Consider the following 57,671-nt stretch of genomic DNA (forward strand, 5'->3'; position numbering starts at 1 on the left):
GAAGGGCGAAGGGCGAAAGGCGAAGGGCGAAGGGCGCTGGCGTGCCGGGGCGTCGCGTCACCCCGCCGGTCTGCTCGTGTCGCTCATGGGGCGGGCGTGCGGGCCGTCGACACCCCTCACCCGAGCCCCGGTCCGATGGGCGCGCACCGGCGCCCGTGCGGCCGCTTACCGTGAGCCGAACTTCAGCCGCGTGAGCTGTTCCGCCTCGTTCGCGAGCAGGCGCGCCGCGTCGCGGATCGCGACGTCGAGCGTGATCGGCCCCGGCGCCGGCGAAAAACATCCGCTGAAGAATTCCGAGAGGCGCGGCAGCGCGGCCGGATCGATCGCGCCGGACAGGAGCGACGCCTCGACGCTCAACGCCCGCGCATGCTTGCACGCGACGAAGGGCGCCTTGCCGTGCAGCGTCTGGACGTCCGAGCGGCCTTCGCCCGTGATGAGCCAGTGCGCGCCCTCGAGCGCCGTATCGAGTCCGATCTCGCGCGCCACCACTTCCGCGCCCGGCTCGAAGCGCGCGCCGAGCATGTGCAGCGCGAAGCCGAGGCCGCCAGCGGCGCCGGCGCCCGGATTGTCGCGGGTGGTGCGCTGCAATACAGGCTCGAGCACGTCGGCGAAATGGGCGAGGGCCGCATCGATTTCGGCGACCTGCTCCGGCTTCACGCCCTTTTGCGGCCCGAATACGGCGGTGGCGCCGTGCTCGCCGGTGAGCGGATTGTCGACGTCCGACATGCCAATGAATTCGGTGTCCGCGAGCCGCGCGTCGAGTTGCGAGGCGTCGATGCGCGCGACCTTCGCGAGCACGGCCGGCTTGGGTTCGAGTTCCTTGCCGTCCTTGTCGAAGAGCTTGAGGCCGAGCCCGACGAGCAGACCCGCGCCGGCGTCGTTCGTGCTGCTGCCGCCAAGCGCCACGTAGAACCGGCGCGCGCCGAGATCGAGCAGCGCGCGAATCGCCTCGCCCATGCCGCGCGTGCTGCGCTCGGTGACCGGCACGGCCATGCCGTCCGGGTCGGTGATGCCGACCACCTCCGCCGTCTCGACGATCGCGCTGCCGTCCGCGAGAAGGCCCGTCGCGGCTTGCCGGCGCGCGTTCGCCGCGCCCTGCACGTCGAGCATGCGGCGCTCGCCGCCTGCCGCGAGCATCGCGTCGAGCGTGCCTTCGCCGCCGTCGGCCATCGGGCAGATGCGGATGACCGCGTCCGCGCGGGCGCGCCGGATGCCGGACGCGATGGCTTCGGCCACCTGTTCGGCGCTGAGCGAGCCTTTGAACGAATCGGGAGCGATGACGACGACAGGTGCGGACGTGTTAGGCATGGTGTCTCGTTTATTGGATGGATTGAATTCGCGCGGCGAGGACTTATCTATTCCATTCAGGCATGCCGCGAATGCCGCGTGGCTATTCGCGCAAGCAGGCGCAGACCGGGACGCTGCCGTGCCGCGTCGGCAAGCTTAGCAGCGCGGCGCCGTGCGCAAAATAGCCGCGCTGCGATAGCCGGCATTGTGCGCGCGGTTTTTCGCGCCAGAAACACGGAATAACGTGAAATCGGATCAAAAAAGCGGGTAAATCGCACGGCGCGCGCCTGCCGGCAGTGGGGCCGCCAAATTGTTTGCTAAAATGTCGGGCTCTGTTGACTGATACCGCGCTGGCGGCGGCCCGAACACCCGGAAACGGCGCGCACAAGCGCCGCCGCGGTGCAGGCGCTGATTGCGGCCCGCAACGATGCAGCCGCAGACCAGACACCAACCCGAATACTCGAATCTACTCGATTTACTTAGGACGATAGAAGCCATGGCTAACGTTGTTGAAAATCTCGGCAAGCTCGAACGCCGCGTAACCATTTCCCTGCCGAAGGAGAGCGTGCAGAAGGAAGTGGATTCGCGTATCCGTCAGTTGGCCAAGAACGTGCGCATGCCGGGTTTCCGCCCGGGCAAGGTGCCGCTCAAGATGGTGACGCAGCAGTACGCGGGACAGGTCGAAGCCGAAGTGCTGAGCGACAAGGTCGGCAAGGAGTTCTTCGACGTCACGCGCGCCGAGAACCTGCGTGTCGCGGGTCAGCCGAGCTTTGCGCCGAAGGGCGACGAAGCGCCCGCTGACGCCTACGCGTTCGATGCCACCTTCGAGGTGTATCCGGAAGTGAAGCTCGGCGACGTCGCGACGGCGGAGATCGAGCGCACCGTCACGACCATTTCGGAAGGCGAAATTGACCGCACGCTGGACATCCTGCGCAAGCAGCGCGTGCACTACCACGCGCGCGGCGAAGGCGGCGAGCACGGTGACGGCGGTGCGGACACGGCCGCGAAGGACGGCGACCGCGTGACGATGGACTTCGTCGGCAAGATCGGCGGCGAAGCGTTCCAGGGCGGCAGCGCCGACGACTTCTCGTTCGTGCTCGGCGAAGGCCGCATGCTGCCGGAATTCGAAAAGGCGGCGCTTGGCCTTTCGGTCGGCGAGTCGCGCGAATTCGACCTGACGTTCCCCGAGGACTATCACGGCAAGGACGTCGCGGGCAAGACGGCGCAGTTCACCATCACGATGAAGAAGATCGAGTGGCCGCATCTGCCGGAAATCGACGGCGAATTCGCGAAGTCGCTCGGCATTCAGGACGGCGACCTCTCGAAAATGCGCGGCGAGATCAAGGACAACCTCGAGCGCGAAGCGAAGCGCCGCACGCAGCAGATCGTGAAGAATCAGGTGATGGACGCGCTCCTCAAGATTTCCGAGCTCGACGTGCCGAAGGCGCTGATCGAGCAGGACCAGGAGCGCCTCGTCGAAATGGCGCGCCAGGACCTGCAGCAGCGCGGCGTGCCCAATGCCGCCGACGCGCCGATTCCGGCTGAAATGTTTGCCGAGCAGGCGGAGCGCCGCGTCAAGCTGGGCCTGGTTCTTGCCGAACTGGTGAAGGCGAACGACCTGCAGGCAAAACCCGAACAGATCCGTGCGGAAGTGGACGAGTTCGCGAAGAGCTACGAAGACCCGAAGGAAGTCGTCCGCTGGTATTATTCGAATCAGCAGCGCCTCGCTGAAATGGAAGCCTACGTCGTGGAAAGCAACGTCGTGGACTTCGTTCTCGGCAAGGCCAAGGTGACCGACAAGGAAGTAAGCTTCGAGGAGCTGGCGAGCGCAACCGCGCAAGCCTGAAGCGGCGTCCAAGGGGCGTGCGGGTCGTCGGAGACGGCCCGCACGCCTTTTTTGCATTAAAGTTTGTGCAGGCGGATGCCGTTCTATCCGATGTTCCTTCGTCGTTCAGTATCCCTATTCCGAACAAGGAAATTGCATGACCTTTCGCGCTGAATTGCTCGACACGCTCGCCTCGCACGCACCCCGGGACTTCGAAGCCCAGGCGCTCGGCCTCGTTCCGATGGTCGTGGAAACGAGTGGCCGCGGCGAACGTGCCTACGACATCTATTCGCGCCTGCTGAAGGAGCGCGTGGTGTTTCTCGTTGGCGAAGTCAACGACCAGACGGCGAATCTCGTCGTCGCGCAGTTGCTGTTCCTTGAAAGCGAGAACCCCGACAAGGACATCAGCCTGTACATCAACAGTCCGGGCGGCTCGGTGTCGGCCGGCATGGCGATCTACGACACGATGCAGTTCGTGAAGCCCGACGTCGCCACGCTGTGCATGGGCCTTGCAGCGAGCATGGGCGCGTTCCTGCTTGCCGCGGGCGCGAAAGGCAAGCGCATCGCGCTGCCGAACGCACGCGTGATGATTCACCAGCCGCTTGGCGGCGCGCGCGGGCAGGCGTCCGACATCGAAATCCAGGCGCGGGAAATCCTGTACCTGAAGGAACGCCTGAACCAGTTGCTGTCGCACCATACCGGCCAGCCGGTCGAGCGCATTGCGCGCGACACCGACCGCGACAATTTCATGTCCGGAGACGACGCGCAGGCGTATGGTCTCGTCGACCAGGTGCTGCACAAGCGTCCCTGATGGTCCCTGATGGCGTCTTTCATGTGACGTCGCGCCGGCCCCGGAAAATCGGGGCCAGCCAGTCGGCCAAAGGCCTGCGGCAGAGCGCCACACACCTTTCGGCGGTCCACGCCGGCCGTATCTGCGTGGAAAGATCGAAGGGCGTATTATGTAATCGAGTGTCCGGAGGCTTACACATCTATGGCGGACAAAAAAAGTTCTAACAGCGAGAAGCTGTTGTATTGCTCGTTCTGCGGCAAGAGTCAGCATGAGGTAAAAAAACTCATTGCTGGCCCGTCGGTGTTCATCTGCGATGAATGTATCGACCTGTGCAACGAGATCATTCGCGACGAAGCAGCCGGCGCGGCGGAAGAAGCGGGGCTGACGAGGTCCGACCTGCCGAGCCCGCAGGAAATCAGCGATATTCTCAATCAGTACGTGATCGGCCAGGAACGCGCGAAGAAGATTCTCGCGGTGGCCGTGTACAACCACTACAAGCGCCTCAAGCATCTCGACAAGAAGGACGAGATCGAGCTGTCGAAGAGCAACATCCTGCTGATCGGGCCCACCGGTTCGGGCAAGACCTTGCTCGCGCAGACGCTTGCGCGCATGTTGAACGTCCCCTTCGTCATCGCAGACGCAACGACGCTGACGGAAGCCGGCTATGTCGGCGAGGACGTCGAGAACATCATCCAGAAGCTGCTGCAGAACTGCAACTACGAGGTCGACAAGGCGCAGCGCGGCATTGTCTACATCGACGAAATCGACAAGATCAGCCGGAAGTCGGACAACCCGTCCATCACGCGCGACGTGTCGGGCGAGGGCGTCCAGCAGGCGCTGCTGAAGCTGATCGAGGGCACGATGGCGTCGGTGCCTCCCCAGGGCGGCCGCAAGCACCCGAACCAGGACTTCATCCAGGTCGATACGACCAACATCCTGTTCATCTGCGGCGGCGCGTTCGACGGCCTCGAGAAAGTCATTACCGATCGCACGGAAAAGACCGGCATCGGGTTCGGCGCGAGCGTGAAGAGCAAGCTGGAGCGCGACGCGGGCGAAGTGCTGCGTGAAGTCGAACCGGAAGATCTGATCAAGTTCGGCCTGATTCCGGAACTGATCGGCCGTCTGCCGGTGGTGGCGACGCTCGGCAAGCTCGACGAAACCGCGCTCGTGAAGATCCTGATCGAGCCGAAGAATGCGCTCGTGAAGCAGTATCACAAGCTGTTCAACATGGAGCGCGTCGAGCTGGAAATCCGCCCGGCCGCGCTCCAGGCCATCGCGCAGAAGGCCATTCGCCGCAAGACCGGCGCGCGGGGCCTGCGCTCGATTCTGGAACAGGCATTGCTCGACGTGATGTACGAATTGCCGACGATGAAAGGCGTGAGCAAGGTGATCGTCGACGACAACACGATCGACGGCGACGGCAAGCCACTCTTGATCTACGAAGACGCACCGAAGGTAGCGGGCTCGAACTGATGTAGGGCTGTGTGTCGGCGAAAGGCCGTTCATGGCGACGTGAACGGCTTTTTGTTTATTTTTCGGATATCTTGTGGACGTTACTGACGCGATCTTTTCGATTCAACGAACTTTTCCCTCATGCGTAGGCTTGCATTTGTGTCCGCAGGCCTTACTTACGAACGAACTGATTCCACTACTGGGGAAATGAAATGTCAGGAACCCAACTCCTCCCGCAGGAACGCATCACGCTCCCGCTGCTTCCGCTGCGCGACGTAGTCGTTTTCCCGCATATGGTGATTCCGCTCTTCGTCGGGCGGCCCAAGTCGATCAAGGCCCTCGAAGCCGCGATGGAAGGCGGCAAGCACATCATGCTCGTCGCCCAGAAAACGGCGGCGAAGGACGAGCCGACCGAAAAGGACATGTACGAAGTAGGATGTATCGCCAACATCCTGCAAATGCTGAAGCTGCCCGACGGCACGGTGAAGGTGCTCGTCGAAGGCCTGCAGCGCGCGAAGACGCTTTCCATCGAAGAGCAGGAAACGCAGTTCTCGTGCGACGTGATGCCGCTCGAACCCGACCACGCCGACAGCGCTGAAACCGAAGCGCTGCGCCGCGCGATCGTGTCGCAGTTCGACCAGTACGTGAAGCTCAACAAGAAGATTCCGCCGGAAATCCTCACGTCGCTGTCGGGCATCGATGAAGCGGGTCGTCTCGCGGACACCATCGCGGCTCACCTGCCGCTCAAGCTCGACCAGAAGCAGCACATCCTCGAGATGTTCCCGGTCATCGAACGTCTGGAACATCTGCTTGCGCAACTCGAAGCCGAAATCGACATCCTGCAGGTCGAAAAGCGCATCCGCGGGCGCGTGAAGCGCCAGATGGAAAAGAGCCAGCGCGAGTACTACCTGAACGAGCAGGTCAAGGCGATCCAGAAGGAACTGGGCGAAGGCGAAGAGGGCGCGGATCTCGAAGAGCTCGAGAAGCGCATCACCGCCGCGCGCATGCCGAAGGAAGCCAAGAAGAAGGCCGACGCCGAGCTGAAGAAGCTCAAGCTGATGTCGCCGATGTCGGCGGAAGCCACTGTCGTGCGCAACTACATCGACACGCTGATCGGCCTGCCGTGGCGCAAGAAGAGCAAGGTCAACAACGACCTCACGAATGCGGAGCGCGTGCTCGACGAAGATCACTTCGGCCTCGAAAAGGTCAAGGAACGGATCCTCGAATATCTCGCGGTCCAGCAGCGCGTCGAGAAGGTGAAGGCGCCGATCCTGTGCCTCGTCGGGCCTCCGGGCGTCGGCAAGACGTCGCTCGGGCAGTCGATCGCCCGCGCGACGAACCGCAAGTTCGTGCGCATGGCGTTGGGCGGCGTGCACGACGAGTCCGAGATTCGCGGCCACCGCCGCACGTATATCGGCTCGATGCCGGGCAAGATCCTGCAAAGCCTCGCGAAGGTCGGCGTGCGCAATCCGCTCTTCCTGCTCGACGAAGTCGACAAGATGGGCATGGATTTCCGCGGCGATCCGGCGTCGGCGCTGTTGGAAGTGCTCGATCCCGAACAGAACCACACGTTCGCCGATCACTACATCGAAGTCGATTTCGACCTGTCGGACGTGATGTTCGTCGCGACGTCGAACTCGCTGAACATTCCGCCGCCGCTGCTCGACCGGATGGAAGTGATTCGCCTCTCGGGCTATACCGAAGACGAGAAGGTCAGCATCGCGCAGCGCTATCTGCTGCCGAAGCAAAAGCGCAACAACGGCCTGAAGGAAGGCGAGATCGAAGTCGCCGAGCAGGCGATCCGCGACATCATCCGCTACTACACGCGTGAAGCGGGCGTGCGTTCGCTCGAGCGTGAAATTTCGAAGATCTGCCGCAAGGTCGTGAAGATGCTGCTGCTGAAGAAGGCGGAGGGCGCAGTGACGGTCGACGGCAGGAATCTCGACACGTTCCTCGGCGTGCGCAAGTACGACTTCGGTCTGGCCGCGAAGGAAAACCAGATCGGCCAGGTGACGGGTCTCGCGTGGACGGAAGTGGGCGGCGACTTGCTGACGATCGAAGCGGCGCAGATGCCCGGCAAGGGCAACGTGATCCGCACCGGTTCGCTCGGCGACGTGATGAAGGAGTCGGTCGAGGCGGCGCGCTCGGTGGTTCGCTCGCGTTCGCGCCGGCTTGGCGTGGCGGATGAAGCCTTCGAAAAGAAGGACATCCACATCCACGTGCCCGAGGGCGCGACGCCGAAGGACGGTCCGTCCGCCGGTATCGCGATGACGACGGCGCTGGTGTCGGTGCTCACCGGAATTCCAGTGCGCGCGGACGTGGCCATGACCGGCGAAATCACGCTGCGCGGCGAAGTGCTGCCGATCGGCGGGCTGAAGGAGAAGCTGCTGGCGGCGCATCGCGGCGGCATCAAGCTCGCGCTGATCCCGGAAGAGAACACGAAGGATCTCGCCGACATTCCGGACAACGTGAAGAACTCGATCGAGATCGTTCCGGTGCGCTGGATCGACCGGGTGCTCGAACTCGCGCTCGAGCGCGTGCCCGAGGCGCTGCCGGAAGACGAGGCCAAGCCTGCTACTCCGGTTGGCGCGGAAGCGCAGAAGGATGCGCCTGCGTCGGGCGATGTCGTGAAGCACTGACGTTGCGTCGTACCGCTCTTCGATGCGAAACGCGTGTTGCGCATCCGAAGCTAAAAAAAACCCGCGAGTTTGCGCTCGCGGGTTTTTTGTTTTCGGCGAAAAGAATCGCGATCGGCGCGAAACGCGTCGAATCAGGCTCCGCCCCCGTTGACACGGCGCTTTCGGCTAAGTCTAATGAGCGCCGCACCTGCCATGCCGAGGTGCGATTGCTTCGATGACAGACCACATCCACAGCACATGCGCAGTACAGACTCGGGGATAACAATGAACAAGACAGAACTGATCGACCATATCGCGCAAAACGCGGACCTCTCCAAAGCGGCCGCCGGCCGCGCACTCGACGCCCTGATCGGCGGCGTGCGCACGACCCTCAAGAAGGGCGGCACCGTGACGCTCGTCGGCTTCGGCACGTTCGCGGTCGGCAAGCGCACTGCGCGCACCGGACGCAATCCGCGCACGGGCGCCGCCATCAAGATCAAGGCCGCCAAGGTGCCGAAATTTCGCCCTGGCAAAGCACTAAAAGATGCGCTAAACTAGCGGACTCGCTGGATACGGGGTGCTTCAAGATACATCCTCAATGGGGATGAAAAAGGGGCGCGCTGGTCACAGTCCGGGCAGCGAAGAATCGCGGAGCGGGTGCTTAGCTCAGTTGGTAGAGCGGCGCCCTTACAAGGCGTAGGTCGGGAGTTCGAGCCTCTCAGCACCCACCAGTTCCAGGTTCATCAAGCAGCCCAGGCGAGCAGGTACAAAGCAGGAACAAGCTAGTAGCAGGCAGCAAACAAGGAGTGGTAGTTCAGTCGGTTAGAATACCGGCCTGTCACGCCGGGGGTCGCGGGTTCGAGTCCCGTCCACTCCGCCAGCATCCACGAGAAAGGCGAACTCCGGTTCGCCTTTTTTATTGCCCGCTGTTGTAAGATCGGGCGTTTTGTTTTAAGGCATCGTTACGCATGCTCGATTTTTTCCGCAATCACCAACGCCTGATGATGGCGCTCCTGATCCTGATCGTCGTGCCGGGGTTGGGCATCGTCGGCGTGCAGGGTTTCAGCAGTTTCTTCGATGAGAACGCGTACGTCGCGAGCGTGAACGGCAACAAGATCTCGCGCGCCGACTATGACAACGCGCTGCGCCAGCAGGTCGATCGCGCGCGCCAGGTGCTCGGCGCGCAGTTCGATCCGAAGATGTTCGAGACGCCCGAGATGCGTACGGCGCTCGTCGACAGTCTCGTGCAGCAGCGCATGCTTGCGGACGAAACCCGTCGCCTGCATCTCACCGCTTCCGACGAGGCCGTGCGCCGCGCGCTCCTCGCCGATCCGGTCATTTCGTCGCTGCGCAAGCCCGACGGCACGATCGATGTCGAGCGCTACAAGCAACTGCTCGCGATGCAGGGCATGACGCCCGAGCAGTACGACGAGCGCATCCGCTACGGGCTCGCTTCCGAGCAGATTCCGGGCAGCATCCAGGCGAGCGCGTTCACGTCGAAGGCGCTGGCGCAAAGCCTCACCGAACTCGCCGAGCAGCGCCGCGACGTGCAGGGGCTCGCGTTCCGTACGCAGGACTACACGTCGAAGGTTCAGCCGACCGACGCGCAGATCAGCGCCTATTTCGACGCGCATCGCAACGAGTTCGCCACGCCCGAGACGGCCACGATCCAGTACCTGGTGCTTTCGCCGGCGACGCTCGCGGCAGGCATCAAGCCCACCGATGCCGAACTCAGGAAGTACTACGACGACAACATCGCGCGCTATCGCACGCCGGCCGAAGTGCGGGCAAGCCACATTCTTATCAACGCGCCGAAGGACTCGAGCGCTGCCGACAAGGCGAAGGCCAAGCAGAAGGCCGACGAACTGCTCGCGCAAGTGAGGGCGCATCCGGACCAGTTCGCGCAGATCGCGCAGAAGAGTTCGGAAGACCCGGGTTCGGCTGCGAAGGGCGGGGACCTTGGCTACTTCAGCCGCGGCATGATCGCGGGCGGCAAGGCGTTCGACGACGCCGCGTTCAAGCTCAAGAAGGGCGAGATCAGCGATGTCGTGGAGTCGGACTTCGGCTATCACATCATCCAGGCAACCGACGTGAAGCCGGAGGCCACGAAGCCGTTCGACGAAGTGAAGGACGCGCTCACGAAGGACTACATTGCGCAGCAGTCGTCCAGGAGCTTCACCGACGACGCGCAGGCCTTCACCGACGCCGTCTACGAAAAGTCGAAGACGCTTCAGTCCGCCGCCGACAAGTACAAGCTGCAGATCCAGACGGCGACGGTCGGGCCGAAGGCGAACCCGCAACTGCCGCCGGACAGCCCGCTGAACAACGCGAAGGTGCTGGCCGCGATCTTCGCCGCCGATTCGGTGAAGGATCGCAACAACACGCAGGCCATCGACATCGGCAACAACACGCTCGTCGCCGCACGCGTGACCGACTACAAGCCGTCCACGGTGCCGCCGCTCGATACCGTGAAGGACGCGGTCCGCGCGAAGGTCGTCACGCAGGAAGCGGGTGCGCTGGCGCGCAAGGAAGGCGCGGCCAGGCTCGCGGAACTCGATAAGTCGAAATCGACGGCGGGCTTCTCGTCGCCGTCCACGGTCTCGCGCAACGATGCGCAGGGCGTGCCGGTCGCCGCGCTGAGCGCGATCTTCAAGGCGGACGCGTCGAAGCTGCCGGCTTATGTCGGCGTCGATCTCGGCGACGACGGCTATGCGATCTATCGCGTGAACGGCATCCAGAAGGCAGCGCCCGTCGCGGCCGACCGCCTCGCGGGCGCGCAGCAGCAAGTCGCGCAGGTGTACGCGCAGGCCGAGATGGAGGCGTATCTCGATTCGCTGAAAGCGCGCTCGAAGGTGAAGCTGACGCACACGCCGTCCGTGAACGAGCCGCAGTAAGAGCGGAGCAAGCAGCGGCGCAAGCCGCAGCAAAAAGCCCCGCTGGCGCGAGCCAGCGGGGCTTTTTTATCGTTTATCGGTTGGGCGCCATCGGGCGATTCAGGCCTCGACGCGTGCGTGTCGTGAGGGCGGCCATCCCCGAATATGGGTTGCTCAGCGGCAGCCCTGGATATCACCGGTGCTTTCGCTGCCGGCCGCGCCGGAGGCACGGAAGCCGACCCACGAACCCTGACCGCCGGTCCAGCTGGGCCGCACCACGGCGGCCGCGCCGTTAGGCGGCTGCTGGCCCGGCACGTAGACGTCCATCGCCTGATCGTTTGCGAGCGTGTCCTGCGACACGACCTGCTGCTGCGACTTGTCAGCCCATTTCTGAGCGATGCATTGTCCAACGACCTTCGGAGCCTTCTGGCTCGTGCCCACTTGCTGCACGTTGGCGGGCGGCTGCGCAGCGCATGCCGAGATCGCGACGGTCAAAGCGAGAATGGGTAAGTATTTCACGTTACCTCCATGTTGAGGCGCTCACAGCGGAGCGGGGTTTCAAGAGTGACGCGAAAGTCTCAGATAACTGAATCGTGGCCTTGTTCCGCGCTTGGTCTGAATGCTGCCGGCCGTGCGGCTTGCGAATTCATTTCGAAGCCGCGGCGCCGAGCAGTGGTTTCAAATTTGGCCAGACGTTGTCCAATAGCAAGGGCTGGGCCTGCACCGTCGGATGAATCTGGTCGGCCTGGAACATCGCGGGCTTGTTCTCGATGCCCGCCAGCAGGAACGGGACGAGCGGCACCTTCTTTTCTTTCGACAACTCCTCGTAGACACCGTGGAACTTTTGCGAGTAGTCGGGGCCGTAATTGGGCGGAACGTACATGCCGATGAGTAAAACTTTCGCATGCGCCGCCTGCGACTGTTCGACGATCGTGCGCAGGTTCGCTTCCGTGGTCGCGAGCGGCACGCCGCGCAGGGCGTCGTTGGCGCCCAGTTCGACCACCACGACCGCCGGTTTCAGCCGGTTCAGCACCGCGGGCAGGCGGGCCCGCCCGCCGCTCGTCGTGTCGCCGCTGATGCTCGAATTGGCGACGCTATAATCGAAGCGCTCTTTTGCGAGCCGCTCTCGCAGGAGATTGACCCAGCCCGTATCGCGCGGCAGACCGTACTCGGCGGAGAGACTGTCGCCGAGCACCACGATCGTCGGCTTGCCCTGCGCGGCGGGCGTTTCCGCGGCATCGGCGTTCGCCGCGTTCGCCGCGAGCGAGAGCGCGGCGAACGCAATGGCGGCGAGCCGCATGCTCCCGTCCACCTTGAAGATTTCCATGCAAAACAATATCGAACCAGTCATCGAAGTACGGGGATTGAGCAAGCGGGTTAAGGACGCGACAGGGGAGCTGACCATCCTCGATCAGATCAACCTGTCGATTGCGAAGGGTAGCAGTGTGGCGATCGTCGGCGCGTCGGGGTCGGGCAAGTCGACGCTGCTCGGCTTGCTTGCCGGATTGGACAGTGCGAGCGCGGGCTCGGTTCGTCTGCTCGGCAAGGAGCTCGGCGGACTCTCCGAGGACGAGCGCGCGGCGCTCCGAAGCGGCTCGGTGGGCTTCGTGTTCCAGTCGTTCCAGTTGATGCCGCATCTGACGGCACTCGAAAACGTGATGCTGCCGCTCGAACTGCGCGCGGAGATGCCGCACCGGGAGATCGCCGCGCGCGCCCGCTCTCTGCTCGACCAGGTCGGGCTCGCTCAGCGCACGGGGCACTATCCGAAGCTGCTCTCGGGGGGAGAACAGCAGCGCGTGGCGCTCGCGCGCGCCTTCGTCACACATCCGGCCGTGCTCTTCGCCGACGAGCCGACCGGCAGTCTCGACGCCGCGACCGGCTACGCGATCATCGACCTGATGTTCGAGATGAACCGGCGCAACGGCGCGACGCTCGTGCTCGTCACGCACGACGCCGAACTCGCGGGACGCTGCGACGCGACCGTGACGATCGAAGCAGGCCGGCTCGTGAACGGCCTTGGCGTCTGAGCGCGAGCGCCGCCCCGTTGCAGCCATGCGGCGGGAGGGCGCCCGCAGCCGTGCCTAGCGCTTCAGCGCCTTGCGCGCACGCGCGATCAGCGCCGAGGTCGACGAGTCGTGCTTCGCCGGATCGGCGGTTGCCGCGGTGATATCCGCTTCGACCACCTTGCCGAGGATCTTGCCCAGCTCGACGCCCCACTGATCGAACGGATTGATGTTCCACACCGACGCCTGCACGAGCACCTTGTGCTCATAGAGCGCGATCAGCGCGCCGAGCGTCTGCGGCGTGAGCGCATCGAGCAGGATCGTCGTGGTCGGGCGGTTGCCGGGGAAGCTCAGATGCGTCGCGAGTTCCTCCTTGCCCGGTCCCGCCACCTTCTTCGCTTCCTCGAGCGTGCGGCCGAGCATCAGCGCTTCGCTTTGCGCGAAGCAGTTCGCGAGCAGCTTCGCGTGGTGATCGACGAGCGGATGCTCGGGCGTGAGCACCGCGATGAAGTCGATCGGGATGATGGTCGGGCCCTGGTGCAGCATCTGGAAAAAGGCGTGCTGGCCGTTCGTGCCCGGTTCTCCCCAGATCACGGCGGCGGTCGGGTAGTCGACCATCTTGCCGTCGAGCCGCGCCGACTTGCCGTTGCTCTCCATCTCCAGCTGCTGCAGGTACGACGGCAGGAAATGCAGCGCTTCCGAATACGGCGCGATCAGATCGCTTTGCGAGCCGAAGAAATTGCGATACCAGATGCCGAGCATGCCGAGCAGCACGGGCAGGTTCTTTTCCAGCGGCGCGTCGCGGAAGTGCTGGTCCATCCGGTTCGCGCCTTCGAGCAGGCCCTCGAAGTTCTTCGGTCCCACCGAGAGCATGATCGAGAGGCCGACCGCCGACCACAGCGAATAGCGGCCGCCGACCCAGTCCCACATCTCGAACACGTTTTCCTTCGCGATGCCGAACTTGACCACTTCCTCCGGGTTCGCCGAGACGCCCACGAAGTGCTTCGAGAGCGCATCTTGCGGACAGCCCTGCTTCGTGAACCAGTCGCGCATGGAGCGCGCGTTGGTCATGGTTTCGAGCGTCGTGAAGGTCTTCGACACGATGATCGCGAGCGTTTCTTCCGCGTCGATCGTCTGAAGCACGTTATACAGATCGGCGCCGTCGACGTTCGACACGAAGTGCGTATCGAGTTCAGGCGACGCCAGGTGATGCAGCGCGTGCACGACCATCTTCGGCCCGAGGTCCGAGCCGCCGATGCCGATGTTCACCACATGGCGGATGCGCTTGCCGGTGTAGCCGGTCCACGAGCCGTCGCGGACCTTGTCGGCGAACGCGGCCATCTTCGCCTTCTCGGCGCGCACCTGCTGCTGGAACGGCGCGTCGTCTGCGGTGGAGCGCAACGCCGTGTGGAGGGCGGCGCGATGCTCGGTCATGTTGACGATGTCGCCCTTGAACATCGCGTCGCGGCGCTCGGCGACCTTCGCCTGCTGCGCGAGTTCAACGAGCAGCTTGAGCGTCGCATCGCTGATGCGGTTCTTGGAGAAGTCGATCGCGATACCGCCGCCGTCGAACGTCAGGCGCTCGGCGCGAGTCGGCGAGGTGTCGTTTTGCGGCGCGAACCAGTCGCGCAGGCGCTCTTGCGAAATGTCATCGTAGTGAGACTGGAGCGCAGACCAGGCAGGAAGCGAAATGAGCGTCATAACTGTCCGAATGGCTTGAGTTGGCAGAGGTTTGCCCGGGATTTTCCGGGCGGAACGTTCGTGCGAATGCGCCGCCGGCGGGCGAGGCAGTTGCGGGAATCAAGATGGAGTATAGCCACGATGCATGAACGCATGCTGGCAAACGTCGCCTGCGCGGCGCGGCCGGGGTTTCAGTCGGAGCATTTCAATCCGCGCGTTTCAGCCCGCGAGTTTCAGCCCGCATAGAAGCGCCTGTTAAGCAAGCTGCGTACCTTCGGCGCGAGTTCGCCCGCCGTGAGGCCGGCGGGGCCTTCGCCTTCGTCGGTGAGGATCTGCGCGGCGAGGCCGTGCAGATAGACTCCGGCGAGCGCCGCTTCGAACGGGGGAAGCCGCTGCGCGAGCAATGCTCCGATCAATCCGCCGAGCACGTCGCCGGTGCCGCCCGTGGCGAGCGCCGCATTGCCGGTCGGGTTGATTGCGACGCGGCCGTCGGGCGATGCGATCACCGTGCCCGAGCCCTTCAGCACGGCGACGCTCGCGAAACGCGCGGCGAGCTGGCGCGCGGCGGCGACGCGATCGGCCTGCACCGCCTTGACGTCGGCGGAAAGGAGGCGCGCGGCTTCGAGCGGGTGTGGCGTGAGGATGCACGGATCGCCCTTCGCGCCGCGAGCGGCAACCGCGGCGGCGAGCCGCGCGTCGCCCGAAACGAGGTTGAGCGCGTCGGCGTCGAGCAGCTTGGGCGCATCGAGCGCGAGCACGTTGGACAGCACCGCCTTCGCCCGCTCGCTCGCTCCCATCCCGCAGCCGATCGCGAGCGCGTCCATCTGGTCGAGCGCGAGATCGTCGACGTGATGCAGCATCAGCTCGGGATGCGGCGGATCGTAGGGCGGGGCGCCCGCGCCCAGGAACGCCACATTGACCTTGCCCGCGCCGCCGTAAAGCGCCATGCGCGCTGCAAGCACGGGCGCGCCGCACATGCCGGTGTCGCCGCCGATCACGGCGAGCGTGCCGAACGTGCCTTTGTTGGTCGCGTAGTCGCGCGGCGGCAGATGCGGGCCGAAAAGCAGCGGCGCGTTGAGCACGATCGACGGCTGCGCGGGCGGCGCGACATCGAGCGTGGCGATCATCAGCTTGCCCGTGAGGTCGCGGCCCTGTGCCGTGAAGTGGCCCGGCTTCGCGCCGATGAACGTGATCGTGTGCGTTGCGCGCACCGCCGGGCCGCCGCCGACCGCGCAGCCGGTGTCGCTGTCCAGGCCGCTCGCGACGTCGAGCGCGAGCACGCCGCCGTCTTCGCGCGAGCGCCGCGACAGGCGCGCCGCGAGATCGGCGAAGAGGCCTTCGAGCGGTCGCGTCGCGCCGATGCCGAAGAGGCCGTCGACGACCCAGCTGTAGCCTTGCAGTGACGCGGGCGGCTCCGCGACGATCCGCACCCCGGCCGCGCGCGCGGTGTCGAGTGCCCAGCGGGCGTCGTCGGGTTTGACTTCGAGCGGCATGCATACCTGCACCTCGACACCCGCCTTGTGCAGTTCGGCCGCCATCACGAGCGCGTCGCCGCCGTTGTTGCCGGGGCCCGCGGCGATCCAGACGGGCAGCGCCTGGCGCGCGGGCGAATGCTGGTCGGATTCGAGCAGGAACTGGGCGGCGGCCGCGCCCGCGCGCGCCATCAGCGTGTGGGGCGGCAGCGCGCCCGCGGCGCGTGCTTCGAGCGTGCGCAGTTCGCGGAGCGTGAGGAGCGCGAGCGCGTCGTCCTTGAGCGTGAAATAGTGCGATTTTGTCGAGGCTTTCGACGGGGACTGCAAAAAGGACTGCGACGGGGACTGCGACGAGGATTTGGACGAAGTCATGGCGGCGGGCAAGTGTGCGGCGTTCCCCCGCCATCCTGCCGCCGGCGCCGCGGGCTCGCCAGCGGCGTCAGAAGCGGTCGATGGAGAGCGCCGCGAGCGTGTCGGCGGGAATGTCGGGGGTGACGCCCGAAACGAGATCCGCGATCACTTTAGCAGACCCGCACGCGAGCCCCCAGCCCGCCGGGCCGTGCGCCGCGTTGACGAAAAGGCGCGCGTGGCTGGTCGCGCCGACCACCGGCAGGCCGTCGGATGAAAAAAGCCGCACGCCGTCCCACGGACGCGCCGCCGACACCTTCGCCGCGCCGGGAATCCAGTCGTGGGTGCCCTGGCCGAGGAGCGCGAGCGCGCGGCGCGTGAGGTCGCCGGGAAGCGGCTTCGCGGCCTTCGCTGCGCTCTGGAGCACGGCGCCGCCCGCCACGCGCAGCCGCTGGTTGACGCGCGTCATGGCGATGCGCTTCACCGAGTCGACCACCGTGATGTGCGGCGCGTGTTCCTCGTAGGCGATCGGCGCGGTCAGCGTGTGCACGCGCAGCGGGTGCAGCGGCAGCCTGCGGTTGACGCGGGCGAGGAGCGCGGGTGTGCCGGTGCCGGCCGCGACGACGATCGCGTCGGCGGCGACCACTTCGACTTCGCGGGAACGCTTGCGCTCGGTGCCCGCGGGCGCGAGCGGCGCGAGCTCGACGGCCGCGCGCTCGCCGTCGAGGCGGATCGATGCGGCTTCGCGGCCGAGCCGGAACTGCACGCCGCCTTCTTCGAGGATGTGCTTCAGCAGCTTCGTGAAAAGCGGGCAGTTGGCGGTGCGCTCGGTTTCGAGCAGCACGCCGCCGGCGAAGGGCGGATCGTCGGGAACGGACGGCTCCGCGGCGACGCACTCCTTCGGCGTGAGCACGCGGTGCGGCACCTGAAAGCGCCTGAGCAGCTCGATCGCCGGGGCGGCCTGCGCAAGCTCGCGCTCATGACGGAAGACGTGCAGCAGGCCGGTGCGCTGCTCGTAGTCGAATTCGAACAGCCCGTCGATGTCGGCAATTGCCTGCCGCGACAGTTCGACGAGCGGGTGCAGCCGCGCGTACTGCGCCGTGAACGCCTCGGGGTCGCGCAGCAGCGCGAGTTTCTTCGCGAACTCGCGGGTCGCGGCGTCGAAGCCCGGCTTGAAGAGGATGCCCGTCTTGTTGGCGCGGCGCGTGCCCATGAACGTGGGGCCGAACCACACGTCGAGCGGCGAGGGCAGCACGGCGCCGCCATGTCCGTAGGTCGCGCCCTGCGCGACCGTGGCGTGGCGCTCGATCACGCACACGCGGTGGCCGGCCGCGCGCAACTGATAAGCGGTGGCGATGCCGCCGATTCCGCCGCCGATGACGATGACATCCATGATTCGTTTTTATTGCCCGAAGGCGCGAGACTTAAAGCGAGTATGTGCGCGGATTTGCGGATTTGCGGATTTGGCGCGCTTCGCGAGCATTGCTGTGACGTTGGCGGGCAGCGGGCCGGGGCGCGGCTGCCAGTCCGGCGAAAGCGCGCATGATAGCGCCAAACGCGCCCCGCCGGGGCGCGCGCAGAGGCCGCCGGCGGCCTGCGCGGGGCGCGTTCGCGGCATCGGAAGCCAGACGGGGCGGGCGCGCCGGCGGATTCGCAACAATCCGCGATTTTTTCGGCCGCAGGGCTGCTTCAGTGTTGCTTCAGGGCCGCGCCGGGGCTATTTCAGGATGCGGGACGAAATGCCGCAAGCGGTATGCGCAGGCGCTCCCGGCAGCCCGCCCGGCCGATTTCGAGACACTTCCGGGTTATAATCCGGGTCTTCCTTTCGCCTCACGCCGCTTCGGTTGCAGGTTATGTCTGCAAACCACGAACGGCTCATCGACGTCATCGACGCACCGTCACAATGGCCCACTTCTCGTGTTTCCCCGGCGCTTCGGCCCTCTCCGATTTCCGTCAGACCCGTCTGCTCGAAACGCTCGCCCGCATTGATGCGAATATCGTCGGCGTGCGCGGCCAGTATCTGCACTTCGTCAATTCGGCCGAGCCGCTCACGGACGAGGACACGAGCCGCATCCACGCGCTGATGCACTACGGCGTGCCGTTCGAGGAGCACAAGGAGCGCGGCAGCGTCGAAACGTTCATGGTCGTGCCGCGCTTCGGCACGGTGTCGCCGTGGGCGAGCAAGGCGACCGATATCGCGCATCACTGCGGCTTGACGCAGGTGCGGCGCATCGAGCGCGGCGTCGAATACACGGTGATCATGAAAAGCGGACTGCTCGGCGGCAAGAAGGCGCTGTCGGACGCGGCCCGCGCACAGGTCGCGGCGGCGCTGCACGACCGCATGACCGAGAGCGTCGCGCCCTCGCGCGATCACGCGCTGCACCTCTTCGACGAACTGCCGGCGAAGCCGCTGCAAACCGTCGATATCGTGGGCGTCGGCCGCGGCGCGCTGGAAGCAGCGAACCTCGAACTCGGCCTCGCACTCGCGGACGACGAAATCGACTATCTCGTCGATGCGTTCAGGTCGCTCGGGCGCAACCCGACCGACGTCGAGCTGATGATGTTCGCGCAGGCGAACAGCGAACACTGCCGCCACAAGATTTTCAACGGCGAGTGGACCATCGACGGCGAAAAGCAGGACATCTCGCTCTTTCAGATGATCCGCAATACGGAGAAGCTGAATCACGAGGGCACGATCGTCGCGTATTCGGACAACTCCGCGATCATGGCAGGCGGCATCGCCGAGCGCTGGTTCCCGCGCGGCGCGAGCGAGCACTACGAGCGCAACGTCGAGCTGACGCATACGCTGATGAAGGTCGAGACGCACAACCACCCCACGGCCATCTCGCCGTTCGCGGGCGCGGCGACCGGCTCGGGCGGCGAGATCCGCGACGAAGGCGCGACCGGCCGCGGCGCGCGTCCGAAGGCGGGCCTCGCGGGCTTCACGGTGTCGAATCTCGATCTGCCGGACGCGCGCCAGAAGTGGGAAAACGCCCGCGACAGCGCGACGCCGGTTCCGCAGCGCAATCCCGCCGAAGCGAACGAGCCGTATGGACGGCCGGACCGCATCGCCTCGCCGCTGCAGATCATGATCGACGGGCCGATCGGCGCGGCCGCGTTCAACAACGAATTCGGCCGGCCGAACCTCGGCGGCTATTTCCGCACCTACGAGCAGAACGTGGCGGGTCGCGTGCGCGGCTATCACAAGCCGATCATGATCGCGGGCGGCATCGGCAATATTTCCGACCAGCACACGCACAAGATGGATCTGACCGCGGGCACGCTGCTGATCCAGATCGGCGGGCCGGGCATGCGCATCGGCATGGGCGGCGGCGCGGCAAGTTCGATGGCGACCGGCGCGAACACGGCCGAGCTCGACTTCGATTCGGTCCAGCGCGGCAACCCGGAAATCCAGCGCCGCGCGCAGGAAGTGATCAACGCGTGCTGGCAGCTGGGCGAGAAGAACCCGATTCTGTCGATTCACGACGTCGGCGCCGGCGGCATTTCGAACGCGTTTCCGGAACTCGTCGACGGCGCGGGCAAGGGCGCGCGTTTCGAGTTGCGCAAGGTCCAGCTCGAAGAGAGCGGCCTGTCGCCGCGTGAAATCTGGTCGAACGAGGCGCAGGAACGCTACGTTCTCGCAATCGATCCGGCCGATCTGCCCGCGTTCGAAGCGATCTGCGATCGCGAGCGCTGCCCGGTCGCGGTGGTCGGCACCGCGACGAGCGAACGCCAGTTGAAGCTGATCGACGACGAAAGCGACGGCCAGCCGCCCGTCGACATGCCGATGGACGTGCTCCTCGGCAAGCCGCCGAAGATGCATCGCGACGTGAAGCGCGAGTCGGTGACATTCGAGCCGATCGACGTGACGGGCGTGCCGCTGTCGGAGATCGCCGTCGATGTGCTGAAGCACCCGACGGTCGCGAGCAAGTCGTTCTTGATCACGATCGGCGACCGCTCGGTCGGCGGCACGACCGCGCGTGACCAGATGGTCGGGCCGTGGCAGGTGCCCGTCGCCGACTGCGCGATCACGACGATGGACTACGCGGGCTATCGCGGCGAAGCGATGACGATGGCCGAGCGCACGCCGCTCGCGGTCATCGATGCGCCCGCGTCCGGCCGCATGGCGGTCGGCGAGGCGGTCACGAACATCGCCGCCGCGCCGATCGAGTCGCTGAATAAGCTCAAGCTCTCCGCGAACTGGATGGCGGCGTGCGGCAGCGCGGGCGAGGACGCGGCGCTCTACGACACCGTCAAGGCGATCGGCATGGAACTGTGCCCGGCGCTCGGCATCAGCATTCCGGTCGGCAAGGATTCGCTGTCGATGCGCACCAAGTGGCAGGACGCAACGGGCGCGGCGAAGGAAGTGGTGTCGCCGGTGTCGCTCATCATCTCGGCGTTCGCGCCTGTGGAGGACGTGCGCCGCCAGCTGACGCCGCAGTTGCGCCGCAACATGGATACCGTGCTGATCGCGATCGATCTCGGGCGTGGGCGCAATCGCCTCGCCGGCAGCATCTTCGCGCAGGTCACGCAGCAGGTGGGCGACACGGTGCCCGATGTCGACGACCCGGAGGACCTGAAGCGCTTCTTCACCGCGATCCAGTCGCTCAACGCCGACGGCAAGCTGCTCGCCTACCACGACCGCTCGGACGGCGGGCTGTGGGCGACGGTCTGCGAAATGGCGTTCGCGGGTCACATGGGCGTGTCGCTGAACGTCGACATGCTCACGCTCGACGCGCATCACGAATCCGATTACGGCGACGCGAAGGACTGGACGAAGCAGACGAGCGGCCGCCGCGAGGACCGGACGGTCCGCGCGCTCTTTTCCGAGGAGCTCGGCGCGGTCGTGCAGGTGCGCGCGGCCGATCGCGACGCCGTGTTCGTCGCGTTGCGCGAGCATGGGCTGTCGGCGTGCTCGCACGTGATCGGCAAGCCGAACGAGCGCGACACGATCGAGATCTATCGCGACGCGAAGAAGATCTATGAGGCGCCGCGCGTCGAATTGCATCGCGCATGGGGCGAGGTGAGCTGGCGCATCGCGCGTCTGCGTGACAACCCCGCCTGCGCCGACGCCGAATACGACGCGCTCTCGGACGCGAACGACCCCGGCATCACGCCGCATCTCACGTTCGATCCGGCGCAGGACGTGGCCGCGCCGTTCATCCCCCAAGGAGACGTCGTTCGGGGCGTCGTGAAGGGCGCGCGTCCGCGCGTGGCGATCCTGCGCGAGCAGGGCGTCAACTCGCACCTCGAAACGGCCTACGCGTTCGACCGCGCGGGCTTCGACGCCCACGACGTCCACATGAGCGATCTGCTCGCGGGGCGCGCGACGCTCGCGGACTTCGCGGGCGTGGTGGCGTGCGGCGGTTTCTCCTACGGCGACGTGCTCGGCGCGGGTGAAGGCTGGGCCAAGACGATCCGCTTCAATCCGCGTCTCGCCGACATGTTCGCCGCGTTCTTCGGCCGCGCGGATACGTTCGCGCTCGGCATCTGCAACGGCTGCCAGATGATGAGCAGCCTGGCGTCGATCATCCCCGGCGCCGAGGCCTGGCCGAAGTTCACGCGCAACAAGTCGGAGCAGTTCGAGGCGCGCTTCTCGCTCGTGGAAGTGCAGGGCTCGCCGTCGATCTTCTTCGCCGGCATGGAAGGCTCGCGCATTCCGGTCGCGATCGCGCACGGCGAGGGGTTCGCGGACTTTTCGCAGCAGGGGGACGCGTCGAAGGCGCTCGTCGCGATGCGTTTCGTCGATCACCACGGCAACGCCACCGAGCGCTACCCGTTCAACCCGAACGGCTCGCCCGAGGGCATCACCTCGGTCACGACGACGGACGGACGCTTCACGGTGCTGATGCCGCACATGGAGCGCGTGCATCGCAACGTGCAGATGAGCTGGACGCCCGAAGACTGGACCACCGACGCGAGCCCGTGGCTGCGCGCGTTCCAGAACGCGCGCCGGTGGATCGGCTGATCTTCGGCTGAAGGCAGCGGCGCTGCCCCGAAACAAAAATGCCGCCCCTTGCAATGCAAGGGGCGGCATTTTTTTAAGAACGGTGCGCGGCGCTTACTTCACCACGGCCTTCTTGCGCAGGTCTTCCTCGAACGCCTGCAGCTTCTCCTGCTGGATCTGCTGCGCGATCTGCGGCTTCACCTGGTCGAGCGGCGGCGGGGCGACATCGCGCGAATCGTCGAGACGAATGATGTGCCAGCCGAATTGCGTCTTCACCGGCTCCGCCGTCACTTCCCCCTTCTTCAGCTTCTGCGCGGCCGCGCCGAATTCCGGCACATACGCCTGCGGGCTCGACCAGTCGAGATCACCGCCGTTCTTGCCCGATCCCGGGTCCTTCGAGTACTGCTTCGCGAGGTCTTCGAAGCTCGCGCCAGCCTTGATCTTGGCGATCAGGTCCTTCGCCTGCGCTTCATCCTCGACGAGGATGTGATGCAGATGCAGTTCCTTGCCGCCGCCCGCCTGCTTGACGAGCTCGTCATAGCGGGCCTTGATCTCGGCGTCGGTCGGCGTGTGCGTCTTCACGAAGTCTTCGATCATCGCGCGCAGCACCACGGTCTGCTGCGCGACGGCGAGTTGCGCCTTCACGTCCGGACGCGTCGCGATGCCGCGGCGCGCGGCTTCCTGCATCAGGATTTCCCGGTTGATGAGTTCCTCGCGAACCGCCGCCTGCAACTGCGGCGTGTTCTGCTGGCCTTGCTGGACGAGCTGGTTCACGAGCGCATCGGCACGCGAGGTCGGCACCGGCGTACCGTTCACGACGGCGATATTCTGCGCGAAGGCGGGCACCGCCGCGAACGCAGCCAGCAACACCCAGACACGGGTTTTTTTCAAAGTCATCGAATGTTCCTAACTAGGCAACAGAGGCCTTACGAGGCGAGTTAAAAGACAAATGGGAAGGCAAAAGCTTGTCGGAAACTGCTGATCGGATACCGCGGGGAAGGTCATTCGAATTGTTCTGCGAATTCTTCGGGCGTGTAGGCCCTGATCGCGAGCGCGTGAACGCCGCGCCGCATCTCCTCGGCCAGCGCATCATACACCATGCGGTGCCGCGCCACGCGGGGCTTGCCGGCGAACTGGCCCGACACGATCGTGACCGTATAGTGGCTTCCGGAAGCCGCGCCGGCGTGGCCCGCGTGCGCGGCGCTGTCGTCGTCGATATGCAGGGACACCGGCGCGAGCGCCGCGTGAAGGCGCGCTTCGAGATGCGCGATCTTGTCCGCCGCCGACGCGCTCATGAAGTCGTTCATCGAATGGGTCACTGTCCGTCCTCCTTCATGTGTCGGGCGAGCCACAGGCTCTGCAGCACGATGAACACGAACAGGCATCCGGTCGCGCCGAAAAGCTTGAAGTTCACCCACTGATCCGTGGTGAAGTTGTACGCCACGAACAGGTTGACCACGCCGAGCAGCGCGAAGAACACGGCCCACGCGACGTTCAGCTGCCCCCAGACGCGATGCGGCAGCACGATCTGCTTGCCCATCATCGCCTCGATCAGGTTCTTTCTGAAGCCGAGCTGCGCGATGATCAGCGCCGCCGCGAAGAGCCAGTAGAGCGCGGTCGGCTTCCACTTGATGAACGTGTCGTTGTGCAGCACGAGCGTCGCGCCGCCGAACACCACCACGACGCCGAGGCTCACCCACAGCATCGCGTCGACCTTGCGATGCCGGAACGCGACCCACGCGATCTGCACGAGCGTTGCCGCGATCGCGACGGCGGTGGCGGTATAGATGCCCCAGATCTTGAATGCGACGAAAAAGAGAATGATCGGAAACAGATCGAACAGGAATTTCATTGGCGTTCGGACGAGGAGGGCACGGGCATGAAAAACACGCGCCGTTTGCGGGCGGCTTGCGGCCGGCGGCAACGACGCGTGCAGGGTCGACCGGACTACGGTCGCAGCATTACTTCTGTTCGAATTGTAGCGCAGCCGAATTGATGCAATAGCGCAGGCCGGTCGGCGCGGGGCCGTCCTCGAACACGTGGCCGAGGTGCGCGCCGCAGTTCTTGCACTGCACTTCGATTCTCAGCATGCCGTGCGAGCGGTCCGTCTTTTCCGCGATCACTTCGCCGTTGATCGGCTTGAAGTAGCTCGGCCAGCCGCAGCCGGCGTCGAACTTCGTATCCGATTCGAAGAGCGGCGTGCCGCAACACACGCAGTCGTACACGCCGCGATCGAAATGATCCCAGTATTTGCCCGTGAACGGCCGCTCGGTGGCGGCGTGCCGGGTGACCTGATATTCCATCTCGGACAGCTCGCGGCGGTAAGTTTCGTCGTCTTTTTGCAGCGGAGCCTTCTCTTCGCGGGTGATGTCGTCTCTGTTCATATCAATCCTCTGGTTTCGGGCAGCCTGGGCAGGCTCATCTATATAGGGGCGTTTTCAGGAAGAGCAACTCACCTCGAGCTCGCTCGCCCAGTCGGGCGGCAGGCCGGCGTAAGACTCGAATTCGGGCTGTTCGTCGAACGGGCGGGCGAGCACGCGCGCGAGCCGCTCGACTTCGGAGAAGTCCTTCTCCTTCGCCTGGCGGATCGCCTGCTCCGCGAGGTGATTGCGCAGCACGTATTTCGGGTTCACGCGACTCATCGCGGCGGCGCGCTCGGCGTCGCTGCGCGTTTCCTGCATGAGCCGCGCGCGGTAGCCGCTCGCCCAGGCGTCGAAGGCGGGGCGGTCGAGGAAAAGGTCGCGCACGGGCGCATCGTTCGACGCATCGGTCTTCGACATCTTCGCGAGATGGCGGAACGTCTGCGTGAAATCGGCGCGGTTCGCATGCATGACTTCGAGCAGGCCGTTTGCGAGCTTGTCGTCGCCTTCACGCGCCTCGGCGAGACCCAGCTTCGCCCGCATCTTCGCCTCGAGCGCGGGCGCGAAACGCGTCTTGAAGCCTTCCAGCACGCGCTGCGCGTCTTCGATCGCGCGTTCACTGCGGCCTTCCTCCGCATACTGCGGCCCGAAGAGCGGCACGAGGGCCTGCGCGAGGCAAAAGAGGTTCCAGTAGCCGACCTGCGGCTGGCGGCTGTACGAATAGCGGCCCTGCGTATCGGAGTGGTTGCAGATGTGATGCGCGTTGAACCCGTCCATGAAGCCGAACGGGCCGTAGTCGATCGTGAGGCCGAGGATCGACATGTTGTCGGTGTTCATCACGCCGTGACAGAAGCCGACCGCCTGCCAGTCCGCCATCAGGTCGGCGGTGCGCCGCGTGGCTTCGGCGAGGAGCGCCATGTACGGGTCGTCGGCTTCGCGGCATTGCGGATAGAAGCGCTCGATCACGTGATCGGCGAGCTTCTTCAGATCGTCCACGCGGTCGTTCGAATAGAAATGCTCGAAGTGGCCGAAGCGCACGAAGCTCGGCGCCACGCGCGTGACGATTGCCGATGTCTCGATCGTCTCGCGGCGCACCGGCAGGTCCGAGCCGATCACGCAGAGCGCGCGCGTCGTCGGGATGCCGAGGTGGTGCATCGCTTCCGAGCAGAGGAACTCGCGGATCGACGAGCGCAGCACGGCGCGGCCGTCGCCCATGCGCGAATACGGCGTGCGCCCGGCGCCCTTGATCTGCACCTCGAGGCGCTCGCCGCCGTGCTCCACTTCGCCCAGGCCGATCGCGCGGCCGTCGCCCAGCTGGCCCGCCCAGACGCCGAACTGGTGGCCCGAATAGACGGTTGCGTAAGGCAGGCGCTCGGCGGGCCAGTCGCTGGTCGGATTGCCCGCGAAGAAGGCGGCGAAGGCGGGATCGGCGGCGATGGCGGGGTCGAAGCCCAGTTGCGCGGCGGCGTCGGCGGAAATGGCCACGACGTAGGGCTCGGGAACGGGCGTGGCGGGAAGACGGGTCAGGAACGCGGAGCCGAGCGCCGCGAATGCACCGGGCCGGCCGATGTCGATCGCAGCGGCCAGGTCGTCCATGGAAAGAGCATCTGCTTCATCGGCTTGCACGGCATTGCTTGGGGAAAACGACATATTGAGCGCCTCTCTATTAACCGATATTGTAAATCCGCGCCCGCGGGCCTGCTGAAAGCCCTGCGCGACGTGCCAGAGCAGTGAACAACGTGCATCCGGACCTGAGAGGATTTCGCCCATGACGTCGCCGCTTTACGGCCAGATGATGGATGTACCGCTGCTCGCATCGTCGCTGTTGTCACACGCTGCACGGCACTTCGGCGACACGGAGATCGTGTCGCGCCGTATCGAAGGGGATATTCACCGCTACACCTACCGGGACTGCGAAAAGCGCGCGAAGCAGCTCGCGCAGGCGCTGATCGCGCTCGGCGTCGCGCCGGGCGAGCGGATCGGCACGCTCGCATGGAACGGCTACCGGCATCTCGAGTGCTACTACGGCGTGACGGGCATGGGCGCCGTCTGCCACACGATCAACCCGCGCCTCTTCGCCGACCAGATCGCGTTCATCATCGATCACGCCGACGACGCCTACGTCTTTTTCGACATGACGTTCGCGCCGCTCGTCGACATCATCGCGCCGCAGTGCCCGAACGTGAAAGGCTGGATCGCGCTCGGCGACGCCGCGTGCATCAGCGAGCACCTCGGCAACCTCGACGTGCCGCTCCTCAGCTACGAGACGCTAGTGGGCGAGCAGGACGGCGACTTCGAATGGCCCGTCTTCGACGAGCGCACGGCTTCGTTTCTCTGCTACACGTCCGGCACGACCGGCAACCCCAAGGGGGCGCTCTACTCGCATCGCTCGACCGTGCTGCACGCCTACGCCGCGGCGCTGCCCGACGCGATGGGCGCTTCGTGCTGCGACTCGATCCTGCCCGTCGTGCCGATGTTCCATGTGAACGCGTGGGGCATTCCGCACGCGGCGCCGCTCGTCGGCGCGAAGCTCGTGTTTCCCGGCAAGGACCTCGACGGCAAGTCGCTCCACGAGCTGATGGAGGCGGAAGGCGTCACGTATTCGGCCGGCGTGCCGACCGTCTGGCTCGGCCTTCTCGCCTACATGAAGCAGGCCGGCGTGCGCTTCTCGACGCTCAGGCGCACGGTGATCGGCGGCTCGGCGTGCCCGCCCGCGATGCTCGCCACCTTCGAGGACGAATACGGCGTCGAGGCGATCCACGCGTGGGGCATGACGGAGATGTCGCCGCTCGGCACGCTCGCGAAGCTCAACTGGAAGCAGAAGCAGCGGCCAGTCGAAGCGCAGCGCCACTCGCGCGAGAAGCAGGGGCATGCGCTCTTTGGCGTCGACATGAAGATCGTCGGCGACGACGGCCAGGAGCTTCCGTGGGACGGCCGCGCGTTCGGCGACCTGCACGTGCGCGGGCCGTGGGTGATCAACCGGTATTTCCGCAAGGACGACACGCCGCTCGTCGAGGGCTGGTTTCCGACCGGCGACGTCGCCACGATCGACCCCGACGGCTTCATGCACATCACCGACCGCAGCAAGGACGTGATCAAGTCGGGCGGCGAGTGGATCAGCTCGATCGACCTGGAGAACATCGCGGTGTCGCATCCGCAGGTCGCGGAGGCGGCGTGCATCGCGTGCTCGCATCCGAAGTGGACCGAGCGCCCGCTCATCGTCGCGGTGCGGCGCCCGGGCGCGACGGTGACGCGCGACGAACTGCTCGCGTTCTACGCGGGCAAGGTCGCGAAGTGGTGGATTCCCGACGACGTCGTCTTCGCCGACGAGTTGCCGCACACCGCGACAGGCAAGCTGCAGAAGCTGCGGCTGCGCGAAATCTACCGCGAGCACGTGCTGCCCGGGGTCGTTGAAAAGACCGTCTGATCGAATCCGCGCGCCCGGGCCGCGACGGCTCGGGCCACCCTCCGCCTTTTTTCCGCCTCACATCCCCGAACAAAATTGAACGAGCGTTCTTTTTTGTGTATTCTGGCGCGGTAACTCAAAATATCCCGAGGCACCGTCGCCGTGTTGCCTGACGCCATGCGGCCGATGGCACGGGGCATCGAATGGAGGCACACGAAATGGCAGTGGATTACACAGTGCGCGACGGCGTGGCCGTCATCACGCTCGACAACCCGCCGGTGAACGGCCTCGGCCATTCAACGCGGCTCGGGATCGTGGAAGGCGTCGAGCGTGCGCGCGACGACGCGTCGGTCACCGCCATCGTGATCACGGGCGCCGGCAAGGCATTCTCGGGCGGCGCCGACATCACCGAATTCAACACGCCCAAAGCGACCCAGGAGCCGACGCTGCACACCGTCATCCGGGCGGTCGAGGGCAGCGCGAAGCCGGTTGTCGCGGCGATCCACAGCGTCGCGATGGGCGGCGGGCTCGAACTTGCGCTCGGCGCGCATTATCGCGTCGCCGCACCCGGCGCGCAGATCGCGCTGCCCGAAGTGAAGCTCGGCATCCTGCCGGGCGCGGGCGGCACGCAGCGCCTGCCGCGCGTGGTCGGGCTCGAAACCGCGCTCAACATGATCGTCTCGGGCACGCCGGTGCTGTCGGAGAAGCTCGCCCAGACCGCGCTGTTCGACCGGCTCGTCGAGGGCGATCTGCTCGATGAAGCGATCCGGTTCGCGAAAGACGCGGGCGCACGCAGCGGCCCGCATCCGAAGGCACGCGAGCGCGCGATCGAGCATCCGAATGCCGAAGGCTTCATTCAGTTCGCGCGCAACAGCGTCGCGGCGGTCGCAAAGCACTTTCCGGCGCCGCACAAGTGCATCGATGCGATCGAGGCGGGCGTGAAGGAAGGCTTCGACCACGGCCTCGCGTTCGAGCGCCAGTGCTTTCTCGCGCTCGTGCAGACGCCCGAGAGCCGCGCGCTGCGCCACGCGTTCTTCGGCGAGCGCGCGGCGGGCAAGATCGCGGACGTGCCGTCGAATACGCCCGTGCGCGCCATCGCGCGTGTCGGCGTGGTCGGCGCGGGGACGATGGGCGGCGGCATCGCGATGAACTTCGTCAACGCGGGGCTGCCCGTCACGCTGCTCGAGACGAGCCAGGAAGCGCTCGATCGCGGGCTCGCGACGATCCGCAAAAACTACGAATCGCAGGTGAAGAAGGGCAAGCTCACGCCCGCGCAGCTCGACGAGCGCATGGCGCTCATCTCGCCGACGCTCGCCTACGGCGATCTCGCGCAGGCCGATCTCGTGATCGAGGCGGTGTTCGAGGAACTCGGCGTGAAGGAGCAGGTGTTCACAAAGCTCGACGAAGTCGCGAAGGACGGCGCGATCCTCGCCTCGAATACGTCGACGCTCGACATCGACAGGATCGCGGCCTTCACGAAGCGTCCCGCCGACGTGCTCGGCATGCACTTCTTCAGCCCGGCGAACGTGATGAAGCTGCTGGAGGTCGTGCGCGGCGGGAAGACCGCGAAAGACGTGCTCGCCACCGTCATGCAGCTCGCGAAGAAAATCAAGAAGACCGCGGTCGTCTCAGGCGTGTGCGACGGCTTCATCGGCAACCGGATGATCGAGCAGTACTTCAGGCAATCGCTCTTCATGGTCGAGGAAGGTGCGATGCCGCAGCAGATCGATCGCGCGATCGAGGCGTTCGGCTTCGCGATGGGGCCGTTTCGCATGAGCGATCTCGCGGGCAACGACATCAGCTGGGCCATCCGCAAGCGCCGCTACGCCGAGCAGCCGGGCCTGCACTATCCGCGCATCGCGGACAGGCTGTGCGAGACCGGGCGCTTCGGGCAGAAGACCGCCGCCGGCTGGTACGACTACCAGCCCGGCGAGCGCAATGCGCGGCCGTCGAAGTTCGTCGAGGACATGATCGTCGCGTATTCGAAGGAGCAGGGCGCGACGCGGCGCGCGATCTCCGATGAGGAGATCGTCGGGCGGCTCGTGCTTTCGCTCGTCAACGAAGGCGCGAAGATTCTGGAGGAAGGGATTGCGTCGAAGGCGTCGGACATCGACATGGTCTATCTGACGGGCTACGGCTTTCCGCTTCATCGCGGCGGCCCGATGCTGTATGCCGATACCATCGGCCTCTACAACGTCGAGCGCGCGATCCGCAAGTACGCCGCGCAGCAGAACGGCGACGCGTGGAAGACGGCCGCGCGCGTGACCGGGCTCGCGGCACAGGGCAAGGGTTTCAACAGCTGAACACGGAATCGATGATGAAAGGCGCAGACGAGGTCCTCCTGGTGGTCGACGTGCAATACGATTTCATGCCGGGCGGGGCGCTCGGCGTGGCGCGCGGCGATGAAATCGTGCCCGTGATCAACCGGCTTGCCCGCGGGTTTTCGCACGTCGTGCTGACGCAGGACTGGCATCCGCGCGGGCACATTTCGTTCGCCGCCAATCATCCGGGGCGCACGCCGTTCGAGATGACGACGCTTGCCTACGGCGAGCAGGTCCTGTGGCCGACGCATTGCGTGCAGGACACCGAAGGCGCGGCGCTGCATCGCGATCTCGACGTGCCGCACGCGCGGCTCGTGATCCGCAAGGGGCATCACGCGAATGTCGACAGCTACTCGGCGTTCATCGAGGCCGACCGCAAGACGTCGACGGGCCTTGCCGGCTATCTGCGCGACGTGGGCGTGTCGCGCGTCTATCTCTGCGGACTCGCGACCGACTATTGCGTCGCGTGGTCGGCGCTCGATGCGCGCAACGCGGGCTTCGAGGTGACCGTGATCGAAGACGCCTGCCGCGCGATCGACCTTGACGGTTCGCTCGCGAAGGCGTGGGAAGACATGGCGGCGGCGGGCGTCGGGCGGATCGGCTCGGACGCCTTGCTGCAAGCGTCGTGATTGCCGGTCCCGTTCCGGCGCGCGGGCACACCAACACATATTGCAGGAGACGACATGACTGACGCGGTAATCGTATCGACAGCACGCACGGGGCTCGCCAAATCGTGGCGCGGCGCACTCAACATGACGCACGGCGCGACGCTCGGCGGGCACGTGACGAAGGCCGCGGTCGAGCGCGCGGGGATCGATCCGGCGCGCGTCGAGGACGTGATCATGGGCTGCGCGAATCCCGAAGGCGCGACGGGCGCGAACATCGCGCGGCAGATCGCGTTGCGCGCGGGGCTGCCGGTGGCGGTGCCGGGCATGACGGTGAACCGCTTCTGCTCGTCGGGCCTGCAGACCATCGCGCTCGCGGCGCAGCGGATCATCGCGGGCGAGGGCGATGTGTACGTCGCGGGCGGCGTGGAGTCGATTTCGTGCGTGCAGAACGAGATGAACCGGCACATGCTCGCCGAAGGATGGCTCAAGGCACACAAGCCCGAGATCTACTGGCCGATGCTGCAGACCGCCGAAACCGTGGCGAAGCGCTACGAAATCGCGAAGGAGCGGCAGGACGAATACGGCGTGCGGTCGCAGCAGCGCGCGGCGGCGGCGCAGGCGGCGGGCCGGTTCGACGCCGAGATCGTGCCGATCACGGTGCTGGCCGGTGTCGCCGACAAGGCGTCGGGGCGGCTCTTCACGAAGGAGGTCACGCTGTCGGCCGATGAAGGCATTCGCGCCGACACGACGCTCGAGGGCGTGTCGAAGATCCGCACCGCACTGCCGGGTGGCGTCATCACGGCGGGCAACGCGAGCCAGTTTTCGGACGGGGCGTCGGCTTGCGTCGTGATGAGCGCTGAGGTCGCCGAAAGGGAAGGCTTGCAGCCGCTCGGGATCTTTCGCGGTTTCGCGGTGGCGGGGTGCGAGCCGGACGAAATGGGCATCGGGCCGGTGTTCGCCGTGCCGAAGCTCCTGAAGCGCGCGGGCCTTGCGGTCGAGGACATCGGTCTCTGGGAACTCAACGAAGCGTTCGCGGTGCAGGTGCTCTATTGCCGCGACCGGCTTGGCATTCCGGACGAGCGGCTCAATGTCAACGGCGGCGCGATCGCGGTCGGGCATCCGTATGGCGTGTCGGGCGCGCGACTGACGGGGCATGCGCTCATCGAAGGGAAGCGGCGCGGGGCGAAGTTTGTCGTGGTGACGATGTGCGTCGGGGGCGGGCAGGGGGCGGCGGGGTTGTTCGAGATCGTGTGACGCCGGATCTTGCAGGCGTGCCGCTGCGGCTTTTTTTGATACGCTTGAGCCCTCGATCAAGAAGGAGTCTGCCGTGCTACGTCACATCGTCATGTGGAAACTGAAAGACCACGCAGAGGGCGCCGACCGCGCCGAGAACGCAAAGAAACTGAAAACCACGCTCGAAACCTGCCGCAGCATCGTGAAGGGTCAGGGCCACTTCGAAGTCGGCATCGCGCAGCCCGGCTTCGAAGCGACCTACGACGTCGTCCTCGTCTCCGATTTCGACGACAAGGCCGCGCTCGACGCCTACCAGAACCACCCTAAGCATCTGGCGATCAAGGACTTCGTCGCCGCGGTGCGCGAAGGGCGGCAGTGCATCGACTACGAAGTGTGACCGCGATGCCGCAGAAGAACGAAACCACCGCCGGCATCCCGCCGATCGAGAGCCCGTTCGTCGATTCGCTCGGCGTGCAGGTGATCAGTGCCGCCGACGGCGCGAGCGAAGTCCTGATGCCGCTCGGCGCCGCGCACATGAACACCTGGGGCATTGCCCACGGCGGCGTCACGATGACGCTTGCCGACGTGGCGCTCGCGATGGCCGCGCGCAGCGTCGCGGGCGACGGCATCGGCGTCGTCACCGTCGAGATGAAGGTCAATTTCATGCAGCCGGGCCGCGGCGAGCTGCGCGGCTTCGGCCGCGTGCTGCACCGCTCGACCACGATGGCCTATTGCGAAGGCGAGATTCGCGACAGCGAAGGCCATTTCGTCGCCAAGGCGCTCGGCACGTTCAAGTACATGAAGCGGCTCGCCGTGGGCCGCGACATCGCACGCCAGCGCATGCGCTCGGACCCGTCGGCGAAGCCCGGCCCGAGCGACGCCTGATCACCGACCATCGAGAGAGGAGCATCGACCATGTCCGACACTGATCCGATCAACCGGCAAATCCTCCTCGTCTCGCGTCCAGCGGGCGAGGCCACTGCCGACAACTTCAGGCTCGTAAAAACGCCCCTGCCGCCGCTCGCGAGCGGCCAGGTGCGCGTGCGCAATCATTATCTTTCGCTCGATCCGTACATGCGCGGCCGCATGAACGACTCGAAGTCGTATGCCGCGCCGCAACCGCTCGGCGAAGTGATGATCGGCGGGACGGTGGGCGAGGTCGTCGAATCGCAGAATCCGAAGTTCAAGCCCGGCGACAAGGTGCTCGGCATGTTCGGCTGGCAGGAATACGGCACGTCCGATGGCAGCGGCCTGAAGATCGTCGACACGGCGCACGTGCCGATTTCCGCGTATCTCGGCGCGGTCGGCATGCCGGGCGTGACCGGCTGGTACGGCCTGAACCGGATCATCGAGCCGAAAGCGGGCGAAACCGTGGTCGTGAGCGCGGCGAGCGGCGCGGTGGGCAGCGTCGTCGGGCAACTCGCGAAGGTGGCGGGCTGCCGCGTGGTCGGCATCGCGGGCGGGGCGGACAAGTGCAGCTACGTCGTGGAGTCGCTCGGCTTCGACGCATGCGTCGACTACAAGGCGGGCAACCTGTATCAGGATCTCAAGGCGGCGGCGCCGAACGGTATCGACGGCTATTTCGAGAACGTCGGCGGCCCGGTGCTCGACGCCGTTCTGCCGCAGATGAACGCGTTCGGACGCATCGCGGTGTGCGGGATGATCGCGCGCTACGACGGCGCGCCGGTGCCCCTGCAGCACCCGGAACTGATCCTCACGCAGCGGCTGAAGGTGCAGGGCTTCATCGTGAATGAACAGCCCGACGTCTGGCCGCAGGCGCTCAGGCAACTGGGCGAACTCGTCGCGCAGAAGAAGCTGCATTTTCGCGAGAGCATCGCGCAGGGCATTGAAAACGCGCCTGAGGCGTTTCTCGGACTGCTCAAGGGCAGGAATTTCGGCAAGCAGCTCGTGAGGCTGGTCTGACAAGGCTTTCACGCGATCAGGCGTGAATCAGGAGAGGGCGTGGATCAATTCGAAGGCAAGGTTGCTGTGATCACCGGCGGCGGCAGCGGTTTCGGCCGCGAGTTCGCGGTGAAGGGCGCGTCGCTCGGCATGAAGCTCGTGCTCGCCGACGTCGACGCGAACGCGCTCGCGCAAACGGTGGACATGCTGCGCGCATCGGGTGCCGAGGCGATCGGCGTGCCAACCGATGTCTCCGACGCCCGCGCGGTGGACGCGCTCGCGCAAGCCACGCTCGATGCCTTCGGCGCGGCGCACCTGCTCTTCAACAACGCTGGCGTCGGCGCGGGCGGCTTCGTCTGGGAGAACAGCGCAAACGACTGGCAATGGGTGTTCGGCGTGAACGTGATGGGCGTGGCGAACGGCCTGCGCGCGTTCGTGCCGCTCATGCTGCGGCAGAACGAGCCCGCGCACATCGTCAACACGGCCTCTGTTGCGGGCCTGCTCGCCGCGCCGGCCATGGGCGTCTACAACGCGTCGAAGCATGCGGTCGTCGGGTTGACGGAAACGCTCCATCACGACCTGGCGATCGCGGGCGGGCCGGTCGGCTGTTCGCTGCTTTGCCCGGCGTTCGTGCCGACGGGCATCGCGGATGCGGAACGCACGCGGCCCGGCAAACTGCGCAACGAAGCGCCGCTCACGGCGTCGCAGAAGCTCGCCGGCAGGCAACTGGCGAAGGCGGTGCAGGGGGGCAGGCTGTCGGCGCGGGAAGTCGCGGAGATCACCTTCGATGCGATCCGCGAACGGCGCTTTTACGTGATCACGCACCCGGGCATCATGGCGTCGGTGCAGCTGCGTCTGGACGACATCGCGCAATTGCGCAACCCGACCGATCCGATGTCGCTCAAGCCCGAGGTGAAACCGGTGTCGCAGTGACGGGGCCGGCATTGACATGCTGACTACTCGCGGCGCCCGGCGGCTTGCGCGCCGCCGCGATCGTGGCATCATCACGAGCCGTCAAACGCTCAGGCCCAGCCGATGCCGCTGAATCCCAAGATCGCCCAGATTCTCGAGATGGTCGCCCGCGCAAAGCGGCCGCCCTATCACACGCTGACGCCGCGCGAGGCGCGTGCCGCCTACGCGACGAGCGCGCAGATCCTCGACGTCGCACCCGCCCCGATGTACGACACCCAGGACATCGAGATCCCAGCGCGCGACGGCGCCACCTTGCGCACGCGCCTCTACTTTCCGTTCGAGCCAAGTTGGACACAGCCGGCGCCCGCGCTCGTGTATTTCCATGGCGGCGGCTTCACGGTCGGCAGCATCGAGACGCACGATGCGCTGTGCCGCAAGCTCGCGCACGACGCCTGCTGCGTCGTGGCGTCGGTCGACTATCGGCTCGCGCCCGAGCACAGGTTTCCGGTCGCGGTGAACGACGCGTTCGACGCGCTGCAATGGCTGCACGCGCAGGCAGAAACGCTTGGCATCGACCCGGCGCGGCTCGCCGTGGGCGGCGACAGCGCGGGCGGCACGCTCGCCACCGTCTGCGCCGCGCTCGCACGCGACGCCGGCATTGCGCTGCGCCTGCAATTGCTGATCTATCCGGGCACGAGCGCGCGGCAGCAGAGCGAATCGCATGCGCGGCTCGCCGAGGGTTTTCTGCTCTCGGGCGAGACGATTCAGTGGTTTTTCGCCCAATATCTGCAAGACGACGGCGATCGCGACGACTGGCGCTTCGCGCCGCTCGACGGCACGCGCGGCATGCCGGATTTCACGGGCGTCGCACCGGCCTGGATTGCCGCCGCCGACCATGATCCTCTGTTCGACGAAGACATCGCGTATGCGGACAAACTGCGCGCCGCGGGCGTGCCGGTGAGCTTGCGCCGCTACGAGGGGATGATCCACGAGTTTTTCAAGATGGGCGGCTTCGTGCCCGAAGTGGCGCAGGCGCACGCCGAAGCCGTGGACGCACTGCGATCGGCGCTGGAAGTGCCGGACGAGCGATGATCGCGGGGCGCCGAAGCTTGTCCGCCGCGACGCGCACTCACCACTAAAAAAGTTTAAAGAACTTTACGCGCATAAAGAAAATCAGCGCGCGACGTCGAACGCGTGGCTGCGCTCGAAGGCCCCCGGCCGCACCACGCGATGCGAGCCGTCGTCGTCGCTGCGTTCCTTGATCTCGACCGTGAGGCCGTCGTCGAACTGGCGCACGCGCAGCGCCGTCGTGCTGCGCGTGCCGTATTCGGGCGTTTCGATGAACGCCGCCGACAGCACCCGTTCGCGCTCGACGGAAATGCCCGTCGACGGCAGCAGGTCGTCGTTGGCGATGCGCGGATCACGCAGGGTTTCGATCAGCACGTCGAGCGACGGCTGTTCGTCGGCGTGAATGAGGTCGCACAAGGCTTCGCGCTGGGCGACGAGCTTCGGCCACGGCGTGTTCAGCAGGCTGTTGGAAAGGCCGTGCACGCCCGGTTCCAGCAGCGACGGCGGGGCGTCCGCGCGATTGCCGTACCAGCCGAGTTCGCGGCGCGTGAAATCGCCGACGAGCAGGTTGAAGCCGTTGTAGCGATGCCCCTCGCGCGCCACGCGGCGCAGGTAGTCGAGCGGGGGGACGGGCGCATCGGCGAGGAAATCGCTGACCAGCGCGCCGCGCGTCGGCGCATCGGGACGCACTTCGCTCGGCGCGCGGTAGTTCGTAAGCGCGGCGAAGCGGCCGTCGCGCGTGACGCCAAGCCAGGTGCCGCCGCCTGTCAGGTCGCGCCCTGCGAGCACGTTCGGCGCGTCCGGCCACCAGGCAAGCGAGTCGGTATCGCGGCGAAAGAACTCGTCGCGATTCGCCGAGAGCGTGAGAAGCGGACGCGCGCCGCCCGACGCATACGCATCGGGCTGCCAGTCGAAGACGATCAGGCACATGATGTCGGATGCTCAGGCGTCGGCGGGAAAAGCGTAGGGAAGCGGCAGGAACGACAGCGCCGGGCCCTCAGCCGAGCCGACGTGCACCTTGCCGGGCTCAAGCGCGGCCAGCTTGATCTCGACGAGGCAGTCGACTCCGCCGTGCTCGGCCGGCGCCGTGTTGATCACGAGGCCGCAGGGCTGGCCGGGGTCGTCCGAGTGGAACACCTCGTTGCCGGGCGCGGCCGCCTCCGCGTGCGCGAGCGCCGTGCGGCGCTTGAGCGTGCCGCGATACTGACTGCGCGCGACGATTTCCTGCCCCGGATAGCAGCCTTTCTTGAAATTGACGCCGCCGAGCACGTCGAAGTTGACCATCTGCGGGACGAACTGCTCGGAGGTGGCCTGCGTGATGCGCGGCTCGCCTGCGTGGATGTCGAGCCAGTCCCACAGCGCCGCCGGCGCGCGCGTCAACTTCTGTTCGAGGCCCGCCAGGCGCGCCTCGACTTCGGCCTTCGGGCCGACCCACAGGAAGCGCGGACGGTGCGCCGCATCCGGCACGCGGATCAGCGCGCCGTGCGGGCCTTCCACCTTCACGTGCACGCCGTCGGGCAGGGCGTCGAAGATCCCGGAGAGCGCCGCGCGCACGTCGCCCGCGAAGCCGACTGCTGCGACTTCGGGCGTTGCGTCGGCGAGCTTCGCCTTCGCGCGCAGCACGAACATCGACAGGCGCTTCTGCACGGCCGCCTGGACGTCTTGCGAGATCAGGAGACGCACCGCGTCCGCCGTGCGCCACATCAGGAACGACGCGAGGAGCCGCCCCTTCGGCGAGCAATAGCCGGCAAGGCGCGCCGTGGATGCGTCGAGATGCTGGACGTCGTTGGTGAGTTGCGTGTGGAGGAAGCTCGCGGCGTCTTCGCCCCTGACGTCGATCACGCCGAACTGCGTGAGCGGAATGAATGCGCCCGAGGTCTGCACGGCGTCGAATCCGGGTGCGGCGGGTGAAGCGGTGGATGCAGTCATGGGGTGTGCTTGCTGTCAATCCTGACGATGGCGGGGGCGAACAAGTATTATATGGGGTCTATCCGAAGCGTGTTTCGCATGTCCCTTTTGAAGAAATGTCTCATCGCGGCGGCGTCTGCCGTCGTGATCGCGATCGCGCTTGCAGGCGGCGTCTATTACTGGGCCACGAAGCCGATGCAGCTCGCCACGCCGCAGCTCGATGTCACCATCAAGCCCCACAGCAGCCTGCGCAGCGTCAGCAACCAGCTGAGCCGCGGCGGCGTGCCGGTCGAACCCGAGCTGTTCATCCTGATGACCCGCGTGCTGGGGCTCTCGGCTCAGCTGAAGTCGGGCAACTACGAGTTCAAGAGCGGCATCACGCCGTACGAAGTGTTGCAGAAGATCGCCCGCGGCGACGTGAACGAGTACGTGGCGACCGTGATCGAAGGCTGGACGCTGCAGAAGATGCGCAGCGAACTCGACGCCAATTCCGCGCTCACGCACGACACGGCCGGCATGACCGACACCGATCTGCTGAAGGCGATCGGGGCGGCGGAGGTGGACAAGGCGTCCGCGGAGGGCCTTTTCTTCCCGGACACCTATCTCTTCGACAAGGGCACGAGCGATCTCACCGTCTATCGCCGCGCGTACCGGCTGATGCAGCAGCGGCTCACGGAGGCGTGGAACGCGCGCGCGCCGGGCCTGCCCTACAAGACGCCGTACGAGGCGCTGATCATGGCGTCGATCGTCGAGAAGGAGACCGGGCGGGCCGCCGACCGGCCGCTTGTCGCGGCGGTGTTCGCGAACCGGCTGCGCATCGGGATGCCGCTGCAGACCGACCCGACGGTGATCTACGGGCTCGGCCCGTCCTACGCGGGGCGGCTGAAGAAAAAGGACCTCCAAACCGACACTCCGTACAATACCTACACGCGCATGGGTCTGCCGCCGACGCCGATCGCGCTGCCGGGTGTCGCATCGCTTGCCGCCACGCTGAATCCCGCATCGAGCACGGCGCTCTATTTCGTGTCGCGCGGCGACGGCAGCAGCATCTTTTCAGACAATCTTGGCGACCATAACAAGGCCGTCGACAAGTACATCCGGGGTCAATGATGGTGCGCGGCAAATTCATTACGTTCGAAGGCATCGACGGCGCGGGCAAGACCACGCATCTGAACTGGTTTCGCGAGCGGCTGGAAGCGCGGATCGCGGCGAGCGGGCGCTCGGTGGTGGTGACGCGCGAGCCCGGCGGCACGGCGCTCGGCGAGACGCTGCGCGGCATTCTGCTGAACCAGCCGATGGATCTCGAAACCGAGGCGCTGCTCATGTTCGCGGCGCGCCGCGAGCACCTCGCGCAAGTGATCGAGCCGGCGCTCGCGCGCGGCGACTGGGTGCTCTCCGACCGTTTTTCCGACGCGACCTTCGCCTATCAGGGCGGCGGCCGCGGCCTGCCGCGCGACAAGCTCGAAGCGCTGGAGCGCTGGGTGCAGGGGGGGTTTCAGCCGGACCTGACCGTGCTGTTCGACGTGCCGATCGCCACCGCGAGCGAGCGGCGCGGCGCAGCGCGCTCGCCGGACAAGTTCGAGAGCGAGTCGGAAGCGTTTTTCGCGCGTACGCGCAACGAATATCTGCGGCGGGCCGAAGAGTCGCCGGAGCGGTTCGTGATCGTGGACGCGACGCGCAGCATCGCTGATATTCAGGATGTGCTTGAGGATGTCATCTCAACTGTATGAATAAGAAGGATATTTTTTATATCTAATGTTGGATCCAGGTTGAGAAGTATCGGCCAAGATGTTGATTCAAAAGATGTTTCACGAAATGCCGATGCATTACTTGAATAAACTAATTCAAGTCATTGAAAAATATAGAGATTAGATGATCTACCCTTGGCAAACCGACGACTGGACCCGCCTTCAGCAGTTGCGCGCGCACTGGCCGCATGCGCTCCTGCTGCACGGCGAGGCAGGCATCGGCAAACTCAAGTTCGCGCAGCATCTTGCCCAGGGCCTGCTCTGCGAATCGTCGCAGTCGAACGGCGAGCCCTGCGGCACATGCTCCGCCTGCCACTGGTTCACGCAGGGCAACCATCCCGACTATCGCGCGGTGGTCCCCGAGGCGCTGGCGGGTCTCGTCACCGCTGCGGACCCCGCCGCCGACGACAAGCCCGACACCGACGAAGGCAAGAAAACACGCACGCCGAGCAAGGAAATCAAGATCGAGCAGGTGCGCGCGCTGCTCGACTTCTGCGGCGTCGGATCGCATCGCGGCGGGTTACGCGTCGTGCTGCTGTATCCGGCGGAGGCGCTCAACGTCGCCGCCTCGAACGCGCTTCTGAAGACGCTCGAAGAACCGCCGTCGGGCGTGGTCTTCCTGCTCGTTTCGGCGCGCATGGACCGGCTGCTGCCGACCATCGTCAGCCGCTGCCGCCAATGGCCGATGTCGCTGCCGCAGCCCGGCGCGGCGGTCGAATGGCTCGCGGCGCAAGGTGTGGCCGACCCCGCGGCGCTCCTCGCCGAAGTGGGCGGCGCGCCGCTCAACGCGCTCGCGCTCGCGAGCGACGAAAACCGGCCGCTGCGCGATTTCACGCTTGCGCAACTCGCCGCCGGGCCGAACTGCGACGCCTTCGCCTGCGGCGAAAGCCTCCAGAAGCTGCCCGTGCCGACCGTGCTCGGCTGGCTTCAGCGCTGGCTGTTCGATCTGCTCGCGCAGCGCACGGCGGGCCGTCCGCGCTATTTTCCGAACGCGTCGAAGGCACTCGAGCGCTGCGCGCGCGAGGCCGATCCCGCCGCGCTCGCCCGCTACATGCGCACCGTCACGCGCCAGCGCGCGGTGGAAAACCACCCGCTGAATGCGCGCCTCGTGTTTGAAGAACTTTTCATCGGTTATCGCGACGTTTTCGCGACTTGATGCCCGCCCGCCAACCATGAGTTTGACTTACCGCGACGCCACACTCGACGATCTGCCCGCCATCGTCGCCATCTACAATTCGACGGTGCCCTCGCGCTGCGTCACCGCCGACCTGGAACCCGTGACGGTGGAAAGCCGGCTCGGCTGGTTCCACGCGCACGGTCCGAAGGCACGCCCGCTGTGGGTCGTCGAGGAAGGCGGCGAGGTGATCGCGTGGCTGAGCTTCTCGGACTTCTATGGCCGTCCGGCCTATTCGCGCACGACGGAGGTGAGCATCTACCTCGACGAAAAGGCGCGCGGCAAGGGGCTCGGCAGGAAACTGCTGCAGGCCGCGCTCGACAAGGCGCCCGCGCTCGAAGTCGATACGGTGCTCGGCTTCATCTTCGGCCACAACGAAGCGAGCCTGCGGCTCTTCAGGGGCTTCGGCTTCGAGGTATGGGGGTCGCTGCCGCGCGTGGCGGTGCTCGACGGCGTCGAGCGCGATCTCGTGATCCTCGGGCGGCGCCTCGATGCCGCGCCTCGCGCCTGAGCGGCGGCCGCCAACACAGGAAACAGCGCCATGTTTGTCGATTCGCATTGCCACATCAACTTCGAAGGCCTCGCCGAGCGCATGCCCGACGTGCTCGCGAAGATGCGCGAGCATCAGGTGACGCACGCGCTGTGCGTCAGCGTCGATTTCGAGACGCTGCCGTCCGTGCTCGCGCTCGCTGAAGCGCACGAGAACATCTATGCGTCGGTGGGCGTTCATCCCGACCACGAGGATGCGAAAGAGCCGAGCGTCGCGGAACTGGTGGAACTGGCGTCGCATCCGAAGGTCGTCGCCATCGGTGAGACCGGGCTCGACTACTACCGGCTGGAAGGCCGCACGATCGCCGACATGGAATGGCAGCGCGAGCGCTTTCGCACGCACATCCGCGCGGCCCACGCGACGGGCAAGCCGCTCATCGTGCATACGCGCTCGTCGGCGGAAGACACGCTGCGCATCATGGAAGAGGAGCACGCGAGCGTGCCGGGCGGCGTGATGCACTGCTTCACGGAGCCGTGGAGTGTGGCTGCGCCTGCGCTGGCGCAGAATTTTTACATCTCGCTTTCCGGCATTGTCACGTTCAAGAACGCGAAAGACGTCCACGATGTCGCGAGGCGCGTGCCGCTCGAGCGTCTCCTGATCGAAACCGACTCGCCCTATCTCGCGCCGGTGCCGTATCGCGGCAAGCCGAATGAACCTGCGTACGTCAGTTATGTCGGACGTTTCATCGCGCAACTGCGCGAGCTTCCGGACGAAGCGCTCGCGCAGGCGACCACCGACAACTTTTTCCGGCTATTCAAGATTGCGCGGCCCGAGGCCGGTGAATGACCGCCGCAATGCAACGATCAGATGTTTAGGCAACCCAAGGCTCACATGAACACTTCCCTGATGGCTTCAGCTTCGTTCTCCCGCTTCGGGCGCTTCGGCCGCTCGCGCGGCCTGATCGCGGGCGTCCTCCTCGCGGCGTGCGCGCTCGCGCAACCCGCGCTCGCCGCGCCCGCCGACACGCTCATCAAGGCCGTCAAGTTCGACGACGACGCGGGCGTGAAGAAGCAGCTCGCGCAGGGCATGGACCCGAATCTCGTCGACAATACCGGCGCGCCGCTCATCGTCATCGCCGCGCGCGAGAAGTCGGACAAGGTCGGGCAGGTGCTCGCGGACAACCCGAAAACCGATCTCGAAAAGCTCGACGCCGCCGGTGAAAACGCGATGATGCTCGCCGCGCTCAACGGCGACGCCGCGTTCGTGAACCTGCTGATCGCGAAGGACGCCGAGGTGAACAAGAAAGGCTGGACGCCGCTGCACTACGCGGCGACCAATGGCCACGACGAAATCGTGAAGATCCTGCTCGACCATTCGGCCTATATCGACGCCGGGTCGCCGAACGGCACGACGCCGCTCATGATGGCCGCGCGCGGCGGCCATCTGTCGACGGTGAAGCTGCTGCTCGATTCGGGCGCCGATTTGCGGGTGAAGAACCAGATCGGCATGACGGCCGTCGATTTCGCGAAGCGGTACAACGAGAAGGACGTCGCCGAAGGGCTGGCCGCCCGCCTGCAGTCGATGCAAGGCGGCGCGAGCGCCCCGCAAAGCGGTCCAAACGGTGCAAAATAGCGCAGGCGCCGGGCGGGGCATGCCCGGCAGCCGAACGACAAGGCGGGCGGAGATCAGCAAACGGCGGTGCCCGGGGCGGGTGTCACGCCGGTTTCGCGTCGCTCGAAGCGGGCCGAAGGTCGTTGCCGGGAGGCAGTCACCCGCCCGCCGCCGCTCAACATAACAAAGGAACATCATGCTGCGGGTTTTCGTCATGGCCAGTGTCCTCGCGGTGCCGGTTTCGGCCGCCGCGTTCACCGGCAACGATCTGAACAAGCTCTGTACCAAGACCGATCCCGTATCGCGCAGCGCCTGCGCGGCGTATATCGAAGGCGCCGCGGACGGCATCTACAACACGATCGAGGCGATCGGCGGCACCTCCGGGCCGCAGGTCGGCCAGTATTTCTGCCTGCCCGCCGACGTGAAGCCGCAGGTGCTCACGGACGCCGTGCGCAGGTACATTGCGGACAATCCCGACAAGGCTGGCTACAACGCGACCACCATGGTGTCGCTCGGGCTCGGCAAGGCGTTTCCCTGCAAGGCCGGGAGCTGAGGCCGGCGGGGCCGCGGCCCCGTGGCCGCTGTCCCGTCACCCGCCACCGGTTGGCCGGCCCGCCTGACCGGCCATCCCGCTGACTTCGGCCTGCCGCCGCGCGGCGTGCGGCTCGCTCGCCGCGCACATGGCTGTCGCGCTTCGATCGTCGTATCCACCTTTCCAACGAGGCTGATTCCACGACGCTCATGATCTCCTTCGACGAATTCCTTCGCATCGCCGAAGCGCCGCTGCATACCTGGCCGGGCGCGCTCGGCGTCGCGGCGCTCGGCGTGGCCTTCGCCCTCGGCGCGCACCGCGTGGGCGCGCGCATTCTCGTGCGTGTCGCGCGCCCGTATCCGCTGATGAGCGTCGTGCTGCGCTATATCAACAAGCCCGCGCTCGTCCTGCTCGTCATCCTCGCGATCGGGTTCGTGCTGTTCGAGGCGCCCGACACGCTGCCGTTCGCCGCGGTGCTGCGCGACGTGGCGACCGTCGCGCTGATCGGCGCGCTCACGTTTCTCGCGGTGCGCTCGGTGGGCGCGGTCTGCGAGGCGATCGTGCAGTCCCATCCGCTCGACACCGAGAACAACCTCCACGCGCGCCGCATCCACACGCAGGCGCGCGTGCTGGCGCGCTCGGTGATGGTGGTGATCGTGATCATCGGCTTCGGCGGCGCGCTGATGACATTCCCGAGCGTGCGGCAGATCGGCGCGAGCCTGCTCGCGTCGGCGGGCGTGGCGGGGCTCGTCGCCGGTATCGCGGCGCGGCCGGTGCTCGGCAACCTGATCGCAGGCCTTCAGATCGCGCTTTCGCAGCCGATCCGCCTCGACGACGTCGTCGTCATTCAGGGCGAGTGGGGGCGGATCGAGGAGATCACCGGCACGTATGTGTCGATCCGCATCTGGGACCAGCGGCGCCTGATCGTGCCGCTGCAATGGTTCATCGAGAATCCGTTCACGAACTGGACGCGCAACAGCTCGCAAATCATCGGAACGGTGTTCTTCTACGTCGATTACCGGATGCCGCTCGCGCCGCTGCGCGAGGAATTGCAGCGTATCCTCGAACACGCGCCGGAATGGGACGGCCGCGTGCAGGTGCTCCAGGTCACCGACGCCACCGAGCGCTCGATGCAGTTGCGCGTGCTCGTCAGCTCCTTCGATTCCGGGCTGAACTGGGACCTGCGCTGCCGCGTGCGCGAGGGCCTGCTGAACTTCGCGCAGGCGACCTATCCGCACTACCTGCCGCGCACGCGCGCGGATCTGTCGACGGAAAAGGAACACGTCGATTTTGCGCCGCCGCTCGATCGCACGGGGGCGCCGCGTGGCGCCTCGCCGGTCCCGCCGGCGCATGTGTCGAGCACAGCGAACACGCCCGCCGACCCGGTCGCGAGCCGGGGAGAGCGCTCGGGCCCCGAGCCCGGCGCGCATACGGTCGCATCGACAGCGCCGAGCGCGCCGACCGCGCCGCAGGAGCGCTGAGCCTCGCGCGCCGGGGCCCGCGAACAGCGCGGAAAAAGCGCGCGGCAAAGCGCCGGAAAACCAGCGCGGCAGAGCGCCAAAAAACGAGCCCGGGAAAGCGCCGGAAACCCGGCGGCTTATTCCTAGTCGAAAAAATTCATGCGGTGTCTCGAAATGCCGCCACGCCCGCTGTCTTTCGCGGGCTCACGATCAAAGCGAGGGAACGTTCATGAGTCGCCTGGTTGTCGTATCCAATCGAGTCGCCACGCCCACCGAAACTCGGGGTTCGGCCGGCGGGCTTGCTGTCGGCGTGTTCGGCGCGCTGAAGGACAGCGGCGGCGTCTGGTTCGGCTGGAGCGGCGACGTGGTGAGCGAGAGCGCCGCGAACCAGGGGCCGGCGCTCGTCGAGGAGGGCGCCGTGACCTTCGCGACCGTCGGCCTGCCGAAGAAGGACTACGACCAGTACTACCGCGGCTTTTCGAACGCGACGCTGTGGCCGGTCTTCCACTATCGCAACGATCTCGCCGCCTACGACCGCGACGAATACGCGGGCTACCGGCGCGTGAATTCGTGGCTCGCGCACAAACTGATCAAGCTGCTCCAGCCCGACGACATCATCTGGGTTCACGACTATCACCTGATTCCGTTCGGCGAAGCGCTGCGCGCGGAAGGTGTGACGAATCGCATGGGATTTTTCCTGCACATTCCGTTTCCGTCGCCGCAGATCCTGCTCAACATCCCGCCGCACGCGGAACTCGTGAAGTCGCTGTGCTGCTACGACGTGGTCGGGTTCCAGACCGAAGGCGACCAGATCGCGTTTCACGACTACATCGTGCGTCACGCAAACGGCACGGCGACGCCCGACGGCCACGTCGAGGCGTTCGGGCGCAAGCTCAAGACGGGCGTGTACCGGATCGGCGTCTTTCCCGACGAGATCGCCGAGCAGGCAAGGCGCGGCGAAGCGCGCCAGGACGTGATGGACCTGAAGCAGAGCCTCGAGGGCCGCAAGCTCATCATGAGCGTGGACCGGCTCGACTATTCGAAGGGGCTCGTCGAGCGCTTTCGCGCGTTCGAGCATTTCCTCGAGAAATCGCCGGAATGGCGCGGCAATGTCACGCTCGTGCAGATCGCGCCGCCCACGCGCTCCGATGTCGAGACCTACCAGCAGATTCGCCAGAACCTCGAATACGAGGCGGGACGCATCAACGGGCGCTATTCGGGCCTCGACTACACGCCGATCCGCTATCTGAACCAGCGCTACGACCGCTGGAAGCTGATGTCGCTCTTTCGCGAGTCGCAGATCGGGCTCGTCACGCCGTTGCGCGACGGCATGAACCTCGTCGCGAAGGAATACATTGCCGCGCAGAATCCGGACGATCCGGGCGTGCTCGTGCTGTCGCAGTTCGCGGGCGCGGCGGGCGAAATGACGGGCGCGCTGATGGTGAATCCGCACGATATCGTCGGCATGAGCGAGGCGCTCGGGCGGGCGCTGTCGATGCCGCTCGCCGAGCGGCAGGCGCGCTATGAAACCAGCATGACCGCGCTGCGCAAGAACGACCTGGGTGTCTGGCGGGACACGTTCCTCGCCGCTTTGCGCGGCGAGACCGCCAAATGAGACACACGCGAAAGACACACGCGCCAAAAATCGCCGAGTGTTTCCCGAATGTAACAGCGGGATGGAAATGAAAGAATTGCCGTCGCTGGCCGCCGCTGCCTCGATAATGGTCCTGCGCACGAAGTAGCCGGTGGCGTCGCACAGCCGGGGCTTGCCCTAGGGCAAACCTCGTTGTGGGGCGATCCGCCGGGCTGTCATACTCGTGCGCCCGGCGGCGGCCTGATGCACCGCGCGCATCCGCCGCCGCCAGAAAGATCACGAGGAGACGCGAACGATGAGAATTGCCCAGATTGCCCCCCTGACCGAGTCCGTGCCGCCGAAGCTTTACGGCGGGACCGAGCGCGTCGTGTCGTACATCACCGAGGCGCTCGTCGAACTGGGCCACGAAGTGACGCTCTTCGCCACGGGCGATTCGCAGACGAAGGCGACGCTGGAGGCTGTCTGGCCGCGCGCATTGAGGCTCGACCCCGCGATCCGCGACCGCATCGCGCCCCACATGCTGCTGATGGAAATGGTCCGCCGCCGCGCCGACGAGTTCGACGTGCTCCATTTCCACATGGACTATTACTCGTTTTCGCTCTTCAAGCGTCAGGACACGCCGTTCGTGACGACGCTGCACGGCCGCCTCGATCTGCCCGAGCAGCAGCCGGTCTTCGATACGTTCAACACGGCGCCGGTCATCTCGATTTCGGATTCGCAGCGCCATCCGCTGCCGCAGGCGAAATGGCTCACGACCGTCTATCACGGCCTGCCGGAGCAGCTTTACGTGCCGCAGGCGGTCGAGCCGAAGTACCTCGCGTTCCTTGGGCGCATCTCGCCGGAAAAGCGCGTCGATACCGCGATCCGCATCGCCGGGCGCTGCGGCCTGCCGATCAAGATCGCCGCGAAGGTCGACTCCGCCGACCACGAGTACTTCGAGCGCGAAATCGCACCGCTGCTGGAATTGCCGTACGTGGAATTCATCGGCGAGATCAGCGACGACCAGAAGGCCGAATTCCTCTCGGGCGCGCATGCGCTGCTCTTTCCGATCGACTGGCCGGAGCCGTTCGGCCTCGTCATGATCGAGGCAATGGCGTGCGGGACGCCGGTGATCGCGTTCAACCGCGGCGCGGTGCCGGAAGTGCTGGACGAAGGCGTGTCGGGGTTCATCGTCGAGGATGAGATCGGTGCGGTCGCGGCGGTGAACCGCCTGCATACGCTCTCGCGCGATCGCGTGCGCAAGCGCTTCGAGGAACGCTTCACGTCGCACCGGATGGCGCAGCAATACGTCGACGCCTACCAGGCCGTGGTGCGCGCGCAGAAGCGGGCGCGCTTCAAGGTGATCGACCGCACCGCGACCTGAGCGGCCAGCGCGTCGAGCCGTCGAAGAAAAGCAGGACCGGAAGTCAAAACCGCCGCGCAGTACGACCCGAAGGTCGTATTGCGCGGCGGTTCGTCGTTGAGGCGTCGCGGATCTGACTCGGGCGCTCAGAGCTTGAGCTTCGACACCTTCGTGCCTGCCAGCGACACATCCGCCATCAGGCCCGCGTTCGTGAGGATGAACACTTCGACCGGTGCGGTGGCCGTGGTCGTGTCGACCGCGCCGTTCGCGCCCATCTTGACGAGCGCCACCGACGCATCCGCGCCGACCGACCAGCCGTCCGAGTTGCGGAATTTGTCGAGCGCATCCTGCGTCATGAACAGGAAGATGATCGACTTCGACTGCGCGCCCGCCTGCAGGCCGATCGAGCCGGACGTCGTGCTGTAGTAGCCGACCGTGCCGCCGCCGACGCGCAGCGACCCCTTGCCGTACTGGGCGCCGACGACGAAACCCGCCTGGATCACCGACGGGAAGCACAGCACGCCGCGCGACTTCGCGACGAGTTCGCGCGAGCCGCGAACGGTGGCGTACAGGCGCTGCATGGTTGCGTCGACATCCGCGTCGATGGAAATGCGTTCGTCGGCATTGCCTGCGGTTTTCTGGTCACCTTTGTTCGACGTAGTCGTACAACCGGCAAGCGCGAGGCCTCCCAGTGCCAGCGCGGCCGTCGACTTGAGCATGAAGTTTCGTCTTTGCATCATTTTTCTCCATCGTGGACTTGGGAAACCCCATAGAGCGGGAGGGTGCGGCATCACACAAGTTATATCACAGCGACTGCGAAAAGACGGTCCGCGCGAATCGCGCAAGGCCTTGTCCCGCTTGGCTTCGTTGGCACCTTTACAAAGCCTTGCGGTAATTTTGACTTTCCAGCTTACTCCGTTTCACAGTGCTTTTCAGGCCTGAGATGGCTGGCGCGGACGATTTTTGTCCGCGACAAACGGTCCCGACAAACCGTCCCGTTTCGACCCGGCGCGCGCCGCCGCCACGCGTGACCGGTCGAAATTACCTGAGCGATTCGTATGATCAGCCGCTGCGGTCCGCGGCAAAATCTGCATGAGTGTTGCGCGCGCGCTGCAATGCTGCGGAAGCAACGACCGTACCCAGGCGGGCGCGATCACGGCTGAGGCGTCGTTTTGACCTCGGGGCGGCTCGGCCGGCGCAGTGCGCGCCGGATTGCGCCGATCAATACGCCGAGACCGAAGAGAAATGCCGCGGGCACAACCCAGTAGCCGACGAACGCGTGCCAGAGATAGCTCGCGAGCGTGCTGCGGCGATGCGCGTATTCGTCGAGGGCTTCCTGATGCTTGGCGGCGTTGGCCGCGAGGACGTCGGCGGGACAGCCCGCCGCGCGTGCCTCGTCAGGCGCGCCGTGACAGCGGGCAGGCGCGCCGAGGGCGCGCTGCGCGTCGGTGAACTGCCACGTGGCGAGTGCGCGTTCGAGATCGACCCTGTTGTAGGCCATCTCCTCGCGAATCTCGCCGACAGCGACGATCATCACGGGCACGGCCCAGAAGACGATGACCATCAGCCACCGCCTGAACCAGCGGTTCTTGTGTTTCCATGCCATCCATTGCCTCCGTCGATGCAATGCTGCAAGCCGGCAAAGCGCTGGCGGCCGATGGCGTAATTCTTGTATGGGGATGGGCCGCCTTTCGCGCCATCTTAGAGAAAAAAGCGCGCGGCGCGTATCACCAGTGTAGGTGCAGTGCAATAAGACGAAAGGGAAAAGGCGCGCCGCGTGTGCGCGGACAGACGCGGCCAGGCCCCGGGCGGGCCCGGCGGACGGGCTCGATCAACCCTACTTGCTGAGGCAGTCCTTCATGAATGCCTTGCGCTCGTCGCCTGTCTTGCCGGTTGCCTGCTTGTTGCAGGCGGTCATCTTCTCCTGCTGGGTCATCGGCGCGGATGCCGCAACCGGCGCCGACGCGAGGCAGTCCTTCATGAACGCCTTGCGTTCATCGCCTTTCTTGCCGGTCGCCTGCTTGTTGCAGGCGGTCATCTTCTCCTGCTGGGTCATCGGCGCGGATGCCGCGACCGGCGCCGACGCGAGGCAGTCCTTCATGAACGCCTTGCGTTCGTCGCCTTTCTTGTCGCCGGCCTGCTTGTTGCACTCGGTCATCTTCGATTGCTGACTATTCGCAGCGAATACCGGCGGTGTGCCCAGTGCGAATCCCAGTGCGACGATGACGGCGGTTGATCGGATGTTCATGTGACGCTCCCTTGAAGTTGAAATGGCGGTTCTTATCGGATCGGCGAGGAACATCGAAACACCTGGCGCTTGAGCCGGGGCGTTTGCCAGCGCATTATGGCAAACCGTATTCCGGCTTTGTGCGGGGTAAGGGGAAATCGGGACGGCTCGATTTCGAGCCGGTCGGGCGATCGGCCGGGGTGCTTTTCCGGGCGTGTGTAAGCTTGCGGCGTCGGGGCTCGGCGATCCGGGCGCATCCTGCTTACGATCGCGCGCGCCGGGAATGGGGCTTGCACCCGACGATCGCGCCACGCCGCTTCACGTGGCGCCACGCACGGCACGTTGTTTGCCGGCAACAGCCGTCGCGCCTGCGAGGGACCGGCAGCAAGGCTTGCCGCCCGGCCCGCTTCTGGACGCAGCGCTCTTCGCATCGCGTTGCGAGGTTTGAAAAGTTTTGAAGAGGTTTGAACCCGACCGAAGGAGTCGCTCATGTCCACGCCGCTGTCCGATCACTACAAGGGTTTCGAGATCAAGGTCCAGGCATTGCGGCGCGCCAGGGAGCGCGACGACCCGGAAGGCGGTCCGCGCCATTTCGACATCGTCGTCACGATTTCGCGCAGCGCGAGCGGGGAGAGCGGAAAAACGGAGATGTTCGGCGTGCCGGATCAGGAACCGTTCGAAAGCCCGATCGATGCCACCCGCGCGGGCATCGACTACGCGCGCCAGATAATCGACAAGCAGGTCGAAGGGCAATCGGTGGAGGATCTGTAGCGGCCCGATCCGCGCGATAAACGCCCGCGCGCCTTGATTTCAAAGACTTCCGATAACGCGGCAGCGCGCGGGCGGCTGGCCGCTTTCGCCTGTATTGCGCTGTTTTTTGGCTATTGGCGCGCGCCGATTCGCGTGATCCGCAAAATGCTCCGCGCGGTTATCCCGCGTTTTCGCGCCGATTTTCACGCGCTTCTTCCTTCATACCCGATTGACACCTTACCGCGCGAAATCGAGAATCGATGGCCGCAACGTTTCGGGCGCGCAATATCACGCGGAAACGCGCAATAACGCGCGGATAGACAGGACGACGAGCCTGAACCGCACGCGCGATAATCCCGTGAACCGCGAAGTGCCTGAAAAAGCGGCAAATAAGCGAAGCGCGCCGAATATCCGCGTTGCCAGACAACTCAAAATGAAAGAACGGAGATCCGCATGAACCGAAATATCCGCCGGCGCGTCGTATGCGCCGCCGCCGCGCTCGTCGCATGTGCAGCGCTGCCGCTGCCGTTTTCCGGCGCCGCCCATGCGCAGACCCCGAAAAAGCCGAAAGTCGCGCTGGTGATGAAGTCGCTCGCGAACGAATTCTTCCTCACGATGGAAACCGGCGCGAAGGAATACCAGAAACACAACGCGAGCCAGTTCGACCTGATCACGAACGGCATCAAGGACGAAACCGATACCGCCAACCAGATCCGCATCGTCGAGCAGATGATCGTGTCGAAGGTCGATGCGCTCGTGATCGCGCCCGCCGATTCGAAGGCGCTCGTGCCGGTCATCAAGAAGGCGGTGGACGCGGGCATCATCGTCGTCAACATCGACAACCGGCTCGACCCCGACGTGCTGAAGTCGAAGGACCTGAACGTGCCGTTCGTCGGCCCCGACAACCGAAAGGGCGCGCGCAAGGTCGGCGACTATCTCTCGTCGCGGCTCAAGCGGGGCGATGAGGTCGGCATCATCGAGGGCGTGACGACCACGACCAACGCGCAGCAGCGCACCGCGGGCTTCCGGGAAGCGATGGAAGGCGGCGGCATGAAGGTCGTCGCGCTGCAGTCCGGCGACTGGGAAATCGACAAGGGCAACGCCGTGGCCGCGCAGATTCTCAACGCGAACCCGAACGTGAAGGCGCTCCTGTGCGGCAACGACAACATGGCGATCGGCGCGGTGTCGGCGATCCGCGCGGCGGGCAAGACGGGCAAGGTGCAGGTGGTCGGCTACGACGACATCAACGCCATCAAGCCGATGCTCAAGGATGGCCGCGTGCTCGCCACCGCCAATCAGTACGCCGCCAAGCAGGCGGTGTTCGGCATCGACACGGCGCTCAAGGCGATCGACGGTCACAAGAAGCAGTCGGAACTCTCGGGCGTGGTGGAGACGCCGGTCGATCTGGTCACGAACAGGTAGCAAAGGCAGCCGGCCGTCCGCCATGCTGGCCCGCAGTTGGCAAGCTTGCCCGGGCTCAAGTTTTTCGCGGACGTGCCGATAAGTTAGTGAAGCGCGTGAATCCGGGCCCGCCGGATGTCGCACCATTGCGGTGCGCGCGGTACGGGCACGGCCTGCGTCTGCGGCCGCGCACCTGGGGCACCCAGGCGCACCCGGTGCGCTCGATGCACGTAGCGCAGGCCGCGGCGGCACGGATTTCACGCACCCATGAGCCAGGCATGCCGCGCGGTTGCGGCGCGCCGGCCCCGCCAGGAAGAGGATGCACAACCAAGCCCAACCCGCCGCCGCAGCCACGAGCCGCGCGAGCGTGCTGACCGTTGCAGGCATCGGCAAGACCTACGCCGAGCCGGTGTTGTCGGACGTCTCGCTCGACTTGCGTGCGGGCGAAGTGCTCGCGTTGACGGGAGAAAACGGCGCGGGCAAGAGTACGCTCTCGAAGATCGTCGGCGGGCTGGTCAGCCCGGGCACCGGCTCGATGACGCTCGCGGGCGCGCCCTACGCGCCGGCGACGCGCGGCGACGCCGAAGCGCTCGGCGTGCGCATGGTGATGCAGGAGCTGAATCTCCTGCCGACGCTGTCGGTCGCGGAAAACCTGTTCCTCAACCGCCTGCCGCACAAGGGCGGGCGATGGGCCGGGCGATTCGGCTGGATCGACCGGCGCACGCTGCGCGAGAACGCGCGTCACGCGATGGCGCAGGTCGGGCTCGACGCGATCGATCCCGACACGCTCGTCGGCGCGCTGGGGATCGGGCACCAGCAGATGGTCGAGATTGCGCGCAACCTGATCGGCGACTGCCGCGTGCTGATCCTCGACGAACCCACGGCGATGCTGACCGCGCGCGAAGTCGACCTGCTGTTCGAACAGGTCGCTCGCCTGAAGGCGCGCGGCGTGGCGCTCGTGTATATCTCGCACCGGCTGGAGGAGCTGAGGCGCATCGCCGAGCGGGCCGCCGTGCTGCGCGACGGGCGCCTCGTGCACGTGGGCGAGATGGCCGCTCTCACGAGCGAGCGCCTCGTCACGCTGATGGTCGGGCGCGACATCGGCGAGCGGATCGACCTGGGGCCGCGCAGCATCGGCGGGACGGCGCTGAAGGTGGAAGGCATGACGCGCGGCAACGTGGTCCGCGACGTGTCGTTCGAGGTGCGCGCGGGCGAGATTTTCGGCGTGAGCGGGCTGATCGGCGCGGGCCGCACCGAACTGATGCGGCTCATCTACGGCGCGGACCGGGCCGATGGCGGCACGGTGAGCGTGGCGCGCGGGACGCAGGCGCCGGAACCGGTCGTGATCGGGTCGCCGTCGGACGCCGTGAAGCACGGCATCGCGCTCATCACCGAGGACCGCAAGGGCGAGGGGCTGCTGCTGCCGCTGCCCATCGCGGCGAACATTTCGCTCGGCAATATCGGCGAGGTGGCGCGCCACGGCATCGTCGACGCGAAAAGGGAAGCGGCGCTCGCGAGAACGCAGATCGACGCGATGCGCATCCGCACGTCCGGCCCGGCGCAGGCGGTGTCGGAACTGTCGGGCGGGAACCAGCAGAAAGTGGTGATCGGCCGGTGGCTCGCGCGCGACTGCCGCGTGCTGCTGTTCGACGAACCGACGCGCGGCATCGACGTCGGCGCGAAGTTCGACATCTACGGCCTCATGGGCGCGCTCGCCCGCGAAGGCCGGGCGCTCGTGGTGGTGTCGAGCGACCTGCGCGAGCTGATGCTGATCTGCGACCGGATCGGCGTGATGTCGGCGGGGCGCATGACCGGTGTGTTCGACCGCGACGAATGGTCGCAGGACGCACTGCTCGCCGCTGCCTTCGCCGGCTACGCGAACCGCGATGCGATCCTGCACGAGCCGCTGGAACCCGACGCGAAGGCGCCGGACGCCAGCACCCTGGGGCACTGAATGACGATCCAGCCGGGCGAACGCAACCTGCAGACGGAACGGGAACCGGAACGCAAACCCGAGCCGGAGCCGCCGAAGGCCACGAAAGCGGTCGGAACGAGGCTCGGCTTTTCGAATTACCTGGGCCTCGCGGGCGCGCTCGCCGCGATGATCGCGCTCTTTTCGGTGCTCAGCTCGCATTTCCTGACCTACGACACGTTCAGCACGATCGCGAACCAGATTCCGGATCTCGTGGTGATGTCGGTGGGCATGACGTTCGTGCTGATCATCGCGGGCATCGACCTGTCGGTGGGGTCGGTGCTTGCGCTGGGGGCGTCGGTGGTGAGCGTGGCGGCGCTGCAGTGGCACTGGCCCGCGCTGCCGGCCGCGCTCCTCGGGCTCGCCGCCGCGGCGCTCACCGGCACGGTGACGGGCATGGTGACGGTGGCGTGGCGGATTCCGTCGTTCATCGTGTCGCTCGGCGTGCTGGAAGCGGCGCGCGGGCTCGCGTACCAGATGACGAATTCGCGCACCGCCTATATTGGCGACGCGTTCGATTTCTTCTCGAATCCGGTCGCGTTCGGCATTTCCCCTGCATTTTTGCTCGCGGTTGCCGTCATGATCGTGGCACACCTCGTGCTGACCCGTACCGTGTTCGGCCGCTATCTGGTCGGCATCGGGACGAACGAGGAGGCCGTGCGGCTCGCGGGCGTGGACCCGCGTCCCTACAAGGTGATCGTGTTCGCGCTGATGGGCGCGCTATCGGGGCTCGCGGCGCTGTTTCAGATTTCGCGGCTCGAAGCCGCCGACCCGAACGCGGGCGCCGGGCTCGAACTGCAGGTGATCGCGGCGGTCGTGATCGGCGGGACGAGCCTGATGGGCGGGCGCGGCTCGGTGATCAGCACGTTTTTTGGCGTCTTGATCATCTCGGTGCTGGCGGCCGGCCTCGCGCAGATCGGCGCGAACGAGCCGACCAAGCGGATCATCACCGGCGCGGTGATCGTGGTGGCCGTCGTGCTGGATACGTATCGCAGCAGACGGCGAAAGACCTGATTCCGGTGTATTGATGCAGGTGGAGTGCGCGGCGCCGGCGGGCTCGGGCGTCGCCGGAGCGGCAAACGTAACACAGCGGAAGTACCGAAGCAGCGGGAACGACAAGCCGGCACGGGGTTGCACAAGCAGCCGGCGGCAGTGAAGAAGGACACAACAGAGCGGGCAGCCGGGCTACGCGCATGAGCGGCGTGCGGTATTGCAGGATGAAACCAGGAACAAACGCACGGCGCGGCCGTGCGCTCCGGCGGCCCATCATCAAAAAAGCAGGCAGCAGGACCCAAGTTGGAGAAGGACGAGTATGGCGACGATCAAAGACGTGGCAGCCATTGCGGGCGTTTCGTTCACGACGGTATCCCATGTAGTGAACAATTCGCGGCCGGTGTCGGCTGATGTACGGGCGAAAGTGGAGCGCGCGATCCGCGAGCTCGACTACGTGCCGTCGGCGGTTGCGCGCTCGCTCAAGGCGCGCTCTACCGCGACGATCGGCCTGCTCGTGCCGAACGCGACCAATCCGTATTTCGCAGAACTCGCGCGCGGCGTGGAAGACGGCTGCGCGAAGAACGGCTATTGCGTGTTCTTCTGCAATTCCGACGACGACCCGGCCAAGCAGCGCAGCTATCTGCGCGTGCTGCAGGAAAAGCGCATCGACGGGCTCGTGATCGCCTCCGCGGGCGAGGACTCGGTGCTGGCGCAGAGCCTCGCCGGCTCGCGCGAGCCGCTCGTGATCGTCGATCGCAACATCGAGGGGGTCACGGCCGATCTGGTGCAGATCGATCACGAAAAGGGCGCCTACCTCGCGACGAAGCACCTGCTGCAGCTCGGCCACGCCGACATCGGCTGCATCACGGGGCCGGTTTCGACCGCCGTGAGCGCGATGCGCGTGCACGGTTTCATCCGGGCGATGGCGGAGCGCGGCCTCGAAATCGAGCCGAACGCGATCGTCGAAAGCGATTTTTCGGCGACGGGCGGCTACGCGGCGGCCTCGCGCCTCTTCGACACCATGAAGCCGAGCGCCATTTTCGCGTGCAACGACATGATGGGCATCGGCGCGCTGCGGGCGGCCGCGGAGCGGGGCATCAGCGTGCCGAACGACTGCTCGATCATCGGCTTCGACGACGTCGAGCTGAGCCGCTACACGTACCCGGCGCTCTCGACGGTCGGCCAGTCGGTGCGCGCGCTCGGCGAAATGGCGGCGCAGACGCTGATCGACCGCATCGTCGGCAAGCTTGCCGGGACGACGCGCCGGCGTGTCGTCGCGCCGCGCCTCATCAAGCGGGAATCGACGGCGGTGGTGTCGGAGACGCGCCGCCTCGTCAAGCGCGCCGCGACGCAAAAGGCGTGAGGGCGTGAGGACTTGAGCGCGGCGCGCCCGCGCCGGACCAACGAAGCAGGGACCGGGCGCGGCGCATCGCGCCCGTGGCAACACAGAACAAAGGAGACGCAACACCCATGAGCGCGCGACCCGCAGACGACGGCGCCCCGGCGCCCACACACCCGAACCCGGGCCGCGTGGTCGTGGTCGGCAGTCTCAACATGGACCTCGTGGCGCGTGCACCGCGCTTGCCGAAGCCCGGCGAAACGCTCGCGGGCCATGCGTTCGCGCAGGTGCCGGGCGGCAAGGGCGGCAACCAGGCGGTCGCGGCGGCCCGGCTCGGCGCGCGGGTGGCGATGCTCGGCTGCGTCGGCGGCGATGCCAACGGCGCGATCCTGCGGCGCGGGCTCGAAGCGGAGTCGATCGACTGCGCGGCGCTCGGCACGAGCGCATCGGCGCCGACGGGCGTGGCGCTCATCATCGTCGACGACGCGAGCCAGAATGCCATCGTGATCGTCGCGGGCAGCAACGCCGAGGTGACACCCGAAACGGTGGCCCGGCACGAAGCGCTCCTCGCGACGGCCGACGTGATCGTCTGCCAGCTCGAAACGCCGCCCGACGCGGTGCGCGCCGCGCTCGCCGCGGGCAGGCGGCTTCGCAAGACCACCATCCTGAACCCCGCGCCCGCCGCGAGCGCGCTTCCCGACGACTGGTTTCCCCTGATCGACTATCTGATCCCGAACGAACTGGAGGCGGCGACGCTTGCCGGCATCGGGATCGCCACGCCCGACGACGCCCGCCGCGCCGCCGCTGCATTGCGTCAAAAAGGGGCGCGAAACGTGATCGTCACGCTGGGTTCGCAGGGGGTGTACGCGCTTCTCGAAGGCGGCGAAGGCGAGCATCTGCGCGCGCCGGCCGTGAAGGCGATCGATACAACGGCAGCCGGCGACACCTTTATCGGCGGGTTCGCCGCCGAGCTGGCACGCGGCAGCGCCGTATCCGCCGCGATTGCGTTCGGCCAGCGCGCCGCG

50 protein-coding genes, 2 tRNA genes and 1 pseudogene (1 of these 53 running past the window's edge) are annotated in these 57,671 nt (G+C 66.1%); 36 read left to right on the top strand and 17 right to left on the bottom strand.

The window, feature by feature from the left end; translation table 11 throughout:
- Nucleotides 1-165 precede the first annotated feature (165 nt).
- On the bottom strand, nt 166-1,308 hold the full coding sequence (locus tag BG61_RS18300; protein WP_035933409.1) for a glycerate kinase: 1,143 nt from the start codon (nt 1,306-1,308) through the stop codon (nt 166-168).
- Nucleotides 1,309-1,783: 475 nt separating this feature from the next.
- Between BG61_RS18300 and tig the strand changes: the two genes are divergently transcribed.
- The 8 genes from tig (at nt 1,784) to BG61_RS18340 (ending at nt 10,866) form a co-directional block, all read left to right on the top strand.
- On the top strand, nt 1,784-3,133 hold the full coding sequence (tig, locus tag BG61_RS18305) for a trigger factor (protein WP_035933406.1): 1,350 nt from the start codon (nt 1,784-1,786) through the stop codon (nt 3,131-3,133).
- A 136-nt stretch (nt 3,134-3,269) separates the two neighbouring features.
- Nucleotides 3,270-3,923, top strand: a complete 654-nt coding sequence (clpP, locus tag BG61_RS18310) for an ATP-dependent Clp endopeptidase proteolytic subunit ClpP (protein ID WP_035933404.1) — start codon at nt 3,270-3,272, stop codon at nt 3,921-3,923.
- A gap of 180 nt (nt 3,924-4,103) precedes the next feature.
- Nucleotides 4,104-5,375 carry an ATP-dependent Clp protease ATP-binding subunit ClpX gene (gene clpX, locus BG61_RS18315; RefSeq protein WP_035933402.1) on the top strand — a complete coding sequence of 424 codons (1,272 nt, stop codon included), beginning with the start codon at nt 4,104-4,106 and terminating at the stop codon, nt 5,373-5,375.
- Nucleotides 5,376-5,566: 191 nt separating this feature from the next.
- Nucleotides 5,567-7,993 carry an endopeptidase La gene (lon, locus tag BG61_RS18320; protein WP_035933399.1) on the top strand — a complete coding sequence of 809 codons (2,427 nt, stop codon included), beginning with the start codon at nt 5,567-5,569 and terminating at the stop codon, nt 7,991-7,993.
- A 237-nt stretch (nt 7,994-8,230) separates the two neighbouring features.
- Entirely contained in the window at nt 8,231-8,530 is a 300-nt protein-coding gene (locus BG61_RS18325; protein ID WP_479389494.1) for an HU family DNA-binding protein, read from the top strand.
- A 97-nt stretch (nt 8,531-8,627) separates the two neighbouring features.
- A tRNA-Val gene (locus tag BG61_RS18330) sits at nt 8,628-8,703 on the top strand.
- Between the two features lie 72 nt (nt 8,704-8,775).
- Nucleotides 8,776-8,852, top strand: a tRNA-Asp gene (locus BG61_RS18335).
- Nucleotides 8,853-8,940: 88 nt separating this feature from the next.
- Nucleotides 8,941-10,866: a SurA N-terminal domain-containing protein gene (locus BG61_RS18340; RefSeq protein WP_035933395.1), complete on the top strand. Its 1,926-nt coding sequence runs from the start codon at nt 8,941-8,943 to the stop codon at nt 10,864-10,866.
- Between the two features lie 153 nt (nt 10,867-11,019).
- Here the strand turns inward: BG61_RS18340 and BG61_RS18345 are convergent, their stop codons facing one another.
- Both BG61_RS18345 and BG61_RS18350 read right to left on the bottom strand, forming a co-directional pair.
- On the bottom strand, nt 11,020-11,364 hold the full coding sequence (locus tag BG61_RS18345) for a hypothetical protein (RefSeq protein WP_035933392.1): 345 nt from the start codon (nt 11,362-11,364) through the stop codon (nt 11,020-11,022).
- 127 nt (nt 11,365-11,491) lie between these two features.
- The gene (locus tag BG61_RS18350) at nt 11,492-12,172 is read right to left on the bottom strand and encodes an arylesterase (RefSeq protein WP_232256191.1); all 681 of its coding nucleotides are present in this window, start codon (nt 12,170-12,172) and stop codon (nt 11,492-11,494) included.
- On the opposite strand from BG61_RS18350, the gene BG61_RS18355 reads away from it, so the two are divergent.
- Nucleotides 12,171-12,872, top strand: a complete 702-nt coding sequence (locus tag BG61_RS18355; protein ID WP_035933390.1) for an ABC transporter ATP-binding protein — start codon at nt 12,171-12,173, stop codon at nt 12,870-12,872. The two genes, BG61_RS18350 and BG61_RS18355, sit on opposite strands and share 2 nt — an antisense overlap.
- Before the next feature lie 54 nt (nt 12,873-12,926).
- Here the strand turns inward: BG61_RS18355 and pgi are convergent, their stop codons facing one another.
- The 3 genes from pgi to BG61_RS18370 form a co-directional block, all read right to left on the bottom strand.
- Entirely contained in the window at nt 12,927-14,549 is a 1,623-nt protein-coding gene (pgi, locus tag BG61_RS18360) for a glucose-6-phosphate isomerase (RefSeq protein ID WP_035933387.1), read from the bottom strand.
- 212 nt (nt 14,550-14,761) lie between these two features.
- The gene (locus BG61_RS18365; RefSeq protein ID WP_081868111.1) at nt 14,762-16,372 is read right to left on the bottom strand and encodes an NAD(P)H-hydrate dehydratase; all 1,611 of its coding nucleotides are present in this window, start codon (nt 16,370-16,372) and stop codon (nt 14,762-14,764) included.
- A 67-nt stretch (nt 16,373-16,439) separates the two neighbouring features.
- Entirely contained in the window at nt 16,440-17,741 is a 1,302-nt protein-coding gene (locus BG61_RS18370) for an FAD-dependent oxidoreductase (RefSeq protein ID WP_035933383.1), read from the bottom strand.
- Nucleotides 17,742-18,251: 510 nt separating this feature from the next.
- Here BG61_RS18370 and purL point away from each other — a divergent pair.
- Nucleotides 18,252-22,316, top strand: coding sequence for a phosphoribosylformylglycinamidine synthase (gene purL, locus BG61_RS18375; RefSeq protein WP_035933380.1), 4,065 nt, complete (start codon nt 18,252-18,254; stop codon nt 22,314-22,316).
- A 93-nt stretch (nt 22,317-22,409) separates the two neighbouring features.
- On the opposite strand, the gene BG61_RS18380 is transcribed toward purL, so the two are convergent.
- The 5 genes from BG61_RS18380 to BG61_RS18400 form a co-directional block, all read right to left on the bottom strand.
- Nucleotides 22,410-23,192: a peptidylprolyl isomerase gene (locus tag BG61_RS18380; protein WP_035933371.1), complete on the bottom strand. Its 783-nt coding sequence runs from the start codon at nt 23,190-23,192 to the stop codon at nt 22,410-22,412.
- Between the two features lie 104 nt (nt 23,193-23,296).
- A complete protein-coding gene (locus BG61_RS18385; RefSeq protein ID WP_035933369.1) occupies nt 23,297-23,602 on the bottom strand; it encodes a BolA family protein in 306 nt (101 codons plus the stop codon).
- A gap of 8 nt (nt 23,603-23,610) precedes the next feature.
- Complete coding sequence (locus BG61_RS18390; RefSeq protein WP_035933366.1) at nt 23,611-24,147, bottom strand: septation protein A; 537 nt, start codon at nt 24,145-24,147, stop codon at nt 23,611-23,613.
- Between the two features lie 109 nt (nt 24,148-24,256).
- Complete coding sequence (gene msrB / locus BG61_RS18395; protein ID WP_035933364.1) at nt 24,257-24,679, bottom strand: peptide-methionine (R)-S-oxide reductase MsrB; 423 nt, start codon at nt 24,677-24,679, stop codon at nt 24,257-24,259.
- A gap of 54 nt (nt 24,680-24,733) precedes the next feature.
- Nucleotides 24,734-26,305, bottom strand: a complete 1,572-nt coding sequence (locus tag BG61_RS18400) for a protein adenylyltransferase SelO (protein WP_035933349.1) — start codon at nt 26,303-26,305, stop codon at nt 24,734-24,736.
- Nucleotides 26,306-26,423: 118 nt separating this feature from the next.
- Between BG61_RS18400 and BG61_RS18405 the strand changes: the two genes are divergently transcribed.
- From BG61_RS18405 to BG61_RS18445, 9 genes are all read left to right on the top strand, one after another.
- Nucleotides 26,424-28,082: a 3-(methylthio)propionyl-CoA ligase gene (locus tag BG61_RS18405; RefSeq protein ID WP_035933347.1), complete on the top strand. Its 1,659-nt coding sequence runs from the start codon at nt 26,424-26,426 to the stop codon at nt 28,080-28,082.
- Between the two features lie 197 nt (nt 28,083-28,279).
- On the top strand, nt 28,280-30,364 hold the full coding sequence (locus tag BG61_RS18410; RefSeq protein ID WP_035933552.1) for a 3-hydroxyacyl-CoA dehydrogenase NAD-binding domain-containing protein: 2,085 nt from the start codon (nt 28,280-28,282) through the stop codon (nt 30,362-30,364).
- A gap of 14 nt (nt 30,365-30,378) precedes the next feature.
- Nucleotides 30,379-31,011 (top strand): bifunctional nicotinamidase/pyrazinamidase, encoded by a 633-nt coding sequence (gene pncA / locus BG61_RS18415; RefSeq protein ID WP_035933550.1) that lies wholly within the window; start codon nt 30,379-30,381, stop codon nt 31,009-31,011.
- A 54-nt stretch (nt 31,012-31,065) separates the two neighbouring features.
- Entirely contained in the window at nt 31,066-32,244 is a 1,179-nt protein-coding gene (locus tag BG61_RS18420; RefSeq protein WP_035933345.1) for an acetyl-CoA C-acyltransferase, read from the top strand.
- A 73-nt stretch (nt 32,245-32,317) separates the two neighbouring features.
- Nucleotides 32,318-32,620, top strand: a complete 303-nt coding sequence (locus tag BG61_RS18425; RefSeq protein WP_035933343.1) for a Dabb family protein — start codon at nt 32,318-32,320, stop codon at nt 32,618-32,620.
- Between the two features lie 5 nt (nt 32,621-32,625).
- Nucleotides 32,626-33,108 carry a PaaI family thioesterase gene (locus BG61_RS18430; protein ID WP_035933547.1) on the top strand — a complete coding sequence of 161 codons (483 nt, stop codon included), beginning with the start codon at nt 32,626-32,628 and terminating at the stop codon, nt 33,106-33,108.
- A gap of 30 nt (nt 33,109-33,138) precedes the next feature.
- Nucleotides 33,139-34,146, top strand: a complete 1,008-nt coding sequence (locus tag BG61_RS18435) for an NADP-dependent oxidoreductase (protein WP_035933341.1) — start codon at nt 33,139-33,141, stop codon at nt 34,144-34,146.
- Nucleotides 34,147-34,185: 39 nt separating this feature from the next.
- The gene (locus BG61_RS18440) at nt 34,186-35,058 is read left to right on the top strand and encodes an SDR family oxidoreductase (RefSeq protein ID WP_035933339.1); all 873 of its coding nucleotides are present in this window, start codon (nt 34,186-34,188) and stop codon (nt 35,056-35,058) included.
- Nucleotides 35,059-35,160: 102 nt separating this feature from the next.
- Nucleotides 35,161-36,129 carry an alpha/beta hydrolase gene (locus BG61_RS18445; protein ID WP_035933337.1) on the top strand — a complete coding sequence of 323 codons (969 nt, stop codon included), beginning with the start codon at nt 35,161-35,163 and terminating at the stop codon, nt 36,127-36,129.
- Between the two features lie 81 nt (nt 36,130-36,210).
- On the opposite strand, the gene BG61_RS18450 is transcribed toward BG61_RS18445, so the two are convergent.
- Nucleotides 36,211-37,035, bottom strand: coding sequence for an NRDE family protein (locus BG61_RS18450; RefSeq protein WP_035933335.1), 825 nt, complete (start codon nt 37,033-37,035; stop codon nt 36,211-36,213).
- A 12-nt stretch (nt 37,036-37,047) separates the two neighbouring features.
- Complete coding sequence (gene ygfZ, locus BG61_RS18455) at nt 37,048-38,034, bottom strand: CAF17-like 4Fe-4S cluster assembly/insertion protein YgfZ (protein ID WP_035933333.1); 987 nt, start codon at nt 38,032-38,034, stop codon at nt 37,048-37,050.
- Nucleotides 38,035-38,112: 78 nt separating this feature from the next.
- Between ygfZ and mltG the strand changes: the two genes are divergently transcribed.
- The 10 genes from mltG (at nt 38,113) to BG61_RS18505 (ending at nt 47,985) form a co-directional block, all read left to right on the top strand.
- The gene (gene mltG, locus BG61_RS18460) at nt 38,113-39,123 is read left to right on the top strand and encodes an endolytic transglycosylase MltG (RefSeq protein WP_035933330.1); all 1,011 of its coding nucleotides are present in this window, start codon (nt 38,113-38,115) and stop codon (nt 39,121-39,123) included.
- The gene (tmk, locus tag BG61_RS18465) at nt 39,123-39,743 is read left to right on the top strand and encodes a dTMP kinase (protein WP_035933328.1); all 621 of its coding nucleotides are present in this window, start codon (nt 39,123-39,125) and stop codon (nt 39,741-39,743) included. Before mltG ends, tmk begins: the two co-directional genes overlap by 1 nt.
- Before the next feature lie 142 nt (nt 39,744-39,885).
- Complete coding sequence (locus tag BG61_RS18470; RefSeq protein WP_035933326.1) at nt 39,886-40,917, top strand: DNA polymerase III subunit delta'; 1,032 nt, start codon at nt 39,886-39,888, stop codon at nt 40,915-40,917.
- A gap of 16 nt (nt 40,918-40,933) precedes the next feature.
- Entirely contained in the window at nt 40,934-41,446 is a 513-nt protein-coding gene (locus tag BG61_RS18475; RefSeq protein WP_035933325.1) for a GNAT family N-acetyltransferase, read from the top strand.
- A gap of 30 nt (nt 41,447-41,476) precedes the next feature.
- The gene (locus BG61_RS18480; protein ID WP_035933323.1) at nt 41,477-42,271 is read left to right on the top strand and encodes a TatD family hydrolase; all 795 of its coding nucleotides are present in this window, start codon (nt 41,477-41,479) and stop codon (nt 42,269-42,271) included.
- Nucleotides 42,272-42,316: 45 nt separating this feature from the next.
- Nucleotides 42,317-43,057, top strand: coding sequence for an ankyrin repeat domain-containing protein (locus BG61_RS18485; RefSeq protein WP_035933320.1), 741 nt, complete (start codon nt 42,317-42,319; stop codon nt 43,055-43,057).
- A gap of 175 nt (nt 43,058-43,232) precedes the next feature.
- On the top strand, nt 43,233-43,589 hold the full coding sequence (locus tag BG61_RS18490) for a Rap1a/Tai family immunity protein (protein ID WP_035933317.1): 357 nt from the start codon (nt 43,233-43,235) through the stop codon (nt 43,587-43,589).
- 188 nt (nt 43,590-43,777) lie between these two features.
- Complete coding sequence (locus tag BG61_RS18495; RefSeq protein ID WP_035933315.1) at nt 43,778-45,049, top strand: mechanosensitive ion channel family protein; 1,272 nt, start codon at nt 43,778-43,780, stop codon at nt 45,047-45,049.
- Between the two features lie 208 nt (nt 45,050-45,257).
- Nucleotides 45,258-46,643, top strand: coding sequence for an alpha,alpha-trehalose-phosphate synthase (UDP-forming) (gene otsA, locus BG61_RS18500; protein WP_035933313.1), 1,386 nt, complete (start codon nt 45,258-45,260; stop codon nt 46,641-46,643).
- Nucleotides 46,644-46,917: 274 nt separating this feature from the next.
- Nucleotides 46,918-47,985 carry a glycosyltransferase family 4 protein gene (locus BG61_RS18505; RefSeq protein WP_035933312.1) on the top strand — a complete coding sequence of 356 codons (1,068 nt, stop codon included), beginning with the start codon at nt 46,918-46,920 and terminating at the stop codon, nt 47,983-47,985.
- Nucleotides 47,986-48,110: 125 nt separating this feature from the next.
- On the opposite strand, the gene BG61_RS18510 is transcribed toward BG61_RS18505, so the two are convergent.
- From BG61_RS18510 to BG61_RS18520, 4 genes and pseudogenes are all read right to left on the bottom strand, one after another.
- Nucleotides 48,111-48,701, bottom strand: a complete 591-nt coding sequence (locus BG61_RS18510; protein ID WP_035933545.1) for a BPSL1445 family SYLF domain-containing lipoprotein — start codon at nt 48,699-48,701, stop codon at nt 48,111-48,113.
- 416 nt (nt 48,702-49,117) lie between these two features.
- Nucleotides 49,118-49,570 carry a hypothetical protein gene (locus BG61_RS18515; protein WP_035933310.1) on the bottom strand — a complete coding sequence of 151 codons (453 nt, stop codon included), beginning with the start codon at nt 49,568-49,570 and terminating at the stop codon, nt 49,118-49,120.
- A 231-nt stretch (nt 49,571-49,801) separates the two neighbouring features.
- Entirely contained in the window at nt 49,802-49,945 is a 144-nt protein-coding gene (locus tag BG61_RS44030; RefSeq protein ID WP_318289573.1) for a PsiF family protein, read from the bottom strand.
- Nucleotides 49,919-50,212 (bottom strand): annotated as a pseudogene (locus BG61_RS18520) (PsiF family protein); the annotation flags it as partial. The pseudogene BG61_RS18520 and the gene BG61_RS44030, both read right to left, overlap by 27 nt.
- Before the next feature lie 468 nt (nt 50,213-50,680).
- On the opposite strand from BG61_RS18520, the gene BG61_RS18525 reads away from it, so the two are divergent.
- From BG61_RS18525 to rbsK, 7 genes are all read left to right on the top strand, one after another.
- Entirely contained in the window at nt 50,681-50,962 is a 282-nt protein-coding gene (locus tag BG61_RS18525; protein ID WP_035933308.1) for a hypothetical protein, read from the top strand.
- Nucleotides 50,963-50,995: 33 nt separating this feature from the next.
- Nucleotides 50,996-51,250, top strand: coding sequence for a hypothetical protein (locus tag BG61_RS41990; RefSeq protein WP_129572162.1), 255 nt, complete (start codon nt 50,996-50,998; stop codon nt 51,248-51,250).
- Nucleotides 51,251-51,394: 144 nt separating this feature from the next.
- A complete protein-coding gene (locus tag BG61_RS18530; RefSeq protein ID WP_035933307.1) occupies nt 51,395-52,363 on the top strand; it encodes a sugar ABC transporter substrate-binding protein in 969 nt (322 codons plus the stop codon).
- A 298-nt stretch (nt 52,364-52,661) separates the two neighbouring features.
- Nucleotides 52,662-54,296, top strand: a complete 1,635-nt coding sequence (locus BG61_RS18535) for a sugar ABC transporter ATP-binding protein (protein WP_051672628.1) — start codon at nt 52,662-52,664, stop codon at nt 54,294-54,296.
- Nucleotides 54,297-55,328 carry an ABC transporter permease gene (locus BG61_RS18540; RefSeq protein WP_232256189.1) on the top strand — a complete coding sequence of 344 codons (1,032 nt, stop codon included), beginning with the start codon at nt 54,297-54,299 and terminating at the stop codon, nt 55,326-55,328.
- A 298-nt stretch (nt 55,329-55,626) separates the two neighbouring features.
- Nucleotides 55,627-56,670, top strand: a complete 1,044-nt coding sequence (locus BG61_RS18545; protein ID WP_035933304.1) for a LacI family DNA-binding transcriptional regulator — start codon at nt 55,627-55,629, stop codon at nt 56,668-56,670.
- A gap of 107 nt (nt 56,671-56,777) precedes the next feature.
- Nucleotides 56,778-57,671 carry the 5' portion of a ribokinase gene (gene rbsK / locus BG61_RS18550; protein ID WP_051672629.1) on the top strand. 66 nt of this gene lie beyond the right edge of the window, so the window shows 894 of its 960 coding nt (coding positions 1-894); it begins with the start codon at nt 56,778-56,780; the stop codon falls past the right edge of the window.

The organism is Caballeronia glathei, from assembly GCF_000698595.1.
GTDB classification, from domain to species: domain Bacteria; phylum Pseudomonadota; class Gammaproteobacteria; order Burkholderiales; family Burkholderiaceae; genus Caballeronia; species Caballeronia glathei.

Coding starts and splice junctions, on each gene's coding strand:
- BG61_RS18300 (WP_035933409.1), bottom strand. CDS start 1,308: ATGCCTAACACGTCCGCACCTGTCGTCGTCATCGCTCCCGATTCGTTC.
- tig (WP_035933406.1), top strand. CDS start 1,784: ATGGCTAACGTTGTTGAAAATCTCGGCAAGCTCGAACGCCGCGTAACC.
- clpP (WP_035933404.1), top strand. CDS start 3,270: ATGACCTTTCGCGCTGAATTGCTCGACACGCTCGCCTCGCACGCACCC.
- clpX (WP_035933402.1), top strand. CDS start 4,104: ATGGCGGACAAAAAAAGTTCTAACAGCGAGAAGCTGTTGTATTGCTCG.
- lon (WP_035933399.1), top strand. CDS start 5,567: ATGTCAGGAACCCAACTCCTCCCGCAGGAACGCATCACGCTCCCGCTG.
- BG61_RS18325 (WP_479389494.1), top strand. CDS start 8,231: ATGCGCAGTACAGACTCGGGGATAACAATGAACAAGACAGAACTGATC.
- BG61_RS18340 (WP_035933395.1), top strand. CDS start 8,941: ATGCTCGATTTTTTCCGCAATCACCAACGCCTGATGATGGCGCTCCTG.
- BG61_RS18355 (WP_035933390.1), top strand. CDS start 12,171: ATGCAAAACAATATCGAACCAGTCATCGAAGTACGGGGATTGAGCAAG.
- BG61_RS18350 (WP_232256191.1), bottom strand. CDS start 12,172: ATGGAAATCTTCAAGGTGGACGGGAGCATGCGGCTCGCCGCCATTGCG.
- pgi (WP_035933387.1), bottom strand. CDS start 14,549: ATGACGCTCATTTCGCTTCCTGCCTGGTCTGCGCTCCAGTCTCACTAC.
- BG61_RS18365 (WP_081868111.1), bottom strand. CDS start 16,372: ATGACTTCGTCCAAATCCTCGTCGCAGTCCCCGTCGCAGTCCTTTTTG.
- BG61_RS18370 (WP_035933383.1), bottom strand. CDS start 17,741: ATGGATGTCATCGTCATCGGCGGCGGAATCGGCGGCATCGCCACCGCT.
- purL (WP_035933380.1), top strand. CDS start 18,252: ATGGCCCACTTCTCGTGTTTCCCCGGCGCTTCGGCCCTCTCCGATTTC.
- BG61_RS18380 (WP_035933371.1), bottom strand. CDS start 23,192: ATGACTTTGAAAAAAACCCGTGTCTGGGTGTTGCTGGCTGCGTTCGCG.
- BG61_RS18385 (WP_035933369.1), bottom strand. CDS start 23,602: ATGAACGACTTCATGAGCGCGTCGGCGGCGGACAAGATCGCGCATCTC.
- BG61_RS18390 (WP_035933366.1), bottom strand. CDS start 24,147: ATGAAATTCCTGTTCGATCTGTTTCCGATCATTCTCTTTTTCGTCGCA.
- msrB (WP_035933364.1), bottom strand. CDS start 24,679: ATGAACAGAGACGACATCACCCGCGAAGAGAAGGCTCCGCTGCAAAAA.
- BG61_RS18400 (WP_035933349.1), bottom strand. CDS start 26,305: ATGTCGTTTTCCCCAAGCAATGCCGTGCAAGCCGATGAAGCAGATGCT.
- BG61_RS18405 (WP_035933347.1), top strand. CDS start 26,424: ATGACGTCGCCGCTTTACGGCCAGATGATGGATGTACCGCTGCTCGCA.
- BG61_RS18410 (WP_035933552.1), top strand. CDS start 28,280: ATGGCAGTGGATTACACAGTGCGCGACGGCGTGGCCGTCATCACGCTC.
- pncA (WP_035933550.1), top strand. CDS start 30,379: ATGAAAGGCGCAGACGAGGTCCTCCTGGTGGTCGACGTGCAATACGAT.
- BG61_RS18420 (WP_035933345.1), top strand. CDS start 31,066: ATGACTGACGCGGTAATCGTATCGACAGCACGCACGGGGCTCGCCAAA.
- BG61_RS18430 (WP_035933547.1), top strand. CDS start 32,626: ATGCCGCAGAAGAACGAAACCACCGCCGGCATCCCGCCGATCGAGAGC.
- BG61_RS18435 (WP_035933341.1), top strand. CDS start 33,139: ATGTCCGACACTGATCCGATCAACCGGCAAATCCTCCTCGTCTCGCGT.
- BG61_RS18445 (WP_035933337.1), top strand. CDS start 35,161: ATGCCGCTGAATCCCAAGATCGCCCAGATTCTCGAGATGGTCGCCCGC.
- BG61_RS18450 (WP_035933335.1), bottom strand. CDS start 37,035: ATGTGCCTGATCGTCTTCGACTGGCAGCCCGATGCGTATGCGTCGGGC.
- ygfZ (WP_035933333.1), bottom strand. CDS start 38,034: ATGACTGCATCCACCGCTTCACCCGCCGCACCCGGATTCGACGCCGTG.
- mltG (WP_035933330.1), top strand. CDS start 38,113: ATGTCCCTTTTGAAGAAATGTCTCATCGCGGCGGCGTCTGCCGTCGTG.
- tmk (WP_035933328.1), top strand. CDS start 39,123: ATGGTGCGCGGCAAATTCATTACGTTCGAAGGCATCGACGGCGCGGGC.
- BG61_RS18470 (WP_035933326.1), top strand. CDS start 39,886: ATGATCTACCCTTGGCAAACCGACGACTGGACCCGCCTTCAGCAGTTG.
- BG61_RS18475 (WP_035933325.1), top strand. CDS start 40,934: ATGAGTTTGACTTACCGCGACGCCACACTCGACGATCTGCCCGCCATC.
- BG61_RS18480 (WP_035933323.1), top strand. CDS start 41,477: ATGTTTGTCGATTCGCATTGCCACATCAACTTCGAAGGCCTCGCCGAG.
- BG61_RS18485 (WP_035933320.1), top strand. CDS start 42,317: ATGAACACTTCCCTGATGGCTTCAGCTTCGTTCTCCCGCTTCGGGCGC.
- BG61_RS18490 (WP_035933317.1), top strand. CDS start 43,233: ATGCTGCGGGTTTTCGTCATGGCCAGTGTCCTCGCGGTGCCGGTTTCG.
- BG61_RS18495 (WP_035933315.1), top strand. CDS start 43,778: ATGATCTCCTTCGACGAATTCCTTCGCATCGCCGAAGCGCCGCTGCAT.
- otsA (WP_035933313.1), top strand. CDS start 45,258: ATGAGTCGCCTGGTTGTCGTATCCAATCGAGTCGCCACGCCCACCGAA.
- BG61_RS18505 (WP_035933312.1), top strand. CDS start 46,918: ATGAGAATTGCCCAGATTGCCCCCCTGACCGAGTCCGTGCCGCCGAAG.
- BG61_RS18510 (WP_035933545.1), bottom strand. CDS start 48,701: ATGCAAAGACGAAACTTCATGCTCAAGTCGACGGCCGCGCTGGCACTG.
- BG61_RS18515 (WP_035933310.1), bottom strand. CDS start 49,570: ATGGCATGGAAACACAAGAACCGCTGGTTCAGGCGGTGGCTGATGGTC.
- BG61_RS44030 (WP_318289573.1), bottom strand. CDS start 49,945: ATGAAGGACTGCCTCGCGTCGGCGCCGGTTGCGGCATCCGCGCCGATG.
- BG61_RS18525 (WP_035933308.1), top strand. CDS start 50,681: ATGTCCACGCCGCTGTCCGATCACTACAAGGGTTTCGAGATCAAGGTC.
- BG61_RS18530 (WP_035933307.1), top strand. CDS start 51,395: ATGAACCGAAATATCCGCCGGCGCGTCGTATGCGCCGCCGCCGCGCTC.
- BG61_RS18535 (WP_051672628.1), top strand. CDS start 52,662: ATGCACAACCAAGCCCAACCCGCCGCCGCAGCCACGAGCCGCGCGAGC.
- BG61_RS18540 (WP_232256189.1), top strand. CDS start 54,297: ATGACGATCCAGCCGGGCGAACGCAACCTGCAGACGGAACGGGAACCG.
- BG61_RS18545 (WP_035933304.1), top strand. CDS start 55,627: ATGGCGACGATCAAAGACGTGGCAGCCATTGCGGGCGTTTCGTTCACG.